This window comes from Dietzia sp. NPDC055343 (assembly GCF_053645265.1).
This window is the reverse complement of record NZ_JBSHMJ010000013.1, coordinates 1-57671: the sequence shown is the minus strand read 5'-3', so window position 1 is coordinate 57671 and position 57671 is coordinate 1. Positions and strand designations below refer to the sequence as shown.

49 protein-coding genes, 1 pseudogene and 1 riboswitch (1 of these 51 running past the window's edge) are annotated in these 57671 nt (G+C 70.1%); of the genes and pseudogenes, 35 read left to right on the top strand and 15 right to left on the bottom strand.

Translation table 11 applies throughout. The features are described 5' to 3' along the window. The 5 genes from ACWIE7_RS08380 to ctaE all read right to left on the bottom strand — a co-directional run. On the bottom strand, positions 1-1009 hold the 5' portion of the coding sequence (locus tag ACWIE7_RS08380) for an AAA family ATPase (protein ID WP_454069024.1). The gene continues 1559 nt to the left of window position 1, outside the view; only the first 1009 of its 2568 coding nucleotides appear in the window; its start codon is at positions 1007-1009; its stop codon lies off the left edge, out of view. 90 nt (positions 1010-1099) lie between these two features. Then, positions 1100-2722, bottom strand: a complete 1623-nt coding sequence (qcrB, locus tag ACWIE7_RS08375; protein ID WP_452099461.1) for a cytochrome bc1 complex cytochrome b subunit — start codon at positions 2720-2722, stop codon at positions 1100-1102. After that, positions 2719-3909, bottom strand: a complete 1191-nt coding sequence (gene qcrA / locus ACWIE7_RS08370; RefSeq protein WP_230929477.1) for a cytochrome bc1 complex Rieske iron-sulfur subunit — start codon at positions 3907-3909, stop codon at positions 2719-2721. The genes qcrB and qcrA overlap by 4 nt, the downstream gene beginning before the upstream one ends. Then, positions 3906-4790 carry a cytochrome bc1 complex diheme cytochrome c subunit gene (qcrC, locus tag ACWIE7_RS08365; RefSeq protein WP_230929476.1) on the bottom strand — a complete coding sequence of 295 codons (885 nt, stop codon included), beginning with the start codon at positions 4788-4790 and terminating at the stop codon, positions 3906-3908. The genes qcrA and qcrC overlap by 4 nt, the downstream gene beginning before the upstream one ends. A 56-nt stretch (positions 4791-4846) precedes the next feature. Beyond that, positions 4847-5458, bottom strand: a complete 612-nt coding sequence (gene ctaE / locus ACWIE7_RS08360) for an aa3-type cytochrome oxidase subunit III (protein ID WP_454069023.1) — start codon at positions 5456-5458, stop codon at positions 4847-4849. 292 nt (positions 5459-5750) lie between these two features. Here ctaE and trpD point away from each other — a divergent pair, with 292 nt between their 5' ends. After that, on the top strand, positions 5751-6812 hold the full coding sequence (trpD, locus tag ACWIE7_RS08355; RefSeq protein ID WP_454069022.1) for an anthranilate phosphoribosyltransferase: 1062 nt from the start codon (positions 5751-5753) through the stop codon (positions 6810-6812). Positions 6813-6862: 50 nt separating this feature from the next. On the opposite strand, the gene ACWIE7_RS08350 is transcribed toward trpD, so the two are convergent. Beyond that, the gene (locus ACWIE7_RS08350) at positions 6863-8512 is read right to left on the bottom strand and encodes a DEDD exonuclease domain-containing protein (RefSeq protein ID WP_452099464.1); all 1650 of its coding nucleotides are present in this window, start codon (positions 8510-8512) and stop codon (positions 6863-6865) included. Between the two features lie 464 nt (positions 8513-8976). Beyond that, a riboswitch (cyclic di-AMP (ydaO/yuaA leader) is annotated at positions 8977-9128 on the top strand. A gap of 12 nt (positions 9129-9140) precedes the next feature. Between ACWIE7_RS08350 and ACWIE7_RS08345 the strand changes: the two genes are divergently transcribed. The 3 genes from ACWIE7_RS08345 to ACWIE7_RS08335 all read left to right on the top strand — a co-directional run bounded on the left by ACWIE7_RS08345 (position 9141) and on the right by ACWIE7_RS08335 (position 12241). Continuing rightward, positions 9141-9746: a C40 family peptidase gene (locus ACWIE7_RS08345; protein ID WP_452099465.1), complete on the top strand. Its 606-nt coding sequence runs from the start codon at positions 9141-9143 to the stop codon at positions 9744-9746. Positions 9747-9913: 167 nt separating this feature from the next. Then, complete coding sequence (locus ACWIE7_RS08340) at positions 9914-11053, top strand: NlpC/P60 family protein (protein WP_454069021.1); 1140 nt, start codon at positions 9914-9916, stop codon at positions 11051-11053. A 54-nt stretch (positions 11054-11107) separates the two neighbouring features. Then, the gene (locus ACWIE7_RS08335; RefSeq protein WP_454057084.1) at positions 11108-12241 is read left to right on the top strand and encodes a glycosyltransferase family 4 protein; all 1134 of its coding nucleotides are present in this window, start codon (positions 11108-11110) and stop codon (positions 12239-12241) included. A 32-nt stretch (positions 12242-12273) separates the two neighbouring features. Here ACWIE7_RS08335 and ACWIE7_RS08330 read toward each other — a convergent pair whose 3' ends face one another. Beyond that, positions 12274-14073, bottom strand: a complete 1800-nt coding sequence (locus tag ACWIE7_RS08330) for an AMP-dependent synthetase/ligase (protein WP_454057083.1) — start codon at positions 14071-14073, stop codon at positions 12274-12276. 159 nt (positions 14074-14232) lie between these two features. On the opposite strand from ACWIE7_RS08330, the gene ACWIE7_RS08325 reads away from it, so the two are divergent. From ACWIE7_RS08325 to ACWIE7_RS08305, 5 genes are read left to right on the top strand one after another with little or no spacing between them, the layout of a single operon-like run. Next, positions 14233-14694, top strand: a complete 462-nt coding sequence (locus ACWIE7_RS08325; RefSeq protein WP_230929468.1) for an SRPBCC family protein — start codon at positions 14233-14235, stop codon at positions 14692-14694. Beyond that, a complete protein-coding gene (locus ACWIE7_RS08320) occupies positions 14691-15578 on the top strand; it encodes a hypothetical protein (protein WP_454069020.1) in 888 nt (295 codons plus the stop codon). Before ACWIE7_RS08325 ends, ACWIE7_RS08320 begins: the two co-directional genes overlap by 4 nt. Positions 15579-15615: 37 nt before the next feature. Further along, complete coding sequence (locus tag ACWIE7_RS08315; protein WP_452099470.1) at positions 15616-16365, top strand: lysophospholipid acyltransferase family protein; 750 nt, start codon at positions 15616-15618, stop codon at positions 16363-16365. Positions 16366-16369: 4 nt separating this feature from the next. After that, a complete protein-coding gene (locus ACWIE7_RS08310; protein WP_454069019.1) occupies positions 16370-16867 on the top strand; it encodes a polyadenylate-specific 3'-exoribonuclease AS in 498 nt (165 codons plus the stop codon). Between the two features lie 36 nt (positions 16868-16903). Beyond that, positions 16904-18310, top strand: a complete 1407-nt coding sequence (locus ACWIE7_RS08305) for a class II 3-deoxy-7-phosphoheptulonate synthase (protein WP_230929464.1) — start codon at positions 16904-16906, stop codon at positions 18308-18310. Positions 18311-18339: 29 nt separating this feature from the next. Here ACWIE7_RS08305 and pknB read toward each other — a convergent pair whose 3' ends face one another. Then, entirely contained in the window at positions 18340-20592 is a 2253-nt protein-coding gene (gene pknB / locus ACWIE7_RS08300) for a Stk1 family PASTA domain-containing Ser/Thr kinase (protein WP_452099472.1), read from the bottom strand. A 98-nt stretch (positions 20593-20690) separates the two neighbouring features. On the opposite strand from pknB, the gene ACWIE7_RS08295 reads away from it, so the two are divergent. Then, positions 20691-21056, top strand: coding sequence for an Rv2175c family DNA-binding protein (locus tag ACWIE7_RS08295; RefSeq protein ID WP_230929462.1), 366 nt, complete (start codon positions 20691-20693; stop codon positions 21054-21056). Here the strand turns inward: ACWIE7_RS08295 and mptB are convergent. After that, a complete protein-coding gene (mptB, locus tag ACWIE7_RS08290; protein ID WP_452099474.1) occupies positions 21025-22698 on the bottom strand; it encodes a polyprenol phosphomannose-dependent alpha 1,6 mannosyltransferase MptB in 1674 nt (557 codons plus the stop codon). The two genes, ACWIE7_RS08295 and mptB, sit on opposite strands and share 32 nt — an antisense overlap. Before the next feature lie 2 nt (positions 22699-22700). Continuing rightward, complete coding sequence (locus tag ACWIE7_RS08285; protein ID WP_454069018.1) at positions 22701-23771, bottom strand: polyprenyl synthetase family protein; 1071 nt, start codon at positions 23769-23771, stop codon at positions 22701-22703. 105 nt (positions 23772-23876) lie between these two features. Between ACWIE7_RS08285 and metF the strand changes: the two genes are divergently transcribed. After that, positions 23877-24854 (top strand): methylenetetrahydrofolate reductase [NAD(P)H], encoded by a 978-nt coding sequence (gene metF, locus ACWIE7_RS08280; protein ID WP_454069017.1) that lies wholly within the window; start codon positions 23877-23879, stop codon positions 24852-24854. Positions 24855-24930: 76 nt separating this feature from the next. Here metF and ACWIE7_RS08275 read toward each other — a convergent pair whose 3' ends face one another. The 3 genes from ACWIE7_RS08275 to ACWIE7_RS08265 are packed head-to-tail and all read right to left on the bottom strand — an operon-like array spanning position 24931 to position 27825. Beyond that, the gene (locus ACWIE7_RS08275) at positions 24931-25659 is read right to left on the bottom strand and encodes an LppM family (lipo)protein (protein WP_454069016.1); all 729 of its coding nucleotides are present in this window, start codon (positions 25657-25659) and stop codon (positions 24931-24933) included. Next, on the bottom strand, positions 25656-27242 hold the full coding sequence (locus ACWIE7_RS08270; protein WP_452099478.1) for a phytoene desaturase family protein: 1587 nt from the start codon (positions 27240-27242) through the stop codon (positions 25656-25658). Before ACWIE7_RS08270 ends, ACWIE7_RS08275 begins: the two co-directional genes overlap by 4 nt. Position 27243: 1 nt before the next feature. Beyond that, positions 27244-27825, bottom strand: a complete 582-nt coding sequence (locus ACWIE7_RS08265) for a GNAT family N-acetyltransferase (protein WP_454069015.1) — start codon at positions 27823-27825, stop codon at positions 27244-27246. Between the two features lie 92 nt (positions 27826-27917). Between ACWIE7_RS08265 and ACWIE7_RS08260 the strand changes: the two genes are divergently transcribed. From ACWIE7_RS08260 to ACWIE7_RS08150, 23 genes are all read left to right on the top strand, one after another. Continuing rightward, on the top strand, positions 27918-28343 hold the full coding sequence (locus tag ACWIE7_RS08260; RefSeq protein WP_452099480.1) for an SAV_6107 family HEPN domain-containing protein: 426 nt from the start codon (positions 27918-27920) through the stop codon (positions 28341-28343). Positions 28344-28517: 174 nt separating this feature from the next. Beyond that, positions 28518-28937, top strand: a complete 420-nt coding sequence (locus tag ACWIE7_RS08255) for a DUF3040 domain-containing protein (protein WP_452099481.1) — start codon at positions 28518-28520, stop codon at positions 28935-28937. Positions 28938-29792: 855 nt separating this feature from the next. Then, complete coding sequence (locus ACWIE7_RS08250; RefSeq protein WP_452099482.1) at positions 29793-30269, top strand: division/cell wall cluster transcriptional repressor MraZ; 477 nt, start codon at positions 29793-29795, stop codon at positions 30267-30269. Positions 30270-30440: 171 nt separating this feature from the next. After that, positions 30441-31463 carry a 16S rRNA (cytosine(1402)-N(4))-methyltransferase RsmH gene (gene rsmH, locus ACWIE7_RS08245; RefSeq protein ID WP_452099483.1) on the top strand — a complete coding sequence of 341 codons (1023 nt, stop codon included), beginning with the start codon at positions 30441-30443 and terminating at the stop codon, positions 31461-31463. Further along, entirely contained in the window at positions 31460-32269 is an 810-nt protein-coding gene (locus ACWIE7_RS08240) for a hypothetical protein (RefSeq protein ID WP_452099484.1), read from the top strand. The genes rsmH and ACWIE7_RS08240 overlap by 4 nt, the downstream gene beginning before the upstream one ends. A 25-nt stretch (positions 32270-32294) precedes the next feature. Further along, positions 32295-34208 (top strand): peptidoglycan D,D-transpeptidase FtsI family protein, encoded by a 1914-nt coding sequence (locus tag ACWIE7_RS08235; protein WP_452099485.1) that lies wholly within the window; start codon positions 32295-32297, stop codon positions 34206-34208. 74 nt (positions 34209-34282) lie between these two features. After that, entirely contained in the window at positions 34283-35842 is a 1560-nt protein-coding gene (locus ACWIE7_RS08230; RefSeq protein ID WP_454069014.1) for a UDP-N-acetylmuramoyl-L-alanyl-D-glutamate--2,6-diaminopimelate ligase, read from the top strand. Next, positions 35839-37344: a UDP-N-acetylmuramoyl-tripeptide--D-alanyl-D-alanine ligase gene (locus ACWIE7_RS08225; protein ID WP_454069013.1), complete on the top strand. Its 1506-nt coding sequence runs from the start codon at positions 35839-35841 to the stop codon at positions 37342-37344. Before ACWIE7_RS08230 ends, ACWIE7_RS08225 begins: the two co-directional genes overlap by 4 nt. Further along, complete coding sequence (mraY, locus tag ACWIE7_RS08220; RefSeq protein WP_454057078.1) at positions 37341-38432, top strand: phospho-N-acetylmuramoyl-pentapeptide-transferase; 1092 nt, start codon at positions 37341-37343, stop codon at positions 38430-38432. The genes ACWIE7_RS08225 and mraY overlap by 4 nt, the downstream gene beginning before the upstream one ends. A gap of 14 nt (positions 38433-38446) precedes the next feature. Beyond that, complete coding sequence (gene murD / locus ACWIE7_RS08215; protein ID WP_454069012.1) at positions 38447-39937, top strand: UDP-N-acetylmuramoyl-L-alanine--D-glutamate ligase; 1491 nt, start codon at positions 38447-38449, stop codon at positions 39935-39937. A 3-nt stretch (positions 39938-39940) separates the two neighbouring features. Then, positions 39941-41659: a putative lipid II flippase FtsW gene (ftsW, locus tag ACWIE7_RS08210; protein ID WP_454069011.1), complete on the top strand. Its 1719-nt coding sequence runs from the start codon at positions 39941-39943 to the stop codon at positions 41657-41659. Next, positions 41656-42783 (top strand): undecaprenyldiphospho-muramoylpentapeptide beta-N-acetylglucosaminyltransferase, encoded by a 1128-nt coding sequence (gene murG / locus ACWIE7_RS08205; protein WP_454069010.1) that lies wholly within the window; start codon positions 41656-41658, stop codon positions 42781-42783. Before ftsW ends, murG begins: the two co-directional genes overlap by 4 nt. A 53-nt stretch (positions 42784-42836) precedes the next feature. Beyond that, entirely contained in the window at positions 42837-44261 is a 1425-nt protein-coding gene (gene murC / locus ACWIE7_RS08200) for a UDP-N-acetylmuramate--L-alanine ligase (RefSeq protein WP_454069035.1), read from the top strand. Between the two features lie 13 nt (positions 44262-44274). Then, positions 44275-45099, top strand: coding sequence for a cell division protein FtsQ/DivIB (locus tag ACWIE7_RS08195; protein ID WP_454057075.1), 825 nt, complete (start codon positions 44275-44277; stop codon positions 45097-45099). 218 nt (positions 45100-45317) lie between these two features. Beyond that, positions 45318-46523, top strand: a complete 1206-nt coding sequence (gene ftsZ, locus ACWIE7_RS08190; protein ID WP_344990067.1) for a cell division protein FtsZ — start codon at positions 45318-45320, stop codon at positions 46521-46523. 8 nt (positions 46524-46531) lie between these two features. Next, complete coding sequence (gene pgeF / locus ACWIE7_RS08185) at positions 46532-47251, top strand: peptidoglycan editing factor PgeF (RefSeq protein ID WP_452099495.1); 720 nt, start codon at positions 46532-46534, stop codon at positions 47249-47251. A gap of 136 nt (positions 47252-47387) precedes the next feature. Next, on the top strand, positions 47388-48116 hold the full coding sequence (locus ACWIE7_RS08180; protein WP_452099496.1) for a YggS family pyridoxal phosphate-dependent enzyme: 729 nt from the start codon (positions 47388-47390) through the stop codon (positions 48114-48116). A gap of 74 nt (positions 48117-48190) precedes the next feature. Continuing rightward, the gene (locus ACWIE7_RS08175; protein ID WP_295651402.1) at positions 48191-48886 is read left to right on the top strand and encodes a cell division protein SepF; all 696 of its coding nucleotides are present in this window, start codon (positions 48191-48193) and stop codon (positions 48884-48886) included. 47 nt (positions 48887-48933) lie between these two features. After that, positions 48934-49233 carry a YggT family protein gene (locus ACWIE7_RS08170; RefSeq protein WP_454069009.1) on the top strand — a complete coding sequence of 100 codons (300 nt, stop codon included), beginning with the start codon at positions 48934-48936 and terminating at the stop codon, positions 49231-49233. 130 nt (positions 49234-49363) lie between these two features. After that, a complete protein-coding gene (gene wag31, locus ACWIE7_RS08165; RefSeq protein ID WP_452099497.1) occupies positions 49364-50239 on the top strand; it encodes a DivIVA-like cell division protein Wag31 in 876 nt (291 codons plus the stop codon). Between the two features lie 161 nt (positions 50240-50400). Continuing rightward, positions 50401-50613 carry a hypothetical protein gene (locus tag ACWIE7_RS08160; RefSeq protein ID WP_230929438.1) on the top strand — a complete coding sequence of 71 codons (213 nt, stop codon included), beginning with the start codon at positions 50401-50403 and terminating at the stop codon, positions 50611-50613. Positions 50614-50893: 280 nt separating this feature from the next. After that, a complete protein-coding gene (gene ileS / locus ACWIE7_RS08155) occupies positions 50894-54103 on the top strand; it encodes an isoleucine--tRNA ligase (RefSeq protein ID WP_454069008.1) in 3210 nt (1069 codons plus the stop codon). A gap of 12 nt (positions 54104-54115) precedes the next feature. Then, on the top strand, positions 54116-55642 hold the full coding sequence (locus ACWIE7_RS08150; RefSeq protein WP_454069007.1) for a DNA polymerase IV: 1527 nt from the start codon (positions 54116-54118) through the stop codon (positions 55640-55642). Positions 55643-55734: 92 nt separating this feature from the next. Here the strand turns inward: ACWIE7_RS08150 and ACWIE7_RS08145 are convergent, their stop codons facing one another. After that, positions 55735-56787, bottom strand: coding sequence for an asparaginase (locus tag ACWIE7_RS08145; RefSeq protein WP_454069006.1), 1053 nt, complete (start codon positions 56785-56787; stop codon positions 55735-55737). Between the two features lie 161 nt (positions 56788-56948). Between ACWIE7_RS08145 and ACWIE7_RS08140 the strand changes: the two genes are divergently transcribed. Then, positions 56949-57443 (top strand): hypothetical protein, encoded by a 495-nt coding sequence (locus tag ACWIE7_RS08140; RefSeq protein ID WP_452099501.1) that lies wholly within the window; start codon positions 56949-56951, stop codon positions 57441-57443. On the opposite strand, the pseudogene ACWIE7_RS08135 reads toward ACWIE7_RS08140, so the two are convergent. Continuing rightward, a pseudogene (locus tag ACWIE7_RS08135) lies at positions 57444-57671 on the bottom strand (hypothetical protein); the annotation flags it as partial. It abuts the gene before it with no gap.

Genomic DNA, 57671 nt, shown 5'->3' with positions numbered 1-57671 from the left:
CACGTCGACCGAACGTCACGTCGAGAACGCGGCCGATCGAACCGTTGACCCACCGGTCGGCCGGGTCGTTGGTCAACATCATGATCTGTGCGCCGATCTTGAAGCTGAGCGTCCTGGCCGTCGGGGGTTCGAAGTCGGACATATCGCCGGTGCTGGTGGCCTCCATCGCCAGCTCGGCACCCGGTAGGCGCTCCAGTCGTCGGCGGTTGCGCGCCGTGGCCATCCGGTTGGTGGTGGTCAACGTCAGCCAGAACTCGTCATCCGGAGGTTCGAAGTCCGGGTCCGTGCGCGCATTCAACCTCGCCCGGGCGTGGCCGACGAGGCTTCCCTCACGTATCGAGTTGAGGATGGTGGCGAGTGTGGGGTCCCCGGACTGTCGGAAGACGTGGGTGAGGTCGACGGTGGGGAAGTGGTCGCGGCTGAAGTGCGCGGCGGAGAAGAAGTACGGGGTCTCGTAGACGGTCGTGAAGGTCGACTTCTCGTTGTCCGGGACCACGGGCGGGAGTTGGAAGAGGTCTCCCACCAGGACCACCTGGACGCCGCCGAACGGCAGTGTCGGATCGGGGCCGAACCGTTCGAGGGCCACGGAGATCATGTCGAACACGTCAGCGCGGATCATGGACGCCTCGTCGAGGACGAGCGTGCGCACGCGGGACAGGGCTGTGGCGAAGCGGCCGGGCCGGTACGCGGGACCGCGGACGTGTTCCACGGTGTGGCTCGGATGGAAGCCGAAGAGCCGATGGATCGTATAGCCGCCGACGTTGAGTGCGGCGATACCGGTGGGTGCCGCGACCAGGGTGGGGTGGTCGGTTTCGGCGAGGAAGTGCCGGATGAGCGTCGACTTTCCGGTCCCGGCCTTGCCGGTGAGGAAGAGGTCGTGGCCGCCGTGGAGGAGCTGGAGGGCATGGCGGATTTCGTCGGTGAGGATGATCCCGGCCCCGGCCCCGGCCCCGGCCCCGGCCCCGGCCTCGGCCCCGACCCGGGCGCGGTCTCGCTCGTGCGACGTCATTGTTCTCCTGTGCGCGGGGATCGGTTGCTCAAAGACCGCGGGCCGGATCTCCGTGTGGAGATCCGGCCCGCGGTCGGGTACTACAGGGGATCAGTGCTCGTCATTGCGACGGGCACGGTTCTCCTCCTGCAGCGTGTTGAGCATCCGGTACTCACGCTCGTGCTTGTCATGCGACGAACCCTCGAGCAGCTCGGCCTCGTCGGCCGGGTCGGCGGACAGGCCACCGAACGGGGGACGCCCGGCGACTCCCAGCTGGTTCATCTTGGAGGGCACCTTGGCACCCGCGTACTCGAGCGGGATCGCGTGCCCGTGCTCGTCGACCTCGCCGAGCGGCTGGTGGACCTCGATGAACTCACCCTGCGGCATCCGCATGATGATGCCGGTCTCGATGCCGTGCTCGAGCACCTCACGGTCCGCACGCTGCAGACCCAGGCACAGACGGTAGGTGGCGAAGTACACCAAGGGCGGCAGCAGGATCAGCCCGATACGACCGGCCCACGTGGTGGCGTTCAACGAGATGTTGAAGTGGTACGCGATGAGGTCGTTCGCGCCCATCAGCACGAGGATCACGTAAAACGTGATGGCCATCATGCCGGCGGCGGTGCGGACCGGGACGTCGCGCGGACGCTGCAGCAGGTTGTGGTGAGCCGTGTCGCCCGAGAACTTGGACTCGATCCACGGGTAGACGAACATCAGGGCGACCATGGCGCCGAGCATCACGGCCACCCAGGTGGTGGCGGTGACCGTGTACGGGCCGAGGTAGAGCTCCCAGGCCGGCATCACACGTGCACCGCCCTCTGTCCAGAGCATGTACCAGTCAGGTTGGGAGCCCGCCGAGATGTGCGCCGGATTGTATGGCCCGAGGTTCCATATCGCGTTGATGGTGAACAAGCCCGAGAAGAGCATGATCACACCGAGCGTGATCGCACCGAACGCGATCGACTTCACCGCGAAGACCGGGAGGATACGCACGCCGACGACGTTGTTCTCGGTGCGACCCGGCCCGGGGAACTGCGTGTGCTTCTGGTACCAGACCAGCGCGAGGTGCGCGGCGATCAGGGCCAGGATGATGGCCGGGATGATCAACACGTGCAGGACATAGAAGCGCGGGATCATGAGCTCGCCGGGGAAGTCCCCGCCGAAGATCATCCAGTGCATCCAGGTGCCGATCACCGGCAGGCCGACGATGATGGCGGAGGTGATCCGGAGGCCGGTGCCGGAGAGGAGCTCGTCCGGCAGACCGTAGCCGAGGAAGCCCTCGACGATGCCCAGGAGCAGCAGCACACAACCGATGATCCAGTTGGCCTCACGCGGGCGGCGGAACGCCCCGGTGAAGAAGATTCGGATCATGTGGACGACCATCGAGGCGACGAACAGCAGCGCCGCCCAGTGGTGGATCTGCCGCACGAAGAGACCGCCGCGCACCTCGAACGAGATGTTCAGTGCGGTCTCGTACGCCCGGGACATCTCGATGCCGTTCAGCGGCGCGTAGGCACCCTGGTAGATCACCTTCGACATGGACGGATCGAAGAACAGGGTGAGATAGACACCCGAGATCAGCAGGATGATGAAGCTGTACAGGGCGATCTCGCCCAGGAGGAAGGACCAGTGCGTCGGGAAGACCTTGTTGATCTGCCGGCGCATGCCCTGGGCCATGGTGTACCGCGAGTCGAGATTGTCTCCGACTGTGGCGAGTTTGGTGTTGTTGCTCATGAACGACGCTCCCAGAAGGCAGGTCCGACCGGCTCGATGAAGTCACCGTTGGCGACGAGGTAGCCCTCGTTGTCCACGGCGATGGGCAGCTGCGGAAGCGCACGCGCGGCGGGGCCGAAGACCGGCTTGGCGTACTCGAGCGCATCGAACTGCGACTGGTGACACGGGCAGAGAAAACGGTGGGTCTGCTGCTCGTACAGCGAGGTGGGGCACCCGAGGTGGGTACAGATCTTCGAGAAGGCGTACAGGTCGCCGTAGTTGAAGTTCTCCTGGCCCTTGCGCTTGATCACGCGAGCGGCGTCCTCCGGGCGGAAGCGGATCAGCATGACCGCGTTGCGGGTGCCGTGGATCGAGTGCATGTCCTCGGTGAAGTTGCCGATCGCGCTCGCGGGGAGCGGGAACACGGACTCGAGGGCTCCGGTCGAGAGATCGTCGATGTGGATCCGCTCGAGCCGGCCCTGTCCGGCGGGCGGGTGGCCGTCCGGGAAGACCTTGGCGGTGTCACGACCGAGGTAGACCTTCTCCGGAGGCAGACCGTCGGGACGGGTGTCCGAGGCGAGCGTCCAGCCCGTGGTGTGGAGCGTGCCGTCGCCGGCGACAGTCATCGGGCCGCGCTTCCACGGGTTCTTGATCATGCCGCCGAGCGGCAGGATCGCGGAGAGGCCGATGAGACCGACGCTCGCACCGAGGAACCCGCCCATGACCTTGCGGCGACCCAGGGTGGAGGACTTCCACGAGTCATTGAGCTCGGCGACGATCGTCCGCCGGTCGACATCGGACGACGGGCCGTCGTGGCGCGTCTGGACCGAGATCTCCTCGGGAACGAACTTCTTGGTGAACTGCACCGCGCCGAAGCCCAGGAACAGGATCGACAGACCGATCGTGAGGCCGAGAAGCGGCGTGTACGCCATGTACAGCGCGTGGCCGGCCTCTCCTTCACCCTTGTGCTCCCAGGGCCAGAAAATGTACACGGCGGCGAAGGCCAGGCCGAAGAGGGCGGACAGGGCGAACCAGATAGTGACGGTCCGTGCGGCGCGCTTCTCGGCGCGGGTCTCGACACCCTCGGGCCAGCGGGCCTCGCGGAACTTGACGTCGACCTCGTCGAGCTCGGTACCGAGCCGGACGAGCTCCTCATCGCTCATCCGGTCCAGGTCCGCGGGGGACGGGTTCTTGGGGGTCTCACTCATGAACGGGATCCGATCCACAGGGTCGCACCGATGAGGGCGACGATGCCGACAAGCCACATGGCCACACCTTCGGTGACGGGGCCGAGGCCACCCAGGCCATAGCCGCCGGGGGAGACCTTGGAGTCAGCGTTCTTGATGTAGGCGATGATGTCCTGCTTCTCGTCCGGCGTCAGCTGGCGATCCGAGAACTTGGGCATGTTCTGCGGGCCGGTGAGCATGGCCTGGTAGATCTCCTGCTCGTTGGCAGGATCGAGAATCGGGGCGTACTTGCCCGCGGACAGGGCACCACCGCGACCGGTGAAGTTGTGGCAGGACGCGCAGTTCAGGCGGAACAGCTCGCCACCGCGGGCCAGCTCCTCGGCGCGGCTCTCCCCGGAGACGCCGCGCAGGCTCTCCTGGGCGATGGTGCCGTCGGGGTTGGTGATGATGCCCGGTCCGCCGCCGTACTGGTCGACGTAGGCGGCCAGGGCGACGATCTGGTGCTCGCTGTAGCGCGGCTTCTTGCGCTCGGCCTGGGCCTCGTTGTCCGCTGCCGGCATGCGACCGGAGTGCACCTGGAAGTAGACCGAACCCGCGCCGACGCCTACGAGCGAGGGGCCACGGTCCTCCACGCCCTGCAGGTTCTGCCCGTGGCAGGTGATGCAGGCGACGTCGTAGATCGACTTACCCTCGGCGATGAGCGCGGCCTGATCCTGCTGCGCGGTGGCCACCTGCGGCTCCGGGACCACGGCGGTCGCGATGGCTCCCGCGCCGAGCAGACCGGCGGCGATGACGAGCGCGCCGGTCGCCTTGCGGCGCCGCTTGGTGGAAGCAGTCCGCGTGGTGGCCGGCGCCGGTTCAGGCGCCGGCGAGTCCGCAGCGGATGGGTGAGGTGAGTTCATTGTGAGTTCCCTTTGGTGTTGGGACCTGCTGGACACAGCGTCCTGCGGCCAGCTGACTACTGAATGAAGTAGATGGTGACGAAGAGGCCGATCCAGACGACGTCGACGAAGTGCCAGTAGTACGACACGACGATCGCCGCGGTGGCCTGCGCCGGGGTGAAGCGCGACATCGTCGTACGCATCACGAGTACGACGAAGGCGACCACGCCGGCCGCCACGTGGAGTCCGTGGAATCCGGTGGTGATGAAGAAGACCGACCCGTAGACACTCGAGGAGATGGTGACGCCCTCGAGGTACAGGTACAGGTATTCGTAGGACTGGCCCAGCAGGAAGACCGTCCCCATGGCCGCCGAGATCACGTACCACCGGCGTAGGCCGAAGACGTCGCCCTGCTCTGCCGCGAAGACACCCATCTGACAGGTGAACGACGACGCCACGAGGATGACGGTGATCGTCACGGCGAAGGGCACGTTGAGGTGCACCGGATAGGAGGGCCAGTCACCTCCCGAGTTCGCCTTGGAGACGAAGTACATCGCGAACAGGCCCGCGAAGAACATCAGCTCCTGGGACAGCCAGATGATGGTGCCCACACTGACCATGTTCGGCCGATTCAGCGAATGAACACGCTGGGCCATGGCCGATCCTGAGTTATCTACTGCGCTCGTCACGTGGCCAAGTATGACCCCTGAGGTGGGTGGAGTCTGCATGGACCCCCGAAATCGGCGTGTCCGCTCAGTGTTTCCGCAGGTCGTTTTCGAAACTTACTGGAAGCACCCCGGAAATCGTCCCCCTTGCAGGGGCTATCAGGGCACTCTCAGGCGTGCCTCCGGAACCTGCGTTCCGGTCTCATCCAGGGTGGGCGGTCGGCCCCGTCGGGCTGTGCGGTGGCACGATTGACGGCGAATGGTCGGCGTTGTCGAAGGCGTCGTGCGATCCGGTATTCGGAGGAGGTCGGTACACGTGGGCAGTTCGGCGACGTTCGACGGGGGGCACTCGTGGTCCGCGGTGCTCGGCACCCTGACCAGCGGTGAGGACCTCGATCCTGCCGCCGCCGGCTGGGCGATGGCCCGGATCATGGAGGGCGTCGCCTCCGACGCGCAGATCGGGGCATTCGGGGTCGCGCTCAAGATGAAGGGCGTGACGGGCCCGGAACTCGACGCGCTGTCCGCGACGATGCTCGATTACTCCCGCCGGGTACCCACCTCCCGCCCGTGTGTCGACATCGTGGGCACCGGCGGGGACCGTCAGGGGACGGTCAACATCTCCACCATGTCGTCGCTCGTGGTGAGCGCCTGCGGGGTACCGGTGGTCAAGCACGGCAACCGGGCCGCGTCGTCGAAGAGCGGCGGGGCCGACGTGCTGGAGGCGCTGGGGGTGGCGATCGACCTGGGGCCCGACGAGGTCGCCCGGTGCCTGGATGAGGTGGGGATCGCCTTCTGCTTCGCCCCCGTCTTCCATCCCGCCCTGCGCTTCGCGGCCGCGCCGCGCAAGGAGATCGGCATACCGACGGTGTTCAACATCCTCGGGCCGCTCACGAACCCGGCGTCCCCGATCGCGAATCTCATCGGGTGCGCGTTCGAGAATCTCATGCCGGTTATGGCCGAGGTGTTCGCGCGTCGGGAAAAGTCGGCCCTGGTCGTCCGCGGATCCGACGGGCTCGACGAGATCACCATGACCGGGGCGACACGCGTGTTGCGTGTCGCGGGCGGGCATGTCGACGAGGATTCAATCCAGCCCGGGGATTTCGGCATGCAGACCTGCTCGATCGAGGAGTTGCGGGGCGGCGACGGCGAGCACAATGCGGGTGTTGCCCGCGATCTGCTCGCGGGCGTGAGAGGCCCGGTCCGTGATGCCGTGCTCCTGAACTCCGCGGCAGCCCTGGTGGCCTTCGACGGGCTGGACAGGGACGCGGACCTGGTGAGCGCCATGCGTTCTGCAGTGGATCGGGCGGCGGCGGCGATCGACGACGGCTCGGCGGCTCGGCTACTCGACACGTGGGCCCGGGTCAGTAGGGTTCGCTGACGCCGCTCTCCTGGGTGGGGGACCCGCGGCTGGCCCGTCCCTCGGGTGTGCTAACGCCCGCCGTTCGTCTCCGCGTGTTCCGACGCCGCGCGTTCGGCGCGCGAGGCCCAGTCGCTCACGGTGTGCGCGCCGTTCACGGGGAGTTGCCACGAGCCGGCGACGGACACGATGCGTGTGGGTGCGGAATCTATCCATCGGTGGACATTCCGCACCTGGTCCAGGGTCGCACCACCCAGCGGCCCGGGCCCGGGCCGCACTGACGTCGCCGCCGTGCGTAGCGCGTCGATGACCGGCATCGGCGAGGCGCCGGTGGGTACCGCTCCCGAGCCCGCGAGACGGCCGTGACGGATCACCGCCACCTCCCACCTCCCGCGGCCCGCTCTCTGGGCCAGGACCAGCTCGGTCAGGCCCGCGGTGGCAGCGAGTTCCTGGAGCCGGGTGAGGACACGGATGAGCATGGCGGTCCGGTCCCGTAGCCGGGCCGCGCGTTCGAAGCCGCCTTCCGCGGCGATGTCGTCCACTCTCGCCGTCAACGTCCGCAGGGGCCCGGAATCCTCTCCGGTCACCAGTGCGATCCAGTTCTGCGGTGTCGGTTCGGCCCCGAAGCCCATGACGAGGTCTTCCCATGCTGATCGCGCGTCCTCGGCTCGCCGGAACGGCCCCAACGCCAGATGGTCCTCCGGGATTCGGCTCACCCGTCCCTTCGTGCCCCGCCCGCGTGGTGGGGCGAGCCACCAGCCGCGCCGGGGAGCGCGGGACCGGCGGTTGAAGGGCGGTTGGAGCGAGTCGATCAACTGCTCTTCGACGCTCCATGCCTCGAGCAGGTGGGAGCACTCCACAGCCTCGACGGATTCCGCGAGTCCGACCATCGTTCGCATCCGCCCCCGGGTGTCACCGCCGGAGAAGTAGGAACGCGCTCGCCGCCGGACATCGACGGACGAGCCCACGTAGAGGGGGACGCCCTCACCGTCGCGGAAGACGTAGGCGCCGGAGCCGGTGGGCAGTGAGTCGGTGAGCGAGGCCCGACGACGGACCTCGGGGGACAATCGCCCGTCGTAGGAACGGAGCTCCGACAGCGTGGAGACCCCGCAGTCGCCCACCCTGGAGATGAGCGCGTGGAGGACGTCCACGGTCGCCCTGGCGTCCTGAAGGGCGCGGTGGTTCGGCTCGACGGCCGATCCGAGGTGCGCTGCGAGTGTCCCCAACCGGTGCCCCCGCGTCTCCCCGCTGTGCAGGATGCGGCGGGCGAGCGTGAGGGTGCACAGAGACAAGGGCTCGGGCCACTCGTTTCCTGTGGCGGATGCCGCTGCGCGAAGGAACCCGAGATCGAACCTGGCGTTGTGTGCCACCAGGACAGCTCCCCGGGAAAACTCGAGGAACGTCGCCATGACCTCGCCGAGCCGTGGCGCGTCGACGAGATCGCCGGGCAGGATCCCGGTGAGTCGGCTGATATGCGTGGGGAGGGGGCTGTCGATCGCGACGAAGGTGGACAGCTCCGCCTGTACTTCGCCGCCGCGTACCCGTACCGCGCCGACCTCGGTGATCTCATCGGTACCGGCTCGCGTGCCCGTCGTCTCCAGGTCGACGACGACGAAGGTGATCTCCGACAGCAGTGGTTCGAGCTCATCGAACGACGTCTGCACCCCCGGCGAGGTGGTCGACGGCGCCGATGCCGTCGGTGGAGAGATCGGTCGGGACATGCCGCAGACCGTAGCGTTCCGGTCCGACACTGCTGGCGCCCCGGCCGCTCGTCGAGGGGATGTCGTACCTGCTGTCTATGGTCCGGCCTGTCGGTCATCACGACACGCGGATCGCGGGTCGGTAACGGACGGGCAACGCGCCCGGGACGGAGTGTGAGATAGATCATGTTTTCATTGGACTGTGGACGATGCCCTGCGGCGGATCGCGGTTGCTCCGGATGTATCGTGGAGTTCCTGTGGTCGGAAAGCCCCCAGGTAGACGCCCTTTCTGCGGAGTCCTGCGGGTATGTTCTCGCCCCTGATGTCCGGTCTGCGATCGAGGTGCTGCGGGATGTCGGAATGGTCTCTTCCGTCGAGATCCTGGCTGCATTTCCCGCCGCATAGGCGATGGGCTGGACTTCGGCGAGACGTTTTCGTAACCTTTTCGAGACCTCGGAAGTCATCACCCGCCCACCGGTGGGGGGCCGAGGTCAACACCTAAGCACCGTCACGGTGCGCCGGGGAACCAAGAACTACTGGGGTGAATCGCCCGAGGGCCTCGAAGGTCCGAGAGTGTAGGACAGACTTCCGTGTCCGAACCCGTCAGCTAACCCGGTCGGTGTCGCAGGAAGAAAGAGGAAAGACTCTCGTGGGAGCCCACAGCATCAAGACCAGTTCGACCGGCCGTCGTGTGGCCGCAGCCGGACTGCTCGCCGCCGGAGCGGCCGTCGCCGGATCCGGTACCGCCGCCGCCGCACCCGTGACAGTCGACGTTCCCGTCGAGCTTCGTCTGCCGGGTGTGCCTTCTCAGGTCACCGTTGATCTGCCCGAGGGGATCGCCCTCCCCGCCGGTCTTCAGCAGGCCGCCGCGCCCGTGGAGGAGTTCGCAGCTCCCGCGCCGCAGGTCAGCACCGGCCAGAAGATCCTCGACGCGGCCTCGACCCGCGTCGGTTCCCCCTACGTCTGGGGCGCGACCGGGCCGGATTCCTTCGACTGCTCGGGCCTGACCTCGTGGGCGTACCAGCAGGCCGGGATCTCCATTCCGCGCACCAGCCAGGCCCAGGTCGGTGGCGGCACCCAGGTCTCCAAGGCCGATCTGCAGCCGGGTGACATCGTCGCCTTCTACAGTGGCGCCAGCCACGTGGGCATCTACGCCGGTAACGGCCAGGTCGTTCACGCACCGTACTCCGGCACCTCGGTCAGCTACGCCCCGCTGGACTCCATGCCGTTCTACGGCGCGACCCGCTACTACTGATCGGGTCCCCCGCACTTCGCAGACCCCGCTGATCCTGGTGAGGAACCAGGACCAGCGGGGTCTTGTCGTCTGTAACATTCGTTTCCGGACACCCGATGCCACCCTTGACGTCCGTGATCGCGGACGGATCCGGCATCCCACCGATTCGAGAGTTCGACCCACATCAGATGACTCGCAGTCTCATCGCGGCCGTCGGCGCGGCGACCGTGGCACTTTCGCTCACCTTCGGGGCTGTCGCGTCCGCGCAGCCGGCGCTTCCCGCCCCGCGGGTTCCTGCTGATGCCGTTCCCTCCGACGAGCCGGGGGGTGGGGACGATCAACTGGCCGGCGAGGCCGAGACCGACGATTCTCCGATGGCAGGAGGGAGCCGAGGCCTCGCGGACGCCGGGGAGGACCTCGCGGAGCTGTCGCGCTTGTCGGAAGAGGCCGGAGCGCTGGGCGAGGAACTCCACCTGGCCCGCGCGGAACTGGAGCGCTCGGTCGCCGATCGGGACCGCCTGGAACGTGCGGCGGGTGTCGCGGCGGCGGCCGCGGCGGCCGCGGACGGGACCGCTCGCCGGGACCAGTCACTCGTCGACCACCTGGCGGCGATGAGATATCGCGGCGGCGACACCGGCGCGACCCGTGCTGCCGTTCTCGCCGAGAGCCCGCGGGACCTGGTCCACCGACTCGATGCGCTCAGCCGTCTCTCCGGCGCCACCACCACGGCCCTGGACGCGTCCAGGGCCGCCTCTGTCGATGCCGCGAGGCTCCGGGAGGAGGCGACGGGGGCTGCTGATGCGGCGAGGGCCGTCGCAGAGGACACGCGGAAGAGGATGGAAGAGCTCGACCGGCGCTCGGATGAGATGCGGGCCCGGATGGACGAGGTCCGGCGGCGGGTCGACGCCCTGTCTGATTCCCAGCGCGCGCTGTGGATCGGCGGGCCGATGGTCCCGGAGGGTTACGTCGCCCCTCCGGTCGACGGGATCAACTCCGCTGCACTCCGGACCGCTCTGACCCGGCTGGGGTCTCCGTACTCCTGGGGCGCCACCGGGCCGTCGGAGTTCGACTGTTCCGGGCTCATGGTGTGGTCGTACGCCCGGGAGGGCAAGACGCTGCCTCGCTCGAGTCAGGCGCAGGCCGCAGCCGGGGCGCCGGTCGCACCGGCGGACATGCAGCCGGGTGACCTGGTGATCTACTACCCGGGCGCCACGCACGTCGGAATGTACGCCGGTGACGGACTGGTTCTCCACGCGCCGACCTACGGGGTCCCCGTCAAGCTCGAGAAGGTCGACGCGATGCCGATCAGCGGCATCCGCCGGTACTGAGAGAACGGCAGGTCGGGCGGGTGTCCGGCCTCCCGTGTGGCAGGCTCGGAGTCGATGACGAAGACCCTGCTGATCACCAACGACTACCCGCCGAGGCCCGGGGGCATCCAGTCGTACCTCGAGACGTATCTGGAACACCTCGACCCTGACGACGTCGCGGTGTTGGCGTCGACCTTCCGCGGTGACGAATCCACCCGATACGACGAGTCGAAGCCGTATCTGGTGGAGCGGGTGCCGACGGAGATGCTGCTGCCGACGCCGGATCTGGCCGGTCGGGCCCGCCGCCTGGCCGAGGACTTCGGCGCCAGCACCATCTGGTTCGGCGCGGCCGCCCCACTGGCCGCGATGGCCCCGGTACTGAGGGCCGGGCCGGTGAACCGCATCGTGGCCAGCACCCACGGGCACGAGGTGGGATGGTCGATGCTGCCCGGCTCTCGGCAGGTACTCCGGGTGATCGGCGACTCCACGGACGCCGTGACCTACGTCAGCGACTACACCCGCCGCCGGTTCGCGTCCGCATTCGGGCCGAGGGCCAGGTTGGTGCACCAGCCCGGAGGGGTCGACACGGACCGGTTCCGTCCGAGCCCGTCGGCCCGGAAGGCGATCCGTCAGCGCTATGGGGTGGCCGATCGTGACGTAATTGTGTGCTTGTCCCGTCTCGTGCCGCGAAAAGGCCAGGACATGCTGATCAGGGCCCTGCCGGAGATCGCCCGACGGGTGCCGGGGGCGGTGCTCGTCGTAGTCGGGGGAGGCCCGTACCGGCGAACACTCGAAGGCCTGGCGCGGCGTCACGGCGTCACCGACCGCGTGATCTTCACCGGTCGCATCCCCGCCGAGGAGATCGTCGACCACCACCGCATGGCGGACGTCTTCGCCATGCCCTGCCGCACGCGCGGTGGCGGGCTGGACGTGGAGGGCCTGGGGATCGTCTATCTGGAGGCCTCCGCGTGCGGCGTGCCCGTGGTGGCCGGCCGGAGCGGGGGAGCGCCGGAAACCGTCCAGAACGGCCGTACCGGGTCGGTCGTGGACGGTACCTCCGTCGCCGAGATCGTCGATTCGGTGGCCGGGATCCTCGAGGACAGGCCCCGGGCGTCCGCGATGGGGATGCGGGGGCGCAACTGGGCGCTGGATCGCTGGCGCTGGCAGGACTTGGCCAGAGACATGGAACGCGTGCTCTCGGGGGACTGACCCGGGAGCACGCGTTCCGTGCGGGCGCCGTATCAGGCGTAGAGGGCCTCGATCTGCCGGGCGTACTTCTGGTGCACCACGTTCCGCTTGACCTTGAGCGAGGCCGTCAGTTCACCGGTCTCCTCCGTGAACTGGTCCGGCAGCACGTGGTACTTCTTGATCGACTCGGTGTGCGAGACCGAACGGTTGGCCCGCGCCACGGTCTGGTCGAGGTGCTCGATAAGGCCTGCGTCCTTGAGCAGGTCGTAGAGCGAACCGGTGTTGCCGTGATGGTGCTTCCACCGCTCGAGCGCCTCGGGGTCGAGCGTGAGCAGCACGGAGATGAACGGCTGCCCGTCGCCTACGCACACCGCCTCGGAGATCAACGGATCGGCTCGGAGCGCGTCCTCGAGCTGGTTGGGGGCGACGTTCTTGCCTCCGGCGGTGACGATGATCTCCTTCTTGCGGCCAGTGATCGTCAGGAATCCGTTCTCGTCGAGCGTGCCGAGATCGCCGGTACGGAACCAGTCGCCGGCGAATGATTCGGCCGTCGCCTTCTCGTTCTGCCAGTACCCGGAGGCTACGACGGGACCGCTGACCTCCACCTCGCCGTCAGCGGCGATGCGCACCGCGCAGCCCGGTAGCGGCTGCCCGACGCTGCCGATCCGCATGCGTCCGGGCGTGTTCACCGTGATGGCCGCGCACGTCTCGGTCAGGCCGTAGCCCTCGAAGATGTTGACCCCGATGCCGTCGAAGAAATGCGTGAGGCGCTCGCCGAGCGCCGCACCGCCCGAGATCGCGATCTCGCAGCGGCCACCGAGCGCGGCGATGAGCTTGGCGTAGACCAGCCTCGAGAACACGGCATGGCGGAGCCGGAGGATCGGGCCCACACGGCCGTCCTGTCGTGCTCGGGAGTACGCGACGGCCGTGTCGGTGGCCTTGTCGAACATCCAGGCCTTGAACGCGCCGCCGTCCTGGGCGGTCGCCTGGGCCTTGTTGAATACCTTCTGGAAGACCCGGGGCACCGCGAGGATGTAGTGGGGACGCATCTCCGCGAACGTGTCGACGAGGTTGGCGATATCGGACGAGTGCGCGATGGTCACGCCGGCGTGGAAGCCGGCGTAGGTGATGGCCCGGGCGAGCACGTGGGCCAGCGGGAGGAACATGACCGTCGTCGCGTCGTCGCGGAGGTACTGGTGGAACGGGGTCTCGAGGACGGCCAGGGTCTCGGACATGAAGTTCCGGTGGGTGAGCATGCAGCCCTTGGGCCGGCCGGTCGTTCCGGACGTGTAGATGAGCGTCGCGGGGGAGTCGGCCCGCACCGAGGCGCGTCGTTCGTCCAGCACGGACCCGTCGACCGATTCGCCCTCGGACGTGAGCATGTCGATCACCGGGGTGTTCCCGTCGATCACCAGCACCTCGGGAGTGCTCTCGAGTCCGGTGACGCCATTTCGCGCGGTGACCGCGTACTCGTCCTTCTCGACGATGATCAGTCGCGCTGCGGAATCCTCCATGATCCAGCGGATCTGCTCGGAACTAGAGGAGTCGTACACGGGGACGGTGACAGCCCCGACCGCCCAGATCGCGAAATCGATGACATTCCACTCGTACCGGGTCGAGCAGAGCAGTGCGACCCGGTCACCGGCCTGGATTCCTCGCACCACCAGGCCGCGGGCGACGGCACGGACGGTATCGGCGAACTCCCGGTTGGTGACGTCGGTCCACTCGCCGCCCACGGGCCGCTGGAATGCCACGTTGTCCGGGGTCTTCTCGGCGCGATCGTATGCCGACTGGACGCACGACCAGTCCTCGGCGACGGTGAAGTTGGCGGGTGCGGCGACGTATTCGCGCAAGGGTCCTCCCGGTGGAGACGTTCGCTGTGTGTCTGTCACCTCACACTATCCCCGCCTGTCCATGCCGTCTCGGGCACCCGGCATCGATCCGGGCCCGGGCAACTCCGTCAGACCTCGGTGACGACGCATCGCGGGGCCCGATGTGTGAAGCTAGAGCGTATGAGCGATGACAACGGCGTGCCCGAGGTCTGGCCGACCCGGGACTCCACGGTGGTCGCGGCGACGCCCGAGGACGTCATGGCCGTGATCTCCGACTTCCCCGCGTATCCCGAATGGTCCACGTTCATCCAGCTGGCCGAGGTGCAGTCGATCGGGCCGGACGGCCACCCGGACCGCGTCCGTTTCGAACTCGAGGCGGGCGCCATCATCGACGAGTACGTGCTCGCCTATTCGTGGTCGGAGGACGGCAGGGCTCTCGAGTGGCGCCTCGTGAGCTCGGCACTGCAGAGGTCGCAGCACGGTAGCTACCGGCTCGAGCCGGTGGAGGGCGGGACGCGGGTGGACTACGAGCTCGAGATCGAGCTGGCGGTCCCGGTCATCGGTAGTCTGCGCACGCGCGCGGAACGCCGGATCCTGGTGGGCGCTCTGAGTGAACTCAAGCGGAGAGTCGAGGCCGGGTGAAGGACACGCGTGTTGTCGTCGTCATGGGTGGCGACCCCACCGACCGCGCGGAGCGGACCGCCGACGTCATCTCGCGGACCGGGGGGACGGCGCTAGTGCTCACCGGACACCCGGACGCGGTGGATTCGCGACTCGACAGCACCGAGGGCGGCACCGTTGAGGTGCGCGTCGACGACCCCATGGCGCGGCTCGAGGCCTACACGTCCGGTGCCGCGGATCCCCACGACGACCTGCTGGCGGCGCTGGCGGCCGGGGGCGACTCCCCGCTCTCCGCGGTGCTGGGGTGGGAGTACGCCCGTCGGGCGACGGCGGCCGGCTACTGGGACGTGGTGGTGGTGGAACTCGACGGCGATCTCGCCGCGGTCCGGCGGCTCGCGTCCGCGGGCGAACTGGCGTCGTTCGTCGAATCCAGGTGGCCGGCGCACGTGCGGTTCGCGTCCATGGCCGCCGGGGATCTCGCCGACGTGCGCGTGCGGGAGGCCCACCGCCTGGCGCAGCTCACCGCCGACGTGGCGAGCTTCCTCGCCGGACCCGTCGAGGTGACAGTGGCGGGGCGGGCGCCCGAGCGGACCGTGGCGATGGCGGAGCTGGCACGGGGCGGGGTGCGTCCGCAGATCGAGGCCGACACCGACGGGTCCTACGTCGTCGCCTATCCGTCCCCGACCATGCCGTCCGGCCCGGCCGCGGTCGACGGCGACATGCTCACGCTGGACCACGACGGGTTCCGGGCGGTCCTGCCGCTACCGGCACTGTTGTCGCGGTGTGTGCTGATCGGCTCGGGATATGACGACGCGACCGGCCGCGTGGTGGTGCGTTTCGAGCCCGATCCGGATCTGTGGCCCCCGAACCTCGTACCGTCCGGCTTCGTCGGCCGGGCCGGGTAATATCCGCGATCAACACGATCAATCGACACGAGGAACGGTGACCAGGTTGCTGTACTGGCTGTTCAAGTTCGTACTCATCGGACCCTTCCTCCGATTGACCAGCCGGCATGTCGTCACCGGGAAGGAGAATTTCCCGCGCGAGGGTTCGGCGCTGCTGGTCGGCAACCACCTGTCCGTCGGCGACTGGCTGTTCATGCCGCTGCTCATGCCGCGCCGGGTGACGTTCCTGGCCAAGAGCGACTACTTCACCGGGACCGGCATCAAGGGCATGCTGAGTCGTCTGTTCTTCGCCGGGTCGGGGCAGCATCCGATCGACCGCACCAACGCGGACGCCGCGCAGGCCGCGTTGAACGCGGGACTCGAGGTGCTCAACAAGGGCGAGATACTGTGCATCTACCCGGAGGGGACCCGCTCGCCGGACGGGCGGCTCTACCGCGGCAAGACCGGCCCGGCTCGCCTCGCCATGAAAGCCGGGGTTCCGGTCATCCCGATCGGTGTCACCGGGACCGGCGACTACATCCGCGCGATCTGCAGGCTGCGGCCGGGCCGTCGCGCCGAGGTCCGGGTCATGGTCGGGGAGCCCCTCGACATCACCCCGTGGGCCGGTCGTGAGGGGGAGCGCGCCGCCGAGCGTGAGATCACCGACGAGTTGATGCGCAGGATCCAGGCATTGACCGGCCAGGAGTATGTCAGTGGCGTCTATGGCGCGGACATGAAGAAGCAGTTCGATGCCGTCCGCGATTCCGGACACAACCTGCTCGACCAGCCGGTCGACGGGCAGAGCTGACCCGGTGCGTTACTTCTACGACTGCGAGTTCATCGAGGACGGCACCACCATCGAACTGGTGTCGGTGGGTGTCGTCGCCGAGGACGGGCGCGAGTACTACGCCGTGTCGACCGAGTTCGACGCCGGTGCCGCGGGCCCGTGGGTGCGCCGCAACGTGCTGCCCAAGCTGCCCAACCCGTCCTCGTCGGCCTGGAAGTCCAGGTCGCGGATCCGCGACGAGCTGTACGAGTTCGTCACCGCCCCGCCCACCGGTGGCGTCGAGATGTGGGCCTGGATCGGCGCCTACGACCACGTGGCGGTGTGCCAGCTGTGGGGCGATATGACGGCGCTCCCGGCGGCGATGCCGCGGTTCACCCGCGACGTCCGGCAGCTGTGGGAGATGGCGGGCAAGCCGGACCTGCCCTCTCATCCGGGCGGGGAGCACGACGCGCTGGCCGACGCCCGGCACGCCCTGATGCGCTTCCGCGCCATCGCCGCGAAAGCGCCCCACCTGGGCCTCTGAGACCGGCGGTCGCCGCTGTCGCGTATTCTCGCCGAGGTGAGCAACTGGACAGTCGACGTCGACATCGCACAGCTTCCCGATCTGCCCCCGCTCTCTTCTGAGCTCGACAGGAAGTTGGCGGACGCACTCTCCCGGCCGGCGCTCCAGCAGCCGTCGTGGGACCCCCAGCACGCTGCGGCGATGCGCAAGGTCCTCGAGAGCGTCCCGCCGATCTGTGTCGCCTCCGAGGTCGAGCACCTCTCGGACCGGCTGGCCGAGGTGGCGCACGGGCGGGCATTCCTGCTCCAGGGCGGCGACTGCGCCGAGACCTTCGAGGCCAACACCGAGCCCCACATCAAGGGGGTCATCCGCACACTGCTGCAGATGTCTGTCGTCCTGACCTACGGCGCGTCGCTGCCCGTGGTCAAGGTCGGACGTATCGCCGGCCAGTACGCCAAGCCCCGTTCCGCGGACCGCGACGGTACGGGTCTGCTGTCCTACCGCGGTGACATGGTCAACGCGCTGGAGGCCGACGAGGCCGCCCGGGAGCACGATCCCTCGCGTCTGGTCCGTGCCTACGCCAACGCGGCGGCGGCCATGAACCTCGTCCGGGCGCTGACCGCGTCAGGCACCGCCGACCTGCACCGTGTCCACGAGTGGAACATGGAGTTCGTCGCCGGCTCGCCGGCCGGCGCCCGCTATGAGGCGCTGGCGGCCGAGGTCGACCGTGGTCTGCGCTTCATGGACGCCTGCGGCGTCTCCGATGAGAACCTCCGGTCGGCGGACATCTTCTCGTCCCACGAGGCTCTGGTCCTGGACTACGAACGCGCCATGCTGCGTCTCGCCGACGACGGCACCGGATTGTCCGGAGACGCCGAGCCGGGCCTGTACGACCTGTCGGCCCACTTCCTGTGGATCGGGGAGCGGACCCGTGGAATCGACGACGCGCATGTGGCGTTCGCGTCGATGATCCAGAACCCCATCGGGCTGAAGATCGGTCCCACCACGAGCCCCGAGCTCGCCGTCGAGTACGTCGAGAAGCTCGACCCGGACAACCGCCCGGGCCGCCTGACGCTGGTCTCCCGGATGGGCAACGACAAGGTCCGCGAGGCGCTGCCGCCGATCGTCAAGGCCGTCGAGGCGACCGGGCACAAGGTCATCTGGCAGTGCGACCCCATGCACGGCAACACGCACTCCACGTCGAACGGTTACAAGACCCGCCACTTCGATCGCATCATCGACGAGGTCCAGGGGTTCTTCGAGGTCCATCACGCGATCGGTTCGCACCCGGGCGGCATCCACATCGAGCTGACCGGTGAGGACGTGACCGAGTGTCTGGGCGGCGCCCAGGACATCTCGGACCTGGACCTGGCGGGCCGCTACGAGACCGCGTGCGATCCCAGACTGAACACCCAGCAGTCGCTGGAGCTGGCCTACCTGGTCGCGGAGATGCTCCGCAGCTGAGGGATCGACCGCCGGCGCTGGGCTGTGTCTCAGCCCAGCGCGTCGATCTCGATCTCGGTTCCCCGGGCCACGACACGGCCGGGGAGGGGGCTCTGCCCGTAGACGATCCCGCTCGAGGTGCCGGTATCGATCGACACACGCAACCCCGCGTCCTCTAGCGTGCGGCGCGCATCCGAGGCGCGGGAACCCAGCACGACGGGCACGGTGACGGCATTCGAGGGCACGATCCTCAGGACGGCGTTCTCCGGATCGAGGCGAGTGCCGGAGGGCGGGTCGGTGCGGACGACCCTGCCGTCGCCGATCCGGCGATCGGTGACGGGCGCTTCGCGCACGACCGTGAAGCCGGCCTCGGTGAGAACCTCGGCCGCCTCGTCGACGGGCACGTCCCGGATGTCGGGGACGGTCAGGGCATTGGACACCAACAGCGTGACGCCGTCACCTCGTGCCACGTCCTCGCCGGCGTCCGGGTCGGTGCCCACGGCCAGGCCGCTGTCCACCTCACCGTCGTAGATCCTCTTCACGTTCGACACGGTGAGGCCCGCCCCCTCGAGAGCGGCCCGCGCCTGATCCTCCTCGAGCCCGACCACGTCCGGCACGGTCACCGGCGCCGGCCCGGCGCTCGTGAGCATCTCGACCCGGGTCCCCACGTCGACGGTCGTACCCGAGCCCGGCTCCAGCGACACCACCTGGCCGATCGGCACCGAATTGGAATGGGTGGTCTGCCCGGCCATGGGTTCCAGAGAATGCTCGCGCAACATCGCCGACACCGCCTCGACGGTCCGATCGGCCCCCACGTCGGGCACCACCGGTCGCCCCACGGACACCAGCAGGTCGACGGTGTCGCCGCGCACGACGCGTTCCCCGGTACCGGGGTCGGTGCCCACGAGCGCGTCCGGCGGTATGTCGTTGCTGAACGCGTCGCGGGTCGCCGCCGTCAACCCGACCGCGGTGACCGCCTCCGTGGCCTGCCCCACGGACATGCCCTGCACGGACGGGACCTCGACGAAGCGTCCCGACCCGAGCCACCACCCCGCCACGGCGACACCGATGGCGGCGGCCAGCACCACGATGAGCCATAACAGTCCCCGTGACCGCCGGGGCCGGATCTCATCCCGCCCCGGTGCGACCTCGAGTTCGCCCGGGGGGTAGGGGCCCGCGCCCGCGCCGTGCCAGTGCTGGGGTTGCCCGGGGGCGGGTGCCACGGGCGGCGGGCCGTCCCTGGGCTGATCGCCGTGAGGCTGTCCCTCGGGCGCCGGGACCGCCCTGGTCTCCACGCGTGTGGGAACGGGCCCGCCGGCCCGCCGGAGGGCCTCGCCGCTCTCGCGGTCCGCGGCGTCGAACTCGGACTCGCTACCGGGAGCCGACCGCGCGGCGTTGGCCCGGGCCCGCGACCACGACGACTGCCGCGGCGCCGGGACCACGTATTCCGGGAACCGGCCCTCGCGCGCGGCCCGGTCGAGGTCGCTGATCATCTCGCCGGCGTCGGCGTACCGATCCTGGGGGCTGCGCCGGGTGGCGCGCAGGATCAGGTGGTCGAGATCCTCCGCCACGCTGTCAGCCTGGTCGGAGGGGGAGGGGACGTCCGTGTCGAGGCGCCGGTAGGCCACGGCGATGTTGTTGTCCCCGCTGAACGGCGGCTCACCGGTGAGCATCTCGTAGGCCAGCACGCCCAGGGAGTAGAGGTCGGAGCGGCCGTCGGTGTCGGCACCGGAGATCTGTTCGGGCGAGAGGTAGGCGGCGGTGCCCATGACCACGCTGCTCGAGGTGGCCCGCGACTCGGCGACCGCGCGGACCAACCCGAAGTCGGCGAGTTTGACGGAGCCGTTGGTGGAGATCAGGACGTTCTCCGGCTTGATGTCGCGGTGGACCAGGCCGGCCTCGTGGGCCTCGCGGAGCGCTCCGAGCAGCGGGCGCAGCACCGCTGCGGCGGCGTACGGCGGCATGGGACCGCGCTCGTCGAGCAGTTCGCGCAGGGTGCCGCCGGGCACGAGCTCCATGACGAGGAACGCGGTATCGCCCTCGACGCCCTGGTCGAAGACCTGAACGATGCCCGGGTCGGACAGCCGGGCGGCGGACCGCGCCTCGAGGGTGAAGCGGTCGACGAACGCGCGATCGCCCGCGAGGGTCGGGTCGAGTAGCTTGACGGCCACGTGACGGTCGAGCCGCTCATCCGTGGCCAGATGGACGGTCGACATGCCGCCGCGGGCGATCACGGCATCCAGCCGGTATCGCCCGTCGAGCAGGGCGCCCGGCCGTGGAATCTGCCCGTCAAGAGTGCTCATACAGTCCATTCTGCCCCTCCAGCCTCCCGAGCGGTATGTCCGGCGGGGAGTCGGCCGCGGTGGTGCCCGACGAGCGGCGGACGACTAACCTGGTGAGCGTGAGTAAAGTTCCGCACTGTGACGACGTCTTGTCCGCCGACGTCGAGACCGTCAACCTGCCCGACGTGTCCGAGAGGTTGGGAATCCCGGTCACCCGGGTGCACGACCTGCTTCGCGAGGGGGCGCTGATCGCCGTCCGTCGCGCGGGCGTCGTGGTGGTGCCGGAGGTCTTTTTCGACGACGACCAGGTGGTGCGCTTCCTCCCTGGTCTCGTGGCGGTCCTCAGAGACGGGGGATTCGGCGATACCGAGATCCTGCAGTGGCTGTTCGAGGAGGACGAGTCACTTCCGGGCCGGCCGGCTGACGCCCTGCATGGTCACGCGGCGCGTGAGGTCATGAGGCGCGCTCAGGCGATGGCGTTCTGACGTCGGGACTTCTACTGTCTGCGGTTGCGCGCCACCACCACCAGCAGGCGGCGAGAGAAGCGGCGATCGCGGCCCCGGCGATGGCGGGGCTGTAGAGACTCGTCGAGCCGTTGGGGCCGATCGCCATGAGGAGGAATACCGTGGCGCCCACGGCTGCTGTGGTCGTCCGCGGCCCGGGACGGCCGAGGAACCAGAACGCCGTCACCCAGACGTGGTACCACGGCCAGGCCAGCGAGTTCAGGACCACGAACGCCAGCAATCCCACGAGGATGCCGCGTAGCGCCGAGCGGGTGTCGCGGCGGCTGAACCACCAGATCGCGATCAGGGTCAAGGCCAGGACGACCCGCCCGGCATCGCGGGAGACCGCGAGGATGTCGGCGAAGCCGGGGGTGCCGGGTAGCGCGTGGACGAGGTGCGCCACCGCGGTGGGGGCACTGAGGTAGTTGATGACGCGGTCGGAGACCGAGATCGCGTTCACCCATCCGAACCCGGTGCCGGAGGCGATGGTCGCCAGTACGAAGACGATGGCGGCCACCGCCGCCGCGAGCGCCGTGTCGGTGATCGCGCCAACGAGCGGGCGCATGCCCGGCCGGCCCGGCCTCCCCGGCGCGGGGGAGGTGCGGCGACCGTCGAGGGCGATCCACAGCAGGAACGGGGCGACGATCACCGCGGTGGCCTTGAACGCGACCGCCAATCCGACCGCCACCCCGGCCCAGGCATAACGTCGATCGAGGGTGAGGACCACCGCGCCGAGGCACGCGACGAGCGGGAAGACCTCGTTGTGGAGCCCGCCGGACAGGTGGATCACGGTCAGCGGCGAGGCGCCCGCCATCCATACGGCCGCACCGGCGTTGACGCCGATGCGGCGGGCGGCTGCCACGATGAGCACGAGCATTGCGGCGACGAAGACCAGGACGAGTACCCGGAGGATCAGGATGCCGACAGCCGGGTGCCCGCCGGACATCGCCACGACGATGCGCATCAACGACAGATGTAAAGGGCCGTAGGGCGTGGGGGTGGACTGCCAGTCGGGACTGACCTCGGTGGTGAAAGGGCCGGGGTTGGCTTCGGGGCCGAACTCGTAGGGGTCCACGCCGGCGCCGGTCATGGCGCCCTGCGCGAGGTAGGACCAGGCGTCGCGGCTGAACAGCGGGATCGCGGGGAGCATGGGCAGAGACCACAGCGCCGTGGCCCACGCGGCGTCCCGGACGGGTAGACGCCCCGCCACCGCGCGGGGTCCGAGCGCGAGCCAGGAGGTGACCAGCAGCGCCACGCCCAGCCAGCAGAGGATCATCGCGAGGGTCGCGCCGTGGCCGAAGGTCAGGCCGGGCAGTCCCAGAGCGACGGCGGGCCCGCCGTCGACGGGGACGGCGCCCACGCCGAAGCCGGCGATGGTGAGGACGACCGATCCCACGATGCCGCGCCACAGGGCGGGCCCCGAGGGGCCGGAGAACGCCGCACGCGCCGAGCGGGAGGTCGCGCCCGCGAGTCCGGCGAGGCGGGATCCCGACCTCGTGGCCGACGGCGCCGCTCCCGACGGTGCCGCTCCCGACGATGTCGTGCCCGACGACTCGGATGACGACGACGACAACGCCTGCGCCCAGGTCCCGTTCACCGGGTCGGGCTCGTTGGCCGAGGGCACGATCACGCCTGCCGACGGGTGGCGGCCGCGGCCAGGTCGCGCAGGTTCTCCCGGCCCCGGTTGGTGATCGCGGCGGTGTCGATGGCGTGCAGCGCACGGGTGGTCAGTGTGTCGATCTCGGCCTCGACGGAGGCCACCGCACCGGAATCCACGAGGATGCGGCGGGCCCGGTCCAGCCGGGCTGCGTCGATCTCGGTCCCGAGCACACCGAGGAGGAAGTCCGCGTCGTCTTTGGCGGAGAGGGTTGTGGCACGGGCCAAGAGGAGGGTGCGCTTGCCCTCACGGAGGTCATCGCCCGACGGCTTACCGGTGATCTCCGGGTCGCCGAAGACGCCGAGCATGTCATCGCGGAGTTGGAACGCCTGGCCCACGGCCACGCCGAACTCGCGGAGCGCCGCGATCGTCTCCGGCCCGGCGCCGGCCAGCTCGGCTCCGATGTGTAGCGGGCGTTCAACGGTGTACGCGGCGGTCTTGAACCGATTGACGCGAGCGGGGGTGACCTCGTCGGTCGCGCCGGAGGCCTCGGCGAGGATGTCGAGCATCTGCCCGGACAGGACCTCGGTCTTCATCGCGTACCAGGGAACGAGCGCACGGGACAGCGCACCGGGGTTGACGCCCGAGGTCACGAACATCTCGTCGGCCCAGGCCAGAGCCAGATCGCCGATGAGGATCGCCTGGGAGATCCCGTAACGCTCGGCATCGCCGTCCCATCCGGAATCGCGGTGCAGCGCCTCGGCGGTGCGGTGGATGGTGGGCCGACCGCGGCGGGTGTCGGAGGCGTCGACGATGTCGTCGTGCACCAGCGCGCATGCCTGGATGAGTTCGAGGGCGGCGCACGCGGTCACGACCTCATCGGGGACCGCTGCTCCGTCGGCGGCGGCCGCGGTCCATCCGGCCAGCGCGAACCGCGGACGCATCCGCTTGCCGCCGTCGGTCACGAAGTCCGACAGGAGGCCGGCCAGACGGTCCACCCGGTCATCCACACCGGCCACGACCTCGCGCCGCCCGTCGAGATGCCGGCGGAGCGCTGTGAGGACGCGTTCTCCGTCGTCGGGGCGAGTCGTCGGGGCCAACGGGCACCATCCCTTCCGGGCGTCCGGTCCGGTCGCCCTCGTCGTCGTCAATCCTAGTCTCCGGGCGGAAACAGTCCCGGGCACGTGTCGGGCTACGCTGGTCCGGTGACCCAGCTCTCCGACTTCGAACCGACGGACGGCGGCCGGCACCCGTGCATCGTGGAGCGCATCGCCGCTTCCACCACCCCCAGGGTTCCGTTCTCCGTGGAGTTCTACCCGCCTCGCGATGAAGCGGCGGAGGAGCGGCTCTGGCGTGCCGCCTCAGTGTTCTCCGAGCTCGGGGCGGCGTTCGCCTCCGTCACCTATGGCGCCGGCGGCTCGACGCGCGATCGCACGGTTCGAGTGGTTGAGCGCATCGTCCGCGAGACCGACATCGTGCCCATCGCGCACCTCACCGCCGTCGGACACACCGTCGACGAGTTGCGCGAGATGATCCGCGTGTACGGCGAGGTCGGGGTCTCCAACATCCTGGCCCTCCGGGGGGACCCGCCCGGGGACCCGCTGGGGGAGTGGGCAGCGCACCCCGAGGGTCTGCATTACGCGGAGGAACTGGTCCGTCTCATCCACGAGGTGGGCGATTTCCATGTGGGCGTGGCGTCGTTCCCGGAAGGGCATTACCGCGCCCGCGACCTGGACCACGACACGGAGGTGCTGGTCGGCAAGTTGCGTGCCGGGGCGGAGTATTCGATCACCCAGATGTTCTGGGATGTCGACGACTACCTGCGGCTGCGTGATCGAGTCGTCGAGGCCGACCCGGAGCAGGGTGCCAAGCCGATCATCCCCGGGCTGATGCCGGTCACGAGTCTCCGGGTGGTGCGCCGCATGGTGGAGTTGTCCGGCTGCGAACTGCCGACCGGATTGGCGGAGCAGCTCCGGCTCGCGGCCGGTGACGGCCCCGAGGAGAACCGGGCCGCGGTGCGTGAGGTGGGGATCGGGTTCGCGACGCAGCTCTGCGAGCGCCTGATCGCCGAAGGCGTGCCCTGCCTGCACTTCAACACCCTGAACTTCTCGCGGGCCACGCACGAGGTCCTGGCCAACCTGTCGATGGTGCCCGCGGTGGGCGCCTCGATCGGCACCGCCTGACCCCCGACACCCGCATCCACAGGAGCGCCGCGCCGGTCGGACCGGCGCGGCGCTGTTGTCGTCCCGTAGGCAGTGGTCAGCGCGACAGCCGGTCCGTGCGAGCCCTCGAGGTGCGGGCGGCGAGCACCGTGCCGATCGACACCAGAAGCGCCGCGCCGATGCCGACGATCATCCACACGGCGAATCCGCGCGCGGCGGGGTCCGGGTAGGAGGATGACGCCTGCATCCGTGTGATGGACCCCGGCGCCGGCGTCCAGCTGACGGAGTTCCCGGTCCCGATCGTCCCGTTCGTCTCGCTGATGCGGTTGGGGAAGGTCAGATCGACCCGTGTGGTGGCCGACTCCGCACGATCGGCGGGGAGCCCCGACAGGTCCACGGAGCCGCTGAACGATACGGTGTCACCGCTGCGGCGGAAGCTCATGGAATAGGGGCGCGCCCCTTCGATGTCCACCGCGAGCGAGAGGGTGTCCATCTCGGCGAAGGTCAACTGGGTGAAGTAGATCTCCCTGCCGGTGAATCCGTCCGCCGAGTACGGGGTGATCCGGACCTTCTGCTCGAGACCGGACGGCGTGCCCAGTCGCTCCAGTGCGGCGGCCTGCGCGGGCTGATCGGCGGCGATGAGTATCCGGCCGGAGACCGTGTCATCCTTCCGGACGCTCATCTGCGCGTTGAGCTGGAGGCATCCGGAGAGGACGAACAGCATCGTGACCAGTGCCGTGACACCGGCCAGCCGCCGGGCCAGGGAGCTACGTCCACCGGCGGCGTGTGCGGTAGCGGTCGGATGAGGTTCGGTCACGTCCGTCATTCTGCCCGTGCCCCGCGGCGGCGGCGTGTCGACGTGCCGAGTCGCCGACCGACAAGCCGAGCGACCGTCCGGCCGCTGGTCCCGATGACACCGCCACCGGGATGGGTCGATGCACCCGCCAGGAAGACGCCGTCAGCCCCCGGTACCGCGTAGCCGCGCAGGTCCGGATGGGGACGCATGGGCAACATCTGATCCAGCGACATCTCGACGTGCATCACGTTTCCGCCGATCAAGCCCAGTTCGCGTTCGAGATCCTCGGGGGTCTGGACGTGGCGGTGGACGACCGAGTCGGCCAGCCCGGGCGCGAACCGGTCCGCAGCCGCGATGATCCGGTCGGCTTCGTCCGGGCCGGCCGCCGCCCAGGACCGGCCGTCCGCGAGGTGGCGGGGGTGCCACTGCGACCACAACGTCAGTTCGTGTCGGCCCTCGGGGGCGAGTGACGGATCGAGCGAGCTGAAACTCATCGCGAGGACCGCGGGGTCCGCGTCCAGCCCGCCGGCCGCGGCGACACCGTGGCGACGGTCCAGGTGGCGACGATCCGTCACCAGGAACTGGAGGCCGCGAGCGCTCGATTCGACGGGGACACCGGGGTACCGCGGCAGGTCGGTGGTGCCGAGCCTGACGACCATGCCCAGCCCGAACCCGGGGCGGATCCGCCTCCGCCAGGCGTCCAGCGTCGAGGCCGGGAGCACGTCAGTGAGGAGGTCGAGCGTGGTGTGGACGTGGCAGGCCGACACGACGGTGGAGCAGGAGAGCGTGAGGCCCCCCTCGGTCTCCACGCGCCATCCGCGTCCGGACCGGCGGATCGCGGCTGCGCCGGCGCCGGCGGTGATGGCGCCGCCATTCGTGCGGATGACCGAGGCGAGGGCATCGGCCAGGGCTCCGGAGCCACCAATCGCCCGGCCCGGTGGGATCGTGTGCATCAGTGCGGCGAACCCGATCATCGGGGCCGTGGCCGGATGCGACATCGGGGGACCGGACTGCGCCCCGAACCACGAGAGAGCGGCCTTCAGCCGCTCCGAGGTGAAAGTGGCGTCGAGGAGCGCGTCCCCCGACGACAGGAATGTCTGGACAGCCCCGAAGGGATCCCGGAAGTCCTCCACTCCGAGGAACGCCGAACCCAGGCCCGCAGCACTCGGTCGCACCGCGAAGCCCTTCATCATCCGCCCGGCCAGCACCTCCCACCGACTGACGAACGCGCGGTACGCCTGTGCGTCAGCCGTTCCGCAGGCTTCGGTGATGCTCGCGCAGGTCGCGTCGAGGTCGCGATGGAAGACGATCGGCGGTTCGTCCGTCCCGGGCGGCGCCGGCGCGAAGCCCCAGGGATCGCAGTCGACGTAGTGCAGGCCGTGCGAGGCGAGATCGAGCTCCTCGGGGATGCTCGTGTGGCGGATCATCAGATGCGCCGACGAGCCGCGATCGGTGAGATGACCCGGGTAGCGCTCGACGGTCGACGTCGCGCCACCGATCACCGTGTCCTTCTCCACCACGTGGACATCGAGACCGGCAGCGGCGAGGTAGGCGGCGCAGACCAGTCCGTTGTGGCCGGAACCGATCACCACCACGTCATGACCGGTGGACAACTCAGTCCTCCTGCTCGGGCAGAGGGAGGGGACGGGAGAGCACCGCGAACGGCCGGGCGTCGCCGTCGAAGCGGTATGACCTCAGCACGTCACCGAACCCCAGTGAGCGGTACAGCCTCCATGCCCCGTTGCTCTCATCCTCGACCTCGGGGGTCGACAGCAGGACCGTGCTCTCGGGGCGGTCGGAGAGGAACTCCCGTAGAAGGGCCATGCCGATTCCTCTGCCCTGGTGGGAGGGTGCGACGTGAAGCTCGGTCAGTTCCACGTAGTCCTCCGGCAGTGAGCCGTCCCGCCCCCGGAGACCCCGTGAGACCTGCTCGTACCACCATTGGCCGGGGGCGCCACGGTAGCCGTAACAGATGGCGATCAGCGGCCCCCGCGACGGCCCGAGCAGCCGCCGCCTGGGGGTTTCGAACGCGGCCACGCCGGACCAGCCGTCGCGGCGACTGTGCTCCAACCACGCCGCAGCCCGCGAGCGGATCACCTGGGGTGGGTAGCCCATCGCGTCGACGTAGACCCCGAGCGCCTCGGGAAGTCGATCTCTGAAGTCGGCCGCGTCGAGCCGGGTGATCACCGTATCCATCCGCTCCATCTCACCACGAGCGTGCGTCGCGCGCCCCGGGTTGTGTCGTACCCCGGCGATAGCGTGCGGACATAAGCGGAGAGACGGCAGAGATGGGTGGTGCAGTGGGCATGGAGAAGGTCACCGGATTGAGGGTCGCCGGCGCAGGCTGCACCCGGGTGTCTCTGGGGAGGGCCGAACGAGCCGAGTCGCATCGTGGCCGGGCGATATCCGCCGTCACGCCCGAGGACCGGTTTCTGGAGGCGTACCGCGCCGCGCGCTCCGCCGCAGGTGCGCTACTCATCCCCGGCGCGAGGAAGCGTGGCCCGTCCGACGTCTGGCACAGGCTCGCCGTCGAAGTGCCCGAGATGAGTGAGTGGGCGGCCGCGTTCGGGGGATACTCGTCGCTGGCGGCCGCCGTCGAGGACGGACTACCTCGGACTGTGCAGCCCCGGATGGCCGATGATTTCCTGTGGGCGGTCGGCCGCTTTCTTGATCTGGTGGACCAGCGGCTGGGGGTTCTCGGTCCTGCTGCCTGATCGGTCGAGTGCGCCGGCCGGGGGGATTCCGGTGCTTCCCGGGAATCCCAGTGGTCAGCACGGCGTTGCCCTCGTATGATGGGGAGAGCCTTGACCGGCTGATTCCCGAACCGGTCGGTACGTACCGACTTAGCCGGCCGCGCTCGTCTACGCGAGCACATGAAGGAGGTCGAAGTGCCCCTGTCCGAGCACGAGCAGCGCATGCTCAAAGAGATTGAGAGCGCGCTCTACGCCGACGACCCGAAGTTCGCGTCGTCCGTTCGCAAGACCGGCGCGACCGGCGTTCGTCGTCCCACCGGACTCGTCGTGGGACTCGGCATCCTCGGTGTGGCCCTCCTCGTCGGCGGTCTGGCACTCGATTTCAAGCCCGGAGGCTTCCCGGTCCTCAGCCTCGTCGGTTTTCTCGTGATGTTCGCCGCGGGGGTTCTCGCGCTTCGTTCCAGGCCGGGGCCGACTGCCGCCGGTCCGAAGAAGGCCGGCGGCCCCCGCATGCCGGGTGGCGGCCGGGCTTCGTCCTCCGGCGGGGGAGACGGCCGGTCGTACTCCACTCGCATGGAGGACCGTTTCCGCCGTCGCTTCGAGCAGGGCCCATAGCCGCCGGAATACCCTCCAGGGAGGGGTGAGCGCAGTCGCGCTCGCCCCTCCTTTCTGTTGCCGAACCCCGCTACTGACCGTTGCGGCGGCGCAGGAGGATGCCGATCCCGGCCCGCAGCGGAGGTTGCGCCCCACGCGTCCCCACTCGGCCGGGGTCGCCCCACTCATCCCCACTCGGCCGACGATTGCCCCATGCGTCCCCACTCGGCCGACGATTGCCCCACTCATCCCCACCGGGCGGAGTCTGCCCCGGGTCGTGGCCGCCCCCACCGAGCCCCACCTGGCGGATACCCGCTTCATCTCGCATCCCGGCGTACGTGTTGAGAGGGCACAGAAGTAGCGCATCACGCGCGCGTGTTCTCCTGCTGATTCCGCAGGTCACCGCGGTGCCGGGAGGAGTGGCCCCGCAGTTGTGGCCGCACCAAGCAGGCGGGGTGAACTGGCGGAGTGGGCCCTAGCAGTCGCCGGCCGGGTCGGATGACATCACCCCGGGCGTGCGGCGATGCACGCCATTTTGTGTCAACCGGGGGCCCGGGTACCGAGAGTCCAGGAAAGGGCCCTGACCTGGGGTTCCGGGGTGCCCGCCCCGCCTCCCCACTTCCTCCCACGCTTGATGTCCCGACGGGCCCTTATTGTCGCTCCAGTCCCATTCGTCACTCCTGGAGCGTGATTCTGGCTGCGGTCGCCGTGATCGCAGCCGGGCGCCGCAGACGGGCTTCGAGAAAATTAGCGTTGTGAACTGCGGTTACGCACGCCAGTGGGGCGAAGTGGGGCTCAGGCCTTGTTTGTGGGGCATTGTGGGGTACAGTGGGGCACGCAAGGAGATCGAAGGGCCTGAACCCCAGGAGGTGGCGGGTGACCGACACCGATCCCGTCGACTCCGGACGCGAACGAGCCTTTGTCGGGTACGGGACCCACCGTCCCAAGCTCGACGACAAGGGGCGACTGACGATCCCTGCCAGATTCAGGCCTGGTCTGGCGGACGGGGTGGTCGTGTGTGGGTGGTTCACCAACACGCTGTCGGTTTTCCCGGAAGACGAGTTCGACGCACTGGTCAGAAAGGTCCGGCCGACCGCCAACCTCAGTGAGAGGCACATGGCGTTCTTCCGGCTCCTGGTGAGCGGCGCGGAAGTTCAGCAGTTGGACTCGCAGGGGCGGATCTCCATCCCGGCGAGTCAGCGGAAGTACGCGGGTCTCGGAAAAGACTGCGTCGTCAACGGTCTCGGGGAGCGTCTCGAGGTCTGGGACGCCGACGCGTGGGACCGCTACAGCGAAGAGAACCTGCCCGTGTTCTCCGAGATGGAGGGCACCTCCCTCGGGATCGAATTCTGATCCGGGGGAGAGGGCACGAGAAGAGGAACGACCGCACGACGGACGGAGCCCCCCGGCCCCTGCCCGGCACCACCCTGACGTACTTCCCCAACGCCAGGTGGGTACCGGACGGGGACCAGGGGGCTCCACCACAACCGGAGCGCACACCCATTCCGGATGCGAGGAGGCGAGATGGCAACAGAGCCCGATGCCGACCGCGACGACGCGCGCTCAGGGCATGTTCCCGTCTTCCTCGCGCGGACCATCGAGCTCTTCCGTCCCGTCGTCGACGCCGCCACCACCGAGGAGCGCCGTCCCGTGATCGTGGACGGCACGCTCGGGCTCGGCGGACACACCTCCCATCTCCTCGCGGAGTTCGAGACCCTTCGGGTGCTCGGGGTCGACCGCGACCCGGCCGCGCTCGACATGGCCACCCGCCGGCTCACCGCCTTCCGTGACCGGTTCACACCGGTGCACGCTCGTTTCGACGACTTCGACGCGGTGCTGGCCGCACTCCCGGCAGATTCCAGGGATGACGCCGGTCCGGTGATCGACGGCATCCTGCTGGACTTCGGGGTCTCATCGATGCAGCTCGACGTGGCGGACCGCGGCTTCGCATACTCCGTCGATGCGCCTCTCGACATGAGGATGGATCCCACGACGGGGCCCACCGCGGCCGACATCCTGGCCGACTATCCGCGTGACGACCTGGCGCGGATCTTCCGCGTCTACGGCGAAGAGCGCTTCGCACGTCAGATCGCCGCCGCGATCGTCCGCCGTCGCGACACCGACCCTCTACGCACCAGTTCCGAGCTCGTGGAGTTGCTCTACGACACCATCCCGCAGGGGGCGCGTCGGACCGGCGGACACCCGGGCAAGCGCGTCTTCCAGGCGCTGCGGATCGAGGTCAACGCCGAGCTGGAGGCGGTGGAGAACGCCGTACCCGGGTATCTCGACCTCCTCCGCGGGGGAGGCCGTGCCGTGTTCATGGCCTACCACTCGCTGGAGGACAAGATCGTCAAGCGCGAACTGTCCACGCGGACCGCGTCCCGGACCCCGGCAGGGCTTCCGGTCGAGCTGCCGGGCCACGGCCCGGAGTTCGCAGCCGTCACCCGTGGAGCGGAGAAGGCGTCACCGACGGAAATCGATCACAACCCGCGTTCGGCCTCGGTCCGAGTGCGATGCGTCCGGCGAATCGACGGGAGAATCCCATGACGAGCACCATCGACACGGCCGGAGCCGATACCCGGACCGCGGCCCCGGCACCTGCTGGACCTGAGCTCGACGGACCGGCACCGGCGAGGCGCGCAGTCGGTCTGCGGCGCAAGCCGGTCACCCGCTCGGTCCGCGGTCGACGCACCGTCGTCGTCCCCGCTGAACGGCTCAGCGCAGCTGAACTCGCCGCGAGAGTGCCCTTCGTCGTCGTACTCCTCCTCGTCATCGGCGCCGGCGTCGGAGGCACCCTCCTCCTGTCCGCGCAGACCACCCAGGACACCTACGACCTCAAGAACGCCCGTGACGCCAACGTCGAACTGGTCGAACGGATGGAGTCGCTCCAGGCCTCCAACGAGCGTGCCCGGTCGGCGGAGGTTCTGGCGCAACGTGCAGAGAAGCTCGGCATGGTCGGGGTCGCGAGCGCGCCGATCCTCACCAGGGGGTCGGACGGGGTCATCCAGATCGTCGGTGAGCCCGAGGCGAAGCTCGGCGCGCCGATCAAGCCGCTCCAACCTGCTCCGGTAGCGTCCGAGCCGCCGAAGACGTCGGAACGCGACGGCTTCGACGCACCACCCGCCCAGGCCCCCCAGGACCGTGCACCCCGAGGGGTCTCGCCCGTCCCGTACCCGCCGATGTCCGGCCCGCCGGCGCCGCTCGCGGCACCGGCTCCGGCACCCGTGGCCGACCCCGTCCCGCAGGCCCCCGCCGCACCGGCGGAGCCCGCGCCACAACCGGATGCCCCCGCGCCCGCGCCGACCACCGGCGACGTCGCCACCCTGGCCCCCGTGCCCGGACAGCCCTTCTGACCGACAGAACCCGAAAGGCCTCTCGATGACCGACCGACGCACCCCGGGAACGGGCCGAGGGGGCCCCTCAGGCGCCCCGCGCGGCGTGCCGCCGGGAACCGGGCGGCCACCGAACCGGTCCGGACGGATCCGCACCACCGCCTCCACCGATGGGCGGTTCACGTTCATGCGGACGCTGTTCGCCATCATCATGGTGGTCGCCCTGGTCAAGTTGCTGTGGGTGCAGACGATCGGCGGCACGGAACTGGCCGCCCGCGCGGAGAGCCAGCGGCAGGTGCACCAGGTGCTGCCTGCCACCCGCGGCTCGATCGTGGATGTCAGCGGCGACCCGATCGCCTTCACCCGCGAGGCACGCGATCTGTCCATCCAGCCGAAGGTGGAGGAGGCCAACGCCGAGGAGCGGCGCAAGCTCGACAGCACCAAGCCCGGCTGGGACGAGCTGGTCGACGACATCGCCGACGAGTTCGAGAAGGTCCTCGGTGACTCCGTCGACCGGGACGAGATCGAGGCCAAGCTCGATTCGGGCGGCGGCTTCACCTACCTGGTCCGCAATGTGGACGTCACGCAGGCCAACGAGATCACCAAGAAGTTCCCGATGATCGGCGCCGAGCGCGTGGACATCCGTGAGTACCCGGGCGGCTCGCTCGGTGCCAACGTCGTGGGGGCCACGACGAAGAGCGACGAGGGCAAGCTCATCGGACTGCAGGGGATCGAGGCGTATTTCAACGACGCCCTCGACGGCGAGGACGGGCGCCAGACGTTCGACCGGGCCCAGGACAACACGGTCATCCCGGGCACGCTGCGCAACGTCTCCGAACCCCGGGACGGCGACACCGTCCGACTCACCCTCGATGCTGACCTCCAGTGGCACGTGCAGAAGGCCATCCAGTCCGCCAAGGACTCGTCCGGCGCCGAGAACGCCTCCGCCGTCGTCCTGGACGCCCACACCGGTGAGGTCCGGGCGATGGCCAACGACAACACCTTCAACCCGGCCGTGGGGATCGGGACCGAACTCGAGCGCGGGGCCGACCTCGGCAACCCGGCGATCACCTCGCCGTTCGAACCCGGCTCGGTCCAGAAGATCATCACCGCCGCCGCGGCGATCGAGGCCGGCCTGACCGACCCCGACGAGGTCCACTCCGTCGACGGCAGCATCAGCATGGAGGGCGTCACGGTCGCCGACGCGTGGGAGCACGGCCCGACCCCGTATACGACCACCGGGATCTTCGGTAAGTCCTCCAACGTCGGTACGCTGATGCTCGCCCAGCGGGTGGGCAAGCAGCCGTTCTCCGAGTACCTGGAGAAGTTCGGGCTCGGCCAGCGGACGGGGATCGCGCTCGCCGGAGAGTCAGAGGGGCTCGTGCCGGACCTGCAGAACTGGCAGGGCGGCACGTTCGCCAACCTCCCGATCGGCCAGGGCCTGTCCATGACCACCCTGCAGATGGCGGGAATCTACCAGGCCATCGCCAACGACGGCGTGCGGGTCCCGCCCCGGATCGTGGCAGAGCAGGTCGGCCCCGACGGTGCCGCAGTGCAGACCGAGCGCCCCGAGGGGGTGCGGGTGGTGAGCGAGGAGACGGCCCGCACCGTGCGGGACATGTTCCGCGCGGTCGTCCAGTCGGGTCCGGGTGCTCAGGCCGGCACGGGCCCGCAGGCCGCTCTCGCCGGCTATCAGATCAGTGGCAAGACCGGAACCGCCCAGCAGATCGATCCCGGTTGCTCCTGCTACTCCAACTCGCGGTACTGGATCACCTTCGCGGGGATCCTGCCGGCCGACGACCCCGAGTATGTGATCGCGATCATGCTCGACGCGCCGCAGCGTGGGGCACTCGGCGCCTCCGCCGCACCGTTGTTCCACGACATCGCCTCGTGGCTGGTCAACAGGGACAATATCCCGCCGTCCGCGCCTGCCCGCGAACTGATCCTGCAGGCGCAGTGACCGCAGCGCGGCAGGGTAGCGTGTAGCGAGTTCACGGGAGGGCGCGAGCAAGGAAGGCAAGGCGAGAACAGGCGATGATCACAGCCGCACAGTTGGCCGACGCGGTGGATGCCGCGGTACTCGGCGACAGGGACGGTGCCGACGTCGACCTGGTCGGCGCCGCCATCCGGGCCCAGGATGCGGGGCCCGGGGTCCTGTTCGCGGCACTGCCCGGCGCCCGGGTCCATGGCGCCTCGTTCGGTGCCACCGCCATCGAAGCGGGGGCCTCCGCGATCCTGACCGACCCGGAGGGCATCGCGATCCTGTCGGCCGTCGCGGGGCAGCTGCCGGTGCTCGTCCACCCCGAGCCCCGCTCGGTGCTGGGCGCCGCCTCCGCACTGGTGGCCGGAGACCCGTCCGCCGAGCTCGACGTCGTGGGGATCACCGGCACCTCCGGCAAGACCACGACCTCCTATCTCGTGGAGGCCGCGCTGCTGGGCAGCGGGGCCGTCGCCGGACTCATCGGGACCACCGGCAGCCGGGTGGCCGATCGGGTGCTCCCGAGCCGCCTTACCACCCCGGAGGCGCCTGAGTTCCAGGCACTGCTCTCCCGGATGCGCGCCGAGGGGGCCCGCGCGGTGGCCGCCGAGGTCTCGAGCCACGCACTGCGTCTCGGCCGCGTCGACGGGACCCGATTCGAGGTCGGCGCGTTCCTCAACCTCTCGCAGGACCACCTCGATTTCCATCCGGATATGGAGGACTACTTCCGGGCCAAGTGCCGGCTTTTCGACGCAGCCGCGGACCCCGGCTCCGCCGTCAAGCCGGCCGTGAAGGCGGTCGTGGTGATCGACGACGACTGGGGGCGCCGTCTCAAGGAGATGCGCCCGGATGCCGTGACGGTCTCGGCCGAGCCGGGGGCGGACGCGGACTGGACGGCCGGGGAGTCCGTCACCACCGAGTACGGCACCCAGACGTTCACCGTCCACGGACCGGGCGGGTTCACCACGGAGGTGGAGCTTCCGATCCTCGGGCGCTTCAACGTGGCCAACGCACTGGTCGCGCTCGCGATCGTCGACGCGCTCGGTGTCGATGTGCGGACCGCGGCGGTCGGGCTGACGCAGGTCCGGGTCCCCGGCCGCCTCGAGCCGGTGGTCCGCGGGCAGGACTTCCGCGTCCTCGTGGACTACGCCCACAAGCCCGGGGCGGTGTCCGCCGTCCTCAAATCCGTCCGCGCCCAGACCACGGGGCGGATCGCTGTGGTGCTCGGTGCGGGAGGCGACCGCGACGCCGGAAAGCGCGAGCTGATGGGCGCGGCGGCAGCGGACATCGCCGACCTGGTGGTGGTCACCGATGACAATCCGCGCACCGAGGACCCGGCGTCGATCCGGGCCGCCGTCCGGGCGGGCGCCGAATCCGCCGCCGGGGAACACACGCTGGTGCGGGAGATCGGCGACCGCGGCGCCGCCATCGGGACGGCGATCGACTGGGCCCGCACGGGAGACATCGTGGTGATCGCCGGCAAGGGCCACGAGACGGGCCAGGAGATCAACGGGACCGTGTACCCGTTCGACGACCGCGCCCGGGCGGCGGAGGAACTCGTCAGACGCCTTGGATACACCGCCCATGAGGGCGAGACGGAGGACAGCACGTCATGATCGACCTCACCCTCGGTGAGATCACCGAGATCGTCGGTGGTCGATTGGTCGGAGGTGCCCCGTCCACTGCCGTCACCGGAACCGTCGAGTTCGACTCCAGGCGCGTCGCAGAGGGCGGGCTGTTCCTGGCCCTTCCCGGCGAGCGGGTCGACGGCCACGATTTCGTCGCGCGCGCCCTGCGATCGGGGGCGGCCGCGGCGCTGGTGGCCAGAGAGGTCGACGGTGCGGGGGGACCACAGATCGTGGTGCCGCAGGTCAATCGGCGTGAGACCAACGCCATGGCGCTGGCCGCCGACACCGACGGCTCCGGGGCGGCGGTGCTGGCGGCGCTCGGTTCGCTGGCCCGCGCCAGCGTCGAGCGGCTGGTCGCCGAGCACGGTCTCACCGTGGTCGGGGTGACCGGCTCGTCCGGCAAGACCAGCACCAAGGACCTCATCGGGGCCGTGCTCACGGCGGCGGGCACCGTGGTCGCCCCGCCTGGCTCGTTCAACAACGAGATCGGCCACCCGTGGACCGCGCTGCGTGCGGACGAGTCGACCGACTTCCTGGTCCTCGAGCTCAGCGCCCGGGCCCCGGGCAACATCACCGAGCTCGCGGCCATCGCCCCGCCGCGGGTGGGGGTCGTGCTCAACGTGGGAACGGCCCACCTGGGGGAGTTCGGCTCGCGCGACGTCATCGCGGCGACCAAGGGGGAGCTCGTCGAGGCGCTCCCGTCCGCCGCCGACGGTGGTGTCGCCGTACTGAACGACGACGACGAGCGTGTCTCCGCGATGGCGTCCCGCACGTCCGCGGACGTCGTCCGGGTGGGCCTCGGGTCGTCGGCGGACGTGCGCGCCGAGCGGGTGTCCCTCGACGACGAGGCCCGCGCGTCCTTCCGGCTGATCACCCCGCAGGGTGAGGCCGACGTCGCACTCCGGGTGCACGGCGAACACCAGGTCGGCAACGCGCTGTCCGCGGCCGCCGTCGGCCTGGCCTGCGGGATGGGTGTCGACCGGGTCGCCGCCGCACTCGGGACCGCCGAGGCCGCCTCGGAACGCCGGATGGACGTCCGGGTGACCGCTGACGGCGTCACGGTCATCAACGATTCGTACAACGCCAACCCCGACTCGATGCGGGCCGCGCTGAAGTCCCTGGCCGTGATGGCCCGCTCGGGCGGCGGCCACCGCCGTACCTGGGCCGTTCTGGGTGAGATGGCGGAACTCGGCGACGACTCGGTGATCGAGCACGATCTGGTGGGCCGGTTCCTGGTCCGGCTCGATGTGTCCCAGCTCGTCGTCGTCGGCCATGGCCGCCCGCAGCGGGCAATGTTCCAGGGCGCGGTGCAGGAGGGCTCGTGGGGTTCGGAGGCGGACCACGTCGCCACCGCCGAGGAGGCATCGGCGATCCTGGACGAACGCCTGGCCCCGGGGGACATCGTGTTGGTCAAGGCCTCGTCGGCCGTCGGTTTGTGGGGTGTCGCCGAGCATGTGCTCGCGGCGCGTGGTGAGGAGAACAAGCAGTGACACAGATCATGGTCGCCGGCGTCGTGGCGTTCGTCGTGAGCATCTTCCTCACTCCGCTGCTCATCATCTACTTCCGCCGCCACGGGTACGGCCAGGAGATCCGGCTCGAGGGCCCGAAGTCCCACATGAGCAAGCGCGGGACGCCGAACATGGGCGGTCTAGCGATCCTGACCGCGGTGTGGCTCGGGTACATCGTGGCCGGCATCGTCGGCCAGGTGACGGTGGGTGGCGGCGGCTTCACCGCCTCCGGCCTGCTGATCCTCGGACTCGCCACCGCACTGGCCGTCGTCGGGATGATCGACGACGGCCTCAAGGTGTTCAAGCGCCAGAACAAGGGCCTGGGCATCCTGTCCAAGACGGCGGGTCAGGTCCTGGCCGCGGTCGCGTTCGGCATCCTCGTGCTGCAGTTCCGGAACGCCGACGGGCTCACCCCGGCCAGCCAGTCCCTGAGCTATGTGCGGGACTTCGTCGCGGTCACTTTCCCGTTCGTCGTGTTCCTGGTCTTCATCGTCGTCCTCGTCTACGGCTGGTCCAACGCGGTCAACTTCACCGACGGCCTGGACGGTCTGGCGGCGGGCTCGATGGCCATGGTCATGGGCACCTACGTCGTGTTCAGTTTCTGGCAATTCCGATACTCCTGCTTCTCCACCGCGGAGGGCGTGGACCTGTCGGGCTGTTACCAGGTCCGTGACCCCCTCGACATCGCCGTGGTGTGTTCGGCGGCGCTCGGCGCCTGCCTCGGCTTCCTGTGGTGGAACGCGGCCCCGGCCAAGATCTTCATGGGCGACACCGGGTCGATGTTCCTCGGTGGCATCGTCGCCGGCGTCTCGGTGGTCTCGCGCACCGAGCTGCTCATGGTCGTGGTGGGCGCGGTGTTCGTCATCGAGTTCGTCTCGGTCCTCATCCAGGTGATCGCGTTCCGGACCACGGGGCGCCGACCGTTCCGCATGACCCCCATCCACCACCACTTCGAGAACGGTGGATGGGCCGAGACCACGGTGACCATCCGGTTCTGGCTCCTGGTCGCGATCTCGTGCGGCCTGGCGATCGCACTGTTCTACGGCGACTGGCTCGCGGCGTCGGTGTGAGGGGTGTCGGGGAGATGACGGCCGTGGCCGAGATCGATGTGCGCGCGCTGACCGGCGCCCGGGTGCTGGTGCTGGGCGCCGGTGTGTCCGGACCCGGTGCGGTGCGGATCCTCGACGCCCTGGGTGCCGACCCGGTGGTCGCCGATTCACGGCCCGAGGCGATCGAGCGCCTTCGCGCGGCGCTGCCCGAGGGCGTGACGTGCGCGGGGGTCGACCTCGACCGCGCCGCCGAGCTGCTCGCCGTCGGCGACGGGCGGAGCCCCGTGGAGCTGGTCGTGACCAGCCCCGGGTGGCGTCCGGACTCCCCGTTGTTGGTCGCCGCCGCCGAGTCGGGGGTGCCGGTGTGGGGAGACGTGGAGCTGGCGTGGCGTGCCGACGCCGCGGAGCTGTTCGGCCCGCGCCGCACGTGGCTCGCCGTGACCGGAACCAACGGCAAGACCACCACCACCGCGATGCTCGAGGCGATCTGCCTCGAGGCAGGGATGGCCGCCCGCGCGTGCGGGAACATCGGCCTGCCGGTGACCGACGTGCTACTCGCCGAACCGCGTGTGGCCGTGCTCGCCGCCGAGCTGTCGAGCTTCCAACTCCACTGGGCGCCGAGTTGCCGCCCGGACGTGGGCGTGGTGCTCAACGTGGCCGAGGACCATCTGGACTGGCACGGGTCGATGGCGGCCTACGCCGCGGCCAAGGCGCAGGTCCTCACCGGTCGCGTGGCGATCGCCGGCGCCGACGACGAGATCGCCGCGCTTCTGCTCGCCGACGCGCCCGCGGCAACGCACATCGGGGTGCGCCTGGGCGCACCGGCGCCGGGCGAACTGGGCGTGACGGACGGGATCCTCACCGCATGTCTCGGGACACACCGGGGTGACGACGACGAGGCCGTCGACCCCGTCCCGCTCCTACCGGCCGCCGACGTGTCCCCGGCGGGCCCCGCGGGCGTACTCGACGCGCTCGCCGCCTCGGCGGTGGCGCTGTCCGTGGGGGCGCGTCCGGAGCATGTCGCCGCGGCCCTGCGTGCGTTCGAGGTGGGCGCCCACCGCGCGGCGCCGGTCGAGACGATCGACGGCGTGCACTACGTGGACGACTCGAAGGCCACCAACCCCCACGCGGCGCGCACGTCGCTGCTCGCGGGCGGGCGGCGGGTGTGGATCGCCGGTGGCCTGCTCAAGGGCGCCGACGTCGATCCGCTCGTGGCCGAGGTCGCGCATGTGCTGCGCGGTGTCGTGCTGATCGGCCGTGATCGCGGCCGGATCGCGGAGGCATTGGCCCGACACGCGCCCGACGTGCCCGTCGTGCAGCTGGAATCAGGGGACGATGGCGTCGTCGCGGTTCCCGACGAGCCGCAGCAGACGATGGACCGCGCGGTCGCGGAGGCCGCACGGATGGCCACAGGTGGCGACACGGTGTTGCTCGCCCCCGCAGCCGCGTCGATGGACATGTTCACCGACTACGGCCACCGCGGGCGCAGCTTCGTCCTCGCCGTGGGCCGCGTGGCCGGGAGGTAGGGCATGGCACTGGAGAACCCCGCTCGCCGTGGGCGACGCCCCGGCACCGACGCCGACCGCGCCGCCAACAGGCCCACCGGCGACGTCGATGACCGTGAGGCCCGTCCTGACCTGCTCGGCCGCATCGCCGCGCCGCTGGTGGCGATCAACCGTGCTCCGCTGACCTCGTACCACGTGGTCATGGTGGTCACGGCACTGCTCACCGTGATCGGGCTCGGCATGGTGCTGTCCAGCTCGAACGTGCTCGCCTTCTCCGGCGGCGGCACCCCGTTCGACATCTTCCTGCGGCAGGCGATGTTTGTGGTCATCGGCTCGGTCGGGTTCGCGGCGGCGCTGCGGATGCGCTTCGACCTGTTACGCAGGTTGGGGACGCCGATGCTGCTGGTCTCGATCGGCCTGCTCGTGGCGGTACTCATCCCGGGCATCGGGTCCGAGATCAACGGCTCGCGCGGTTGGATCAACCTGGGGTTCTTCTCCATCCAGCCCGCCGAGATCGCCAAGTTCGCGTTCATCATCTGGGCGTCCTCGGTGGTCGCCAAGCGCATCCGGACGGGGTACTGGCTGGACCTGCTGTTCCCGGCGGTGGTCGGCTTCGTGGTGGTGGCCGGTCTGGTGCTGGCGGCTCCAGACCTGGGCATGGCGACCGCGGTGACCGTCGCGTTCCTGTGCGTCCTGTGGTTCTCCGGGTACCCGTCGCGACACTTCTTGTTGGTCATCGCACTGGGCGTCGTCCTGTTCGCGGTGTCCGCAGTGACGTTCGCCTACCGCTTCGAGCGGATCCGCACCTACAGCGACACCCTCCGGGGCGACTTCTCCAACCCCCAGGGCGCGGCCTACCAGTCGTATCAGGGCATGCTCTCCCTCGCCGACGGCGGACTGTTCGGCGTGGGGTTGGGGCAGTCCAGTGCGAAGTGGTTCTACCTGCCCGAGGCGACGAACGACTTCATCTTCGCGATCATCGGCGAGGAGCTCGGCTGGTTCGGCGCGGCGGTCGTGGTCTCCCTGTACCTCACGCTCGGCTGGGCCGGAATGCGGATCGCGATGCGGTCGGTCGACCCGTTCCGTCGGCTGCTCGCAGGCACCATCACGGCGACGATCGTCCTGCAGGCGTTCATCAACATCGGCTACGTGGTGGGCCTGCTGCCCGTGACCGGCCTGCAGCTGCCGCTCATCTCCAACGGCGGCACCTCGGCGGTCGTCACCCTGACCTCACTCGGTCTGCTGGCCAACTGTGCACGGCACGAGCCGGAGGCGATCTCCGCGATCCTCTCGTCGCCGCAGCGTCGCCGTCGTCGTCGATTCTCTCTTCCAGACCCGCAGCCCTACACCCCGGAGCGTCCGGTACCCGCCTCGGCGGCCCCCGGTCGTTCCAGCGAGGGCGCCCGCCGCTACGGCGAGCCGGTGACCCGCCGGCCGGCCGCCGGGCCCGGCGGCCCGGCGCCGCGCAGGAGCGGGGGCGGCCGTCGCGTGGCGGAGCCGGCCCCGGTGCCCAGGCCACCCCGCGGCGCGCCGCGGGCGCCGGCGTACGAGACGATGCCGATCCCCGGCGACGCCGCCCGCGACCGTCGGCGCGGCGCTACCGCCATGACCGGCCGCAACGCGCGCCCCGTGCGCGGTCGCGACGAGGAGCGTCGCCAGCCGCGACGTGCCACCGACCCCGGCGCCCGGCCGACCCCGGGGACCCCCAGACCAAGTCCGATCCACCGCGGTAGGGAGCGATGAATACGAGTACGACACGCGGGCCCTCGGTCCTGGTGGTCGGCGGCGGGACCGCCGGCCACATCGAACCCGCCCTCGCGGTGGGCGAGGCCGTCACCGTCCTGGACCCCGCCGCCCGTGTCACCGCGGTCGGCACCCCTCGCGGGCTGGAGACCGAGATCGTCCCCCAGCGCGGCGTGCCCCTCGAACTCGTGGACCCGGTCCCGCTCCCGCGGCGCGTCAACGGCGACCTGTTCCGGCTGCCCGGGCGGCTCTTCAGGGCCGTCCGCGGCGCGCGCGCGATGCTGCGCCGGACCGAGGCCGACGTCGTAGTGGGATTCGGCGGCTACGCCTGCGTGCCGGTCTACCTCGCCGCCGGGCCGCTCGCCGGTCGCGGCCGGCGGGTGCCGATCGTCGTGCACGAGGCCAACGCCCGCGCCGGGATCGCCAACAAGCTCGGCGCCCGGTACGCCGAGGCGACGCTCGCGGCCGTGACCGACTCGGGGCTCGATGCCCGGGTGGTCGGTAACCCCGTCAGACGGTCGGTCGCGAATCTCGCCCGTCGGGAGCTGCGTGCCGAGGCGCGTCAGGCCTTCGGCCTCGACCCGGACGCACCGACCCTGCTGGTGGTCGGCGGTTCCCAGGGCGCCCGCTCGCTCAACACGGCGATGTCCGCGGTCGCGGAGGAGTTCTCCGCCGCCGGCGTCGGCGTGCTCCACGCGGTGGGCCCGAAGAACGTCGACGACGCACCGACCGTGACCGGAGCCGGCGCGCCGTACGTGACGGTGCCGTACCTGGACCGCATGGACCTCGCGTACGCCGCCGCCGACCTCATCCTGTGCCGCTCCGGCGCGATCACCGTGGCCGAGGTCTCGGCCGTCGGGCTGCCCGCCGTGTTCGTCCCGCTGCCCCACGGCAACGGCGAGCAGGCGCTGAACGCGCGGGACCTCGTCGCCGGCGGTGGCTCCCTGATGGTCGACGACACCGACCTGAGCCCCGACTACCTGCGGGCGACGGTGTTGCCGCTCGTACTCGACCGCGACCGGCTCGACGCGATGTCCGTGGCCGCCGTCAGCGGCGGCTCCCGAAACGCGGCGGAGGTCGTGGCCCGGGCCGCGCTCGACGCCGCCGGAAAGGCCGCCCGGTGACCGACATCCCCGCCGCCCACGCCGCGGTCCCCGCGGTCCTGAACCGCGTGCACATGATCGGGATCGGCGGCGCCGGCATGTCCGCCGTCGCCCGCATCCTGCTCGACCACGGAGTGGCGGTGTCGGGCAGCGATGCGCGCGACTCGGTCGAGCTGCGCTCGCTCGGGGATCGGGGCGCGGTGGTCCGCGTCGGCCACCACCGTGACGCGCTCGGCGCGCTGGGGCAGGCCCCCGAGATCGTGGTGGTCTCCAAGGCCGCGATCCCCGCGGACAACCCCGAACTCGTCGCGGCCCGTGCGGCCGGCATCCCCGTGGTGACCCGCTCCCAGGTGCTCGGGCAGCTGGCGCGCTCGGGCCGGTCGATCATGGTGTGCGGGACCCACGGTAAGACCTCGACCACCTCGATGCTCATCGCGGGGATGGCCGCGGCCGGATCGGATCCGTCCTTCGCCGTGGGCGGAACGGTCTTGCAGTTCGGTACCAACGCCCGGGGCGGCGCGGACCCGGTGTTCGTCGCCGAGGCCGACGAGTCCGACGGTTCGTTGGTGCATTACGACCCCGACGTGGTGATCCTCACCAACGCCGAACCCGACCACCTCGACCACTTCGGGACCGCCGAGGCCTACTTCGAGGTGTTCGACACCTTCCTCGCCCGCATCCCCGCGTCAGGTGCGCTCGTGGTGTGCCTCGACGACGAGGGCGCGGCCGAGCGCGCCCGCCGCGCCGCCGCGGCCGGCGTGCGCGTACTGGGATACCGCACCACCACCGGCCCGGCCACCGGCCCGGCCACCGGCCTCCCCGTCGCCGCCGCGCTCGACACGGTCACGGTCGACTCGACCGGCGCCCGCGCCGGGCTCACCCTCGACGGTGAGGTCCGGGGCGAACTGCACGTGGGTACGCCGGGCGAGCACATGGCGCTCAACGCACTCGCCGCACTGCTGGCCGCACGTGAGGTGACGGGTCACGACCGATTCGACCTCGAGGGCTTCCTGGCGGGGCTGTCCGGATTCGGGGGAGTGGGGCGCCGGTTCGAGCCCAAGGGCGAGGCGCGGGTGGACGGCGGCCGGGCGCGCGTCTTCGACGACTACGCGCACCATCCCACCGAGGTGACCGCGGTTCTCGGCGCGGCACGCGAGATCGTCGAGACAGACGGCGGACGCCTCGTGGCCGTGTTCCAGCCCCACCTGTATTCGCGGACGCGGATCTTCGCGGAGGAGTTCGGCCGGGCGCTGTCGCTGGCGGACGAGGTGGTCGTGCTCGAGGTCTACGGCGCCCGGGAGCAGCCCGAGCCCGGCGTCGACGCGGGGCTCATCACCCGTCACGTCACCGCGCCCGTGCACAGGGCCGCCGACCTCGACGAGGCCCTGTCCACCGTCACCGGCCTGCTGGCCCCGGACGATGTGGTGTTCACACTCGGCGCCGGCGACATCACCACGCTCGGCCCGCGCATCGTCGCCGGCGCCGGGCAGGGGTCGTGAGGGGGACCGGACGGTGACCGACGACCCCGTCGACCGGCCTGATCCCGGACGGGAGGGCCCGCTGACCGACGACCCCGACCGCCACCGGGACGCGGCCGCCGTTCGCGAGTCCGACGAGCGTGTCCGTCACTCCGATCCGGCCGTCCGCGCCCGGCTGCGGCGTCGACGTCGCCGGACCAACCGCATCTACATCGGGCTCGGTGTGGCCCTGGTCGTCATTCTCATCGCGTACATCGCCATGTACTTCCTCCCGGTGTTCGCGGTGCGCGAGGTCAACGTCAACGGACCGCAGACCATCCCCGGGGAGGTCGTCGTGGAGCGTGCCGCGGTGGCCCCCGGGACCCCGCTGCTACAGGTGGACACCCACGCGGTGGCCCGCCGGGTCGCGGGGATCCCCCGGGTCGACCAGGTGACGGTGACGCGCGACTACCCGTCGGCCCTACGGATCGAACTGGTCGAGCGGACCGCCCTGGTGGTGGTGGGCGTCGACGGCGCACAGCATCTGGTGGACGCCCAGGGCATCGACTTCGGTGAGGGGGAGGCGCCGCCGGGAACGCCGCTGCTGACCGTGGGCGAGGAGGCGCAGAGCAACCTGCCGGGGATCGTGCGTGACCTGGCGACCGTGTTCGACGCGGTCCGGGGCACGGCCGGACAGGAGATCACCGCGGTCGAGGTGGACACCCCGGCCTCGATCGTCCTGACGCTCGGCGACGGCCGGATCGTCGAATGGGGCGCGGCGGGCCGCGACCAGGAGAAGGCGATCGCCCTGCAGATGGTGCTCGAGCAGCCCGGCGAGACCTGGAACGTCTCCAATCCAGCGCTGCCGACCTCCCGCTAGCCGGCCGGACGACCCCTTCACGCACCGGTCGACACGACACGCCCGCGCGCTTCGTGGACGCACGGGGCTGCTGCCCCTACCGTGTGATCCGACGGCGGAAAAGGCCTCTGACCAGCAAGTTTAACCCTCAACTAGAGGGTGAGACTTCAGGTTCACAGAACTTTCGTCGAGACAGCACGCAACCGAGCACGACACCCCCAAAGGAAGGCCGGGCCTCGATGAGCTCACCGCATAACTACCTCGCAGTCATCAAGGTCGTCGGAATCGGCGGCGGTGGCGTCAACGCGGTCAACCGCATGATCGACGAGGGGCTCAAGGGCGTCGAGTTCATCGCGGTGAACACCGATGCGCAGGCCCTGCTCATGTCGGACGCCGACGTCAAGCTCGACGTGGGCCGTGAGCTCACCCGCGGGCTCGGTGCCGGCGCCGACCCGGAGGTCGGCCGTAAGGCCGCAGAGGACCACAAGGACGAGATCGAAGAGGTCCTCAAGGGGGCCGACATGGTCTTCGTCACCGCCGGCGAGGGTGGCGGCACCGGCACGGGTGGCGCGCCCGTGGTGGCGGCGATCGCGCGCAAGCTCGGCGCGCTCACCGTGGGTGTGGTCACCCGCCCGTTCTCCTTCGAGGGCAAGCGTCGCGGCGGCCAGGCCGACTCCGGCATCGATCAGCTGCGCGAGGCCTGCGACACGCTCATCGTGATCCCGAACGACCGTCTCCTCCAGCTGGGCGACGCGGGGGTGTCGATGATGGAGGCGTTCAAGACCGCCGACGAGGTCCTGCTCAACGGTGTCCAGGGCATCACCGATCTCATCACCACCCCGGGCGTGATCAACGTCGACTTCGCCGACGTCAAGGGCGTCATGTCCGGCGCCGGCAGTGCCCTCATGGGAATCGGCTCGTCACGGGGGGAGGGTCGCGCGTTCAAGGCCGCGGAGGCCGCGATCAACTCGCCGCTTCTCGAGACCACGATGGAGGGCGCCAAGGGCGTGCTCATGTCCATCGCTGGCGGCAGTGACCTGGGACTGTTCGAGATCAACGAGGCCGCCTCGCTCGTGCAGGAGGAGGCACACCCGGACGCCAACATCATCTTCGGCACCGTCGTGGACGACTCGCTGGGAGACGAGGTCCGCGTGACCGTCATCGCCGCCGGGTTCGAGGGCGGATCGCGTCCGATCACCGCGGGCGGTGCCCAGCCGCGCCGCGGACGTCACCATCTCGACGACGAGGATGCGGTACCCGGGGCCTCCGGGGACACCGGCGGAGCCTCCGAGCTCGGCTCGACGCCCCTCGGTGGCGGCCGTCGCGAGGAGCCGTCGTACCCGGCGTCCGCCGGCTCGGCCGGGGCCTCGTCCTCGCCCGCACCGTCGTCCCGCCGGCGTGACGAGGACGACGACATCGACGTCCCGCCGTTCATGCGGCACTGAGGCCGATAGTGGCATCTCACAGCACCGGACGCGTCCGCCGGGTGGTCACCGACCGTCGTGGCGGCGCGTCCACCGGTGATTTCGACTCGTTCAATCTGGGCGACCACGTCGGCGACGCCCCCGCGGCGGTCGCGGCGAACCGGGCGCGGCTCGCACGCCGCCTCGGTCTGCCCGCCTCCGATGTCGTGTGGATGGATCAGGTCCACGGCACCCGCATCGCCCGCGTCACCCGGGCGACCGGCGGGCCCGTCCCCGCCACCGACGGTCTGGTGACCGACAAGCCGGGTCTGGCCCTGGCCGTGCTCACCGCGGACTGCGTGCCCGTGCTGGCCGCGGACTCCGAGGCCGGTGTGATCGGTGCGGTCCACGCCGGACGGGTCGGTGCCGTCGGTGGGATCGTGCCCGCGCTCATCGGGGCCATGACCTCCCTCGGTGCCCGCGCCGAGCGAATCACGGTCCTGCTCGGCCCCGCCGCGGCGGGGGAGCACTACGAACTCCCGGACGAACTCGCCGACGAGGTCGAGGCGGCGTTGCCCGGCAGTCGGACCCGTACCGTCGGCGGCACCGCCGGGGTCGACCTCCGGGCGGGTATCACCCGGCAGCTCGCCGGACTCGGCGTGAGCAGGGTCGACTCCGATCCGCGGTGCACGATCGCCGACGAGTCCCTGTTCTCCTATCGCCGGCAGGGCCGGACCGGACGACAGGCCTCCGTCATCTGGCGCGACTAGGTGTCGACGACGCCTGCAGGATCGCGACCGCTTCGGGCAGCGGTGTCTGGCCGGGCCGCCGTGTCTGGCCGGGCCGACGGTAATTCCGATAGGTTACGGGCCATGCAGCACTGCGTCGGCGTATCGGTAGGTGGTCGTGACTGACCCCCGGACAGAAGAACTGGCGAGCCGACTGGCCGCCACCCGCGAACGACTCGACGCCGCCCTGGCGGCTGCCGGCCGGACGGACGAGGTCGACCTCGTCGTCGTCACCAAGTTCCATCCCGTCGACGACGTGATCCGTCTCGCGCGGCTCGGCGTGCGCGACGTGGGGGAGAACCGGGTCCAGGAGGCGGCCGCCAAGGTCGCCGACCTCGCGGCGGCCGACGCCGGGCTCGCTTCCTCGGTGCGGTGGAACATGGTGGGAAACATCCAGTCCAACAAGGCGACCGCGGTCGCCGGGTGGGCCGACCGGGTCCACTCCGTGCACTCGGCGAAGGTCGCAGGCGGCCTCGACCGCGGCCGGGCCCGACTGGCCGACGAGCGTGATGACGTGCTCCCGCTGCCCGTCCTCCTCCAGCTCAGCCTCGACGGCGACACCTCGCGCGGCGGGGTCTCGCGAGAGGACCTGCCCGCGCTCGCCGACCACGTGGCCGGACTCGCGCACCTCACCCTCTCCGGACTGATGGTGGTGCCCCCACTCGAGGGGGATGCGGCCGCGCACTTCGCCGATGCCGCGGAAGTCGCGGAAGGCCTGCGACGTGCGCACCCCGGGGCGATCGGGTTCTCGGCCGGCATGTCCGGAGACATCGAGGCCGCGATAGCCGCGGGATCGACCTGCGTGCGTGTCGGAACGGCGATCCTCGGCCCCCGCCCAGTAGTTTGAGATCCAACCTCGTGGGAGGCGTCTCCCACGACGCCTAGCCCGCGACGACCCCGTTACCAGGAAGGTCCCGGAAGATGAGCGCAATCGCCCGGTTCAAGGAGTACTTCGGAATGGCGCCCGTCGCGGCGTACGAGGACGAGTACCTGGACGACTACGACCGCCCCGTGCACCACGACCCCCGGGCCTCTCGCGCGATGCACGAGATGGATGACCTGGACGCGATCGGACGCGATCGCCGGGACGATTACGGCTACGCCGCGGATCGGTACGCCGAGGAGCCTGCACCGCGTGCCCGCCTCGAGGAGTTGGACCCGATCGACGATCGGGCCGCCGCCCCCCGCAGGGCCATGGCAGACGAGGTCGCGCCGCGGCCCCGGCGCTACCACGCCGCCGAGGCCGGCGCCCGCGCCTCGATGCGCGGTGTGCCCGCCACCCGCGGAGCGGTCGCCCTCGCCCCCGAGGAGGACTTCATCGAGGACGGGCTGGTCACCGTGCCCGAGACCGTGGTCGAGCGTCCCCGTGGCTTCGGTGACGGGAAGAGCCTGGGTGATCACTTCCGCGCCGGTCGCGCCGTGGTCCTGGACCTGTCCACGATGGCCTCCGGTGACGCGCGCCGCATGGTCGACTTCGCCGCCGGGCTCGTCTTCGGTCTGGACGGCCGCATGGAGAAGGTCGCCGATCGCGAGCGCACCTTCCTGCTGCAGCCGGCCGGCATGGACCTCACCGAGGCCGAGGTCCGTGACGCCGTCAACGGTGCATTCCGTCGCTGACCGACGCCGGCCGACGCGTTCCCACGAGGTGACAGTAGGGTTGAGTCGTGCGTGAAATCCTGCTGGTCCTCTATATCGCCACCCAGGTCTTCTGGTATCTGCTGCTGGCCCGGATCGTCGTCGAGATGATCGCCTCGTTCTCCCGTAGCTGGAGTCCGAAGGGGTTCGTCGCCGTGCTGTTGGAGTGGCTGTTCACCCTCACGGATCCGCCGGTCAAGGCGTTGCGGAAGGTGATCAAGCCGGTCCGGCTGGGGCAGATCTCGCTGGATCTCTCCGTGCTCGTACTGTTCGTGATCATCATCGTGATCCAGGTGATCCTGCGGTACCTGATGTTCAGCGTCGCCTGAGTCTCTGCGGGGTCATGGTGACGCGCGGGCTGATTGTGACTAGATTGGCACGCGTTAAGGTAGTAATGATGTCGTGGGTCCGGTGCGAAAACGCCGGACCGGCACCCGAGACGACCACGAGGGGTATCCCATGCCGTTGACTCCAGCCGATGTGCACAACGTCGCGTTCTCCAAGCCGCCGATCGGTAAGCGCGGCTATAACGAGGACGAGGTCGACCAGTTCCTCGACCTGGTCGAGAAGGAGCTCGCGGAACTCGTGGGGGAGAACGAGGATCTCCGTCATCGGGTCGACGAGCTGAGCAAGGACCTCGAGAAGGCCCGCAAGTCCGGCGACAAGAGCGACAAGGGTTCCGCTGACTCCGGCGCCCCGAGCGCCCCGCAGGCTGCGGCCCCGGCCGCGCCGGCTGCCCCCGCGCCCACGCCTGCTGCGACGCCGGCCGCGGCCACCCCGTCGCTCGGCAGATCGGAAGACGAGGGCGCGGCCAACTCCGACACCCACCTGCGTGCCGCCCGCGTGCTGGCCATGGCGCAGGAGATGGCCGATCGTCTCACCGGCGAGGCCAAGAAGGAGTCCGACGGGCTCATGTCCAAGGCCCGCGGCGAGTCGGATCGTCTGGTCGGCAGCGCCAAGTCCGACTCCGAGAAGATGGTCCGTGACGCCCGCAAGGAGGCCGACCGCATCCTCGGCGAGGCCAAGAACAAGTCCGACGGGATCGTCAAGGACGCCCAGGCCCGCTCCGAGCAGCAGGTCAAGGAGGCGCAGGCCAAGGCCGACGCCCTGCAGGCCGACGCCGAGCGCAAGCACACCGAGATCATGGCCACGATCAACCAGCAGCGCGGCGTGCTCGAGGGTCGGATCGACCAGCTCCGCACCTTCGAGAAGGACTACCGCAGCCGGCTCACCAGCTACCTCGAGAACCAGCTCAATGAGCTGGGTAAGAGCGGTTCCGCCGCCCCGGCAACGCCCGGTGACGTCAGCTCCGCGTCCGACAAGGACAGCAAGTAGGAATCCGGGCACCGCGCTGACCGGCCGGTGATCTGAGGCCTCGGCCCCCGCCCCTGCCCAGGGTGCGGGGGTCGACGTATATTCGAGGGCAGTGGACGACCGCCGGTAGGTGTCGTCGTCCCCGCCACCGACACCCGCTCCACAATGCACCAGGAGGAACGATGCTCGTCGCCGCACTCGGACTGACGATCCTCGGGTTCGCATTCCTCGTCGCGGCGGTCGCCACCGGCAACATCGGGTGGGCGTGGGCATGCATCGCGGTCGGTGGGATCGGTCTGCTCCTCCTGCTGGTCGACCTGATCCGTGGCCGCGGCGGTCGTGATGAAGCGCCGACCGCTGACGCGGAAGAGGCGGACACCAACGCCGACGGGTAGGATCTGGAACTATCCGGCCTCGATCCGGACGCGCACTGATCCGGCCATCACCGGGGAGCGCTCGGAAGAACGGCCGATCCTGTTCCGGGACGGCTCAGTAGAACCGAACGGGAAGGCCCGTCACAGCCTGACCCACGAGTGGGCGTCGCGTCGTCGTCGTCAAACGGGGTGGTACCGCGGACGGGTGCGCTGGTCGCACCCGGATCGTCCCCGAGCGCAGGTCTGACGGCCCCACGGATGCGAACTCGTGCGGGCCCCGTACGCGAGGAGTCCCGCCCAGATGAGTACCGAATCCGCGACCCCGGATGCCGAGAGCCCCGGAACCGCCGTCACCGGTAGCGCGTACCCGATCCTTGACCTGACCGGCGGCGGCATGGCGAAGTCGCCGTCGTTCCCCGCGCTCGAAGAGACGGTCCTTGCCCGCTGGGACGACCGGGACACCTTCCGCGAGTCCATCCGCAACCGTGCGGACGCCGAGGAGTACGTCTTCTACGACGGGCCCCCGTTCGCCAACGGCCTGCCCCATTACGGCCACCTGCTCACCGGGTACGTCAAGGACGTCGTCCCGCGCTACCGCACCATGCGTGGCTACAAGGTCGACCGCCGCTTCGGTTGGGACTGCCACGGCCTGCCCGCAGAGCTCGAGGCGGAGAAGCAGCTGGGCATCACGGAGAAGTCGCAGATCCTCGACATGGGTCTGGCCGAGTTCAACGCCGCGTGCAAGAAGTCGGTGCTGCAGTACACCGACGAATGGGAGGAGTACGTCCACCGTCAGGCCCGTTGGGTGGACTTCGAGAACGACTACAAGACCCTCGACATCGACTTCACCGAGTCCGTGCTGTGGGCGTTCAAGCAGCTGTACGACAAGGGGCTGATCTACAAGGGCTTCCGCGTGCTGCCGTACTCCTGGTACGAGCAGACGCCGCTGTCCAACCAGGAGACCCGTCTGGACGACGCCTACAAGATGCGCCAGGACCCGGCCGTCACCGTCGGTCTGCCGCTCGAGGCCCCGCAGGACAGCCCGTTCCACGGCGCCGAGGCGCTGGTGTGGACCACCACCCCGTGGACCCTGCCGTCGAACCTCGCGGCCGCCGTGCACCCGGACATCGACTATTCGGTGGTCCGCGTGGCCACCGGTGAGTTCGCCGGCCGCACCTTCGTCCTGGCGGAGGCCCGGCGTGCTGTCTACGCGGCCGAGTTCGGTGAGGACGCCGAGGTCGTGGCCACCGTCAAGGGCTCCGAACTCGTGGGCCTGCGGTACACCCCGCCGTTCGACTTCTTCGCCGGGCACCCGAACTCCCACGTGGTCTTGGCCGCCGATTACGTGACCACCGAGTCCGGCACCGGCATCGTCCACCAGGCCCCCGCGTTCGGTGAGGAGGACATGGAGACCTGTAGTGCCGCCGGGATCGAACTGGTGATCCCCGTCGGCCCGGACGGCAAGTTCACCTCCGAGGTGCCGCCGTACGCGGGGCAGCTGGTCTTCGACGCCAACGCGCCCATCTCGCGCGACCTGCGGGCCGCCGGCCGTCTGATCCGCCACGAGACAATCGAGCACTCCTACCCGCACTCGTGGCGCTCCGGACAACCGCTCATCTACATGGCGCTGCCCGCGTGGTTCGTCCGGGTGACCGCGTTCCGCGACCGCATGGTCGAGCTCAACCGCGAGCAGATCACCTGGATGCCCGAGCACGTGCGCGACGGGCAGTTCGGCAAGTGGCTCGAGGGCGCCCGAGACTGGAACATCAACCGCAACCGCTACTGGGGCGCGCCCATCCCGGTGTGGGAGTCCGACGACCCGGCGTACCCGCGCGTGGACGTCTACGGCTCCCTCGACGAGCTCGAGCGGGACTTCGGCGTGCGACCGACCGACCTGCACCGCCCGTACATCGACAACCTGACCCGGCCGAACCCGGACGACCCGACCGGCAGGTCCACGATGCGCCGCGTGGCGGACGTATTCGACTGCTGGTTCGAGTCCGGCTCCATGCCGTTCGCGCAGGTCCACTACCCGTTCGAGAACAAGGAGTGGTTCGAGACCCACTTCCCGGGCGACTTCATCGTCGAGTACAACGGCCAGACCCGCGGCTGGTTCTACACCATGCACGTCCTGGCCACGGCGCTGTTCGACCGCCCCGCGTTCACCCACGTCGCCGCCCACGGCATCGTCCTGGGCAACGACGGGCTCAAGATGAGCAAGTCCAAGGGCAACTACCCGGACGTCAACGAGGTGTTCTCGCGGGACGGCTCCGACGCCATGCGCTGGTTCCTCATGAGCTCGCCGATCCTGCGCGGTGGCAATCTGGTGGTGACCGAGCAGGGCATCCGTGAGGGCGTGCGCCAGGCGATGCTGCCGCTGTGGAACTCGTACAGCTTCTTCCAGCTGTACGCCTCCGAGCGCGCGACCTGGCGGACCGATTCCCAGCATGTGTTGGACCGGTACATCCTGTCCCGGCTGGCGTCGACGCGCGACGCCATGACCGAGGCCCTGGACATCACCGACATCGCGGCGGCCTGCGACGAGCTGCGCCTCTTCGCCGACGCCCTGACCAACTGGTACGTGCGACGCTCTCGCTCGCGCTTCTGGGCGGGCGAGTCCAGCGGTCAGGATTCGCGCGACGCGTTCGAGACGCTCTACACGGTGCTCGAGACCACCATGCGTCTGGCGGCCCCGCTGCTGCCGCTGATGTCCGAGGTGATCTGGACCGGGCTGACGGGCGAGGAGTCCGTACACCTGGTGGACTGGCCGGCCGCGGACTCGCTGCCCCGCGACCCGGGTCTGGTCGAGGCGATGGAGGCCGTGCGGGCGGTGTGTTCGACCGTGTCCTCGGTGCGCAAGGCCAAGCAGCTGCGCGTGCGACTGCCGCTCGACACTCTCACCGTGGCCATGCCGGACGCCGAGCGGTTGCAGCCGTTCACCGGGATCATCGCTGATGAGGTCAACGTCAAGAACGTCGTCCTCACCAGCGATGTCGCCGCACATGGTCGGATGGAGCTCGCGGTCAACGCGCGCGCCGCCGGCCCCCGCCTGGGCAAGCAGGTCCAGGCCTGTATCAAGGCCGCCAAGGCCGGCGACTGGACGGAGGTCGACGGCGTGGTGACGGCCGGCGGTGTCCCGCTGGAGGAGGGCGAGTTCGAGCACCGCCTCGTGGCCGCCGACCCCGAGTCCACCGCCGCGCTCCCCGGGGGCGCGGGCCTGGTGGTCCTGGACCTCACGGTGACGGAGGAGCTGGAGGCAGAGGGGTGGGCCAAGGACCGCATCCGCGAACTGCAGGAGGCGCGCCGTGCGGCGGGCCTCGACATCTCCGACCGTATCCGGGTGCGCATGGCGGTCCCGGCAGAGCGACGCGAGTGGGCCGACCGCCACGCGCAGCTCATCGCGGGCGAGGTGCTGGCCACCGACTTCGCGGTGGTCGACGCCCTGGATTCGGCCGACGGGGATCCGATCGAGCTCGCCGAGGGCGTCAGGATGACGCTGTCTCGGGTCTGATCGGACTCCCTCGTGGGTGAGGGGCAGGACCGGTGGGTCCTGCACGTGGACATGGATGCGTTCTTCGCGTCCTGTGAGCAGCTCACCCGGCCGACCCTTCGGGGTCGGCCGGTGCTGGTCGGCGGTACCGGCGGCCGCGGCGTCGTGGCAGGTGCCTCGTATGAGGCCCGCGCCTTCGGTGCCCGGTCGGCGATGCCGTCGCATCAGGCGCGCCGCCTTGTCGGTCCGTCGGCGGTGTTCGTGCCGCCGCGGATGCCGGTGTACCGCGCGCTGAGCCGTCGGGTGTTCGAGGTGTTCGCCGAGCACGCCCCGGTGGTCGAGCAGGTGTCGGTCGACGAGGCGTTCCTCGAACCCCCGGAGCTCCGCGGCGCGGACTCCGATCGGACGCGGGCCTGGGCACAGGATCTGCGCACGGCGATCCGCGAGGCCACAGGGCTACCGGCGTCGGTGGGTGCGGGGGCCGGCAAGCAGTACGCCAAGATCGCCTCTGACCTGGCGAAACCTGACGGGATCGCGGTGGTGTCGCGCCGCGATCACGCCGACGTCCTGGGGCCGCTTCCCGCCCGGAGCCTGTGGGGTGTGGGCCCGGTGGCGGGGGAGCGGCTCGCGCAGTTCGGGATCGCGACGATCGGTGACCTGGCGGAGATGGACGACGACGACGTCGTGCACGCCCTCGGCCGGACGGTGGGCCCGGCGATCGCCCGCATCGCGCGCGGTTACGACGACCGCCCCGTCGAGGAGCGGGCCGAGGCCAAGCAGATCAGCGCCGAGAGCACGTTCGCCGCCGACCTCACCACGGCCGGCCAGGTGGTGGCCGCCGTACGCCGGGCCGCGGAAGGCGCGCACCGCCGCCTGCTCACGGATGGGCGTGCGGCCCGCACGGTGACGGTCAAGGTCAAGCGTTCCGATTTCACGTCGATCACCCGCTCGTACACGCTGCCGCAGGGCACCACGTCGCTGGAGACGATCATCTCGGTGGCCCGCGCGTTGGCCCCGGACCCCGTCGAGTTCGGCGCGATCCGCCTGCTCGGCGTGGGGCTCTCGGGTCTGACGCAGTTCCATCAGGACGCGTTGTTCGAGCAGGAGTTCGTGCCGGACCACCGGGCGGGTGGAGGCGTGGGTGGAGGGTCAGGATCCGACGACGACGAGCTGCCCGACATCGTCGGGGTGGGCACCACCGTGACATCCGAGAGCGCGGACCCGGGGGAGGAGCCGGGCGGCGCGCTGGACGAGAACGCCGAGCCGGACGGGATCACCACGGTGGGGCGGGACCTCGCGGGCGCCGGCGCCGAGAACGGCGGCTGGGTCGGCGTGGTCCCGACGATCGGTGCGTGGCGGCAGGACTCTGACGAGCGGTTCCGCACCGGGTCGGATGTGCGGCATCCCGAGTTCGGGCACGGGTGGGTGCAGGGCTCGGGCCACGGCCGGGTGTCGGTGCGGTTCGAGACGGCGGCCACCGGGCCGGGACGCATGCGCACCTTCGCCGACGACGATCCCGCCCTCGAGACCGCTGATCCGCTGGATTCCCTCGGGTGGTGACCGGCGTCCGACCGGTCTGCCCGATCGTGCCGCTCGCGGCCTTCGTCCCGCTCCGTCGCGCGCGGTCCCGAGGTGCGCGCCCGGTGCTCTTGTCAGCTGTAGAGGTGGTACCGGGACCACTGCCGCCGCACCGCGGTCGCGGCAGCGGCGCGCTCGCCATCGGAAGTGGCGTCGCCGGCCTCGGTGACGCTGAGGAGCGCGGCGAGCAGGACCCGGGCCTGTCCCGATCGCAGGTAGCCGGCGGAGAGGACGCCCCGGCTCGCGAGTTCGGCACCGCCGCCGCGCCCGCCGTAGGTGGCTGTCGCCTCCCCCCGCGGAACGCGGGTGCCGGCCACCACCACGATTTCGGGCCGGTCGTCCGTCAGCTCCGCGACCGCATCCGCCACGAGCGGGGGCAGGTTTCCGGAACCCGAGCCCTCGAGGACGAGCCCGCGGGCCCCGGCATCCACGCACGCCCGGAGCGCGGCGGCGTCTGACCCGGGCGGGCAGGCCACCACGTCGACCCGGACGTCGGCGAACCGGGCGCGCCCGTCGAGCACCGGGCGCTCGAGCTCGGGCGGCAGGTCCTCGACCGGCTGCTCGGGGGAGTTGCGCGCGAAGGCGACGGGGTCGGTGGTGTGCCACTTGCGCACCCCCCGGGCCTGCAGGATCGCGCGCCCGAGCACCACCAGCACCCCGAGCCCGCGGGAGACCGGATCGGCGGCGAGGAGGACGGCGTCGAGCAGGTTGGCGGGGCCGTCGGCCTCCGGATGATCGGCGGGGAGCTGCGCCCCGGTCAGCGTCACGGGGCGGGGATCGCTGTGGTGGAGATCCAGCGCGATCGCCGATTCCTCCAGCGAGTCGGTGCCGTGGGAGACCACCACCCCGGTCACCGACGGGTCGGCCAGGACATCGGTGACGGCGGCGACGAGGAGGTCCCACTCGGCGGGGCCGAACGTCGACGAGTCGCCGTCCAGAACGGGTCGCGCGCTCACCCGGATCCCGCCCGGGAGTACGGCCCGGAGCTCGTCGAGCATCGCCTCGGTGGCGGCGTCCGACTCCCCGGCGACGACCGCGCCGTCAGCGGCTGTCGACGCCGTGATCGTGCCACCCGTGGTGCAGATCACGACATGGGGGGCATCTGTGCTGGTCTCGGCGCTGTTCACCCGGTCCACAGTGGTGGTCGCACGGCCCGTCGTCAACCACCCGGGCCGCTGTCGATGGAACAATGGCACCTCCGTGTTCGTTGGGCCGGTGACGCGGTCCTCGGACCGCACCGGGCCCGGAGCGTCCACCCGGAACCGCACATTCGACGAAAGGACCCCGCGTGAGTCTTCGACGGACCATCGCCGCAGTCTCCCTGTCCGCTTTCGCCCTGGGCGGTCTGGCCGCCTGCGGTGGTGACGACAACGGCGGCCGGGAGACCGCCCCGGCACCCACCACGAGCTCACAGCAGGCGGCGGCGGTCCCCACCGCCGAGGAGCTCACCGTGCTACTCGACCAGGCCTCGGATCCGAACGTCCCGGTGGAGGAGAAGGTCAACCTGGTCGAGGGTGGCGCCGAGGCGCCCGAGATCTTCGACCAGATCGCGGCCCTCAAGGAGCAGCAGGGCGCCTCCGTGGTGATCACGGGCGTCGCCGAGGGCGATATCCCCGGCACCCTCATCGCCAACGCCGTGATCAACCAGCCCGGCCAGGAGCCCATCAACGTCCAGGCCCAGTTCATCAAGCAGGGCGGCAACTGGATGCTCCAGAAGTCCTTCGCCTGCGCGCTGATCACCAACGCCGGCCTCGAGCCGCCGGCCACCTGCGCGGCGGCCTGATCAGCCGACGCTGCGGAACTCCAGGACCGAGTTCTCGTCGAAGGTCGTACGTTGCCCCGTCTCGGGGTCGACGTACACGGCTCTCGTCGAGGACTCGGTCTTTCCGTCGACCGGCAGCGCCGCCCGGAGATCGACGGTCAGCTCGCCGGAGCCGGTGATGTCGTAGGTCTCCACGTCGAGGGTGACGCCGGGCCCGCCGTCGGGGGCCGGGGCGGTCAGGGTGTCCGC

What these genes read in the sequence shown, in the direction of transcription:
- qcrA (WP_230929477.1), bottom strand. Translation starts at nt 3,909, where the DNA reads ATGAGTGAGACCCCCAAGAACCCGTCCCCCGCGGACCTGGACCGGATG.
- ftsW (WP_454069011.1), top strand. Translation starts at nt 39,941, where the DNA reads ATGGCACTGGAGAACCCCGCTCGCCGTGGGCGACGCCCCGGCACCGAC.
- ACWIE7_RS08175 (WP_295651402.1), top strand. Translation starts at nt 48,191, where the DNA reads ATGAGCGCAATCGCCCGGTTCAAGGAGTACTTCGGAATGGCGCCCGTC.
- ACWIE7_RS08260 (WP_452099480.1), top strand. Translation starts at nt 27,918, where the DNA reads ATGGGTGGTGCAGTGGGCATGGAGAAGGTCACCGGATTGAGGGTCGCC.
- ACWIE7_RS08240 (WP_452099484.1), top strand. Translation starts at nt 31,460, where the DNA reads ATGACGAGCACCATCGACACGGCCGGAGCCGATACCCGGACCGCGGCC.
- wag31 (WP_452099497.1), top strand. Translation starts at nt 49,364, where the DNA reads ATGCCGTTGACTCCAGCCGATGTGCACAACGTCGCGTTCTCCAAGCCG.
- ACWIE7_RS08230 (WP_454069014.1), top strand. Translation starts at nt 34,283, where the DNA reads ATGATCACAGCCGCACAGTTGGCCGACGCGGTGGATGCCGCGGTACTC.
- ACWIE7_RS08340 (WP_454069021.1), top strand. Translation starts at nt 9,914, where the DNA reads ATGACTCGCAGTCTCATCGCGGCCGTCGGCGCGGCGACCGTGGCACTT.
- ACWIE7_RS08335 (WP_454057084.1), top strand. Translation starts at nt 11,108, where the DNA reads ATGACGAAGACCCTGCTGATCACCAACGACTACCCGCCGAGGCCCGGG.
- ACWIE7_RS08325 (WP_230929468.1), top strand. Translation starts at nt 14,233, where the DNA reads ATGAGCGATGACAACGGCGTGCCCGAGGTCTGGCCGACCCGGGACTCC.
- murC (WP_454069035.1), top strand. Translation starts at nt 42,837, where the DNA reads ATGATCGGGATCGGCGGCGCCGGCATGTCCGCCGTCGCCCGCATCCTG.
- ileS (WP_454069008.1), top strand. Translation starts at nt 50,894, where the DNA reads ATGAGTACCGAATCCGCGACCCCGGATGCCGAGAGCCCCGGAACCGCC.
- ftsZ (WP_344990067.1), top strand. Translation starts at nt 45,318, where the DNA reads ATGAGCTCACCGCATAACTACCTCGCAGTCATCAAGGTCGTCGGAATC.
- ACWIE7_RS08160 (WP_230929438.1), top strand. Translation starts at nt 50,401, where the DNA reads ATGCTCGTCGCCGCACTCGGACTGACGATCCTCGGGTTCGCATTCCTC.
- qcrC (WP_230929476.1), bottom strand. Translation starts at nt 4,790, where the DNA reads ATGAACTCACCTCACCCATCCGCTGCGGACTCGCCGGCGCCTGAACCG.
- pknB (WP_452099472.1), bottom strand. Translation starts at nt 20,592, where the DNA reads ATGAGCACTCTTGACGGGCAGATTCCACGGCCGGGCGCCCTGCTCGAC.
- murG (WP_454069010.1), top strand. Translation starts at nt 41,656, where the DNA reads ATGAATACGAGTACGACACGCGGGCCCTCGGTCCTGGTGGTCGGCGGC.
- murD (WP_454069012.1), top strand. Translation starts at nt 38,447, where the DNA reads ATGACGGCCGTGGCCGAGATCGATGTGCGCGCGCTGACCGGCGCCCGG.
- rsmH (WP_452099483.1), top strand. Translation starts at nt 30,441, where the DNA reads ATGGCAACAGAGCCCGATGCCGACCGCGACGACGCGCGCTCAGGGCAT.
- ACWIE7_RS08235 (WP_452099485.1), top strand. Translation starts at nt 32,295, where the DNA reads ATGACCGACCGACGCACCCCGGGAACGGGCCGAGGGGGCCCCTCAGGC.
- ACWIE7_RS08225 (WP_454069013.1), top strand. Translation starts at nt 35,839, where the DNA reads ATGATCGACCTCACCCTCGGTGAGATCACCGAGATCGTCGGTGGTCGA.
- ACWIE7_RS08265 (WP_454069015.1), bottom strand. Translation starts at nt 27,825, where the DNA reads ATGGATACGGTGATCACCCGGCTCGACGCGGCCGACTTCAGAGATCGA.
- qcrB (WP_452099461.1), bottom strand. Translation starts at nt 2,722, where the DNA reads ATGAGCAACAACACCAAACTCGCCACAGTCGGAGACAATCTCGACTCG.
- ACWIE7_RS08350 (WP_452099464.1), bottom strand. Translation starts at nt 8,512, where the DNA reads ATGTCCCGACCGATCTCTCCACCGACGGCATCGGCGCCGTCGACCACC.
- ACWIE7_RS08275 (WP_454069016.1), bottom strand. Translation starts at nt 25,659, where the DNA reads ATGACGGACGTGACCGAACCTCATCCGACCGCTACCGCACACGCCGCC.